Consider the following 55,483-nt stretch of genomic DNA (forward strand, 5'->3'; position numbering starts at 1 on the left):
AAAAATCGACATATCACGCATTACTCCGCAGAGCTTGGATCGTCTTCGCTAGATCGTCGACGGTCACAACACTCGCCATGTCATGCAGCGGAATCGAGATGTCGAACTTGTCCTCCAGCGCCATGCAGAAGTTCATCACGGCAATTGAATCAAGGCCAAGATCGTTCACGATGTTCATATCCGTTCGTAACTCGACCCGCCGATTGACTACCGTCTCTAGCACTTCGGAAATCTCAGCGAGCAACTCGTTTTTCTCTTCACTCATCTTTTCGTCCAAGCGGACGGATCCGTATTTCGTTGTCAGCGCGGAAAATATGGAGTTGTCGTCGATCTGTAAAGTTTCTGCGCCGGCCAGCAAATCAACAGGGGATTCAGCGTGTTACACATGCGCCACATCTCCCCGCGAGCGGATTTCGGCCAAATGTTCCGTCGCCGCTTCGTTCCGCCGTCAGGTGTTGCGAAAATGGCAATGCCCCGCCAATGGCTCGGCGAGACCGTGGCGCTCCTGGTCCTCCAACTGAGGCGGCCGCCAATGGGCGCCTTTCAGCCTTGGAAACTCCTGATAATCCAGAAGACGGCACATCTGGTTAACGAAGCGTCTGCGCGTCCTCGGCGGCGCCCGCCGACGCGCGAGCGTTGCAAACCCGCAAAAGGATACGGCGTCGGCGCCGCCGGATCAGCCGGGAGTTGAAACAGAACGGCGCCGAATGTGTTCAGCTTTCGGCGGAACCCAGCGAGAGATGGAGCTCACGGGAGCGGCTTCGGCTGAGCTTTCCTGACGACGTGACCGGCAGCGCATGGGCTCCGACCAGGCGCACGACCGGCGCGACGCCGAACCGCATCCGAAGCACTTTCTCCACCTCGGCCCTCAGCGCGTCGCGAACGTCGGGGGCGCTCGCGCGGCACTGGACCAGCGCGACGACTTCCTCGCCCTCGGCGGAGTCCACCGAGAACACCGCTACGTCCCCGCTGCGCAGGCCGCCGACCTCGCTCTCGGCCGCCCATTCCATGTCCTGGGGCCAGATGTTGCGCCCGTTGATCAGGATCAGATCCTTGGCGCGGCCCGTGATCACGATCTGGCCGTCGACGAGGTATCCGAGATCGCCGGTGTCGAGCCAGCCGGCGGCGTCGATCGCCGCGGCCGTGGCTTCATCCTCGCGGAAGTAGGCCTGCATCAGGCTCGGCCCCCGCGCGAACACCTGGCCGACGGCGCGCTCCGGCTGCGACGCGCCGGCGGGGTCGCGGACTTCGATCGCGTGGCCGGGGAGGGCGACGCCGCACAGCACGAATTCACGCGTCCGGTCGGCATCCGCCACGGCGGCGGCGACGCCGTCGCTCTCCAGCTTGTCGAGGTCGAGCGTTTCGGTGCGGAGCCCCTCGCTCAGCGGCGCGAACGACAGCGCGAGCGTGGCCTCGGCCATGCCGTAGCTCGGCACGAAGCTCCCGAGCCGGAATCCGTGGGCTGCGAAGCGATCGGCGAACCGGCGCAGCACATGGGGACGGATCATGTCGCCGCCGATGCCGGCGATCCGCCAGGAGGTCAGGTCCAGAGCGCCGAGGTCGAGCGTCGCGGCGCGCTGCACCGAGAGCTCGAAACCGAAGCTCGGGCTGTAGGAAATCGTGGCGCGGTTGCGCGAGATCAGCTCGAGCCACATCAGCGGCCGTCGCGCGAAGTCGCGGGTCGAGAGGTAGTCGACCGAGAGCCCCGCCACGATCGGCGTGAGCATGAAGCCGACGAGCCCCATGTCGTGGTAGAAGGGGAGCCAGGACACGCAGCGGTCGTCCGGCGTGGTTTCAAGTCCGGCGCGGCTGATACCGACGGCGTTCGCCATCAGCGCCGCATGGGTCACCATGATGCCCTTCGGGAAGCGCGTGCTGCCGGAGGAAAACTGAAGGTAGGCGAGGTCCTCGGACGCGGGACGGACAAGCTCGCCGCTTGCCTCCGCCTCGGGGACGTCGGCGATCGACCCCACCAGCTTCAGCGGCAGCCCGTCCACCGCCTCCAGCAACCACTCCTTGAGGTTCGCCGGGGCGAAGGCGGCGGCGGCGTCCGCGGTCTCCACCATGCGGCGGATGTGAGCGAGGTAGGTCTCGCGCCCCCCGAAGGCCATCGGCAGCGGCATCGGCGCCGGCACGAGCCGCGCGTAACCGCACGCGAAGAACAGCCGCACGAAATCGGCTTCCGTCTCGGCGATCAGTCCCACGCGGTCGCCGGGCGTCAGGCCCGCCCCGAGCAGGCGGGCGGCGAGCGCGCGGGCGTCCTCGCGCAGCCGCGCATAGGGCAGATCGGCCAGGACCTCGCCGCGGGCCGAATGGAACGTGAAGCCGCGGTCGCCCGTCGCCGCGGCGTCGAGCGCGTCGAGGATGGTCTCGTGCGGGAAGGGGCGATCCGTCATGCGCAGGCTAAGTCCAACAGGAGCGGGGGAGGCGCTGCGCCGCGGGTCGCATCACGCGGCGTGGCTGTCAACCTTCACCACGCGCCCTTCGGCCAGATGAACCACGTGGTCGGCCGCCCGCGCCCAGGCCGGCTGATGCGAAATCGCCAGCACCGTCAGGCCCGTGGAGCGCGCCAGATCCATCACGTTGCGCACGATGTTGGCCTCTGTGTCCGGGTCGAGCGCCGTCGTCGCCTCGTCCAGGATCAGGAGCTGCGGCCGGTGGATCAGCGCGCGCGCGATGGCGATGCGCTGCCGCTGGCCGCCGGAGAGGCGTGCCCCGCGCTCGCCCACGATCGTCTCGACGCCCTCCGGCAGCCGGGCCACGAAGTCCGCGGCGCCTGCGGCCTCCAGCGCGCGCTCGACGTCCTCGCGGGTGAACTCCGGCTGGCCGAGGGTGACGTTCGAGAGCAAGGTGTCGTGGAACAGGATGAGCTCCTGCGGCACGTAGCCGGTCATCCGCCGCCAGGCGACGAGGTCGACGTCGGGCAGCGGGGCGCCGTCGATCAGGATCTCGCCGGCGGTCGGCTCGTGCAGCCCGAGCAACAGGTCGACGGTGGTGGTCTTGCCCGCGCCGGAGCCGCCGGTGATCGTGGTGACGAGCCCCTTCGGCACCTCGAAGGAGGCGTTTTCAATCACCGGCTCGCGGTCGTAGGCGAAGCTCACGTCCCGGAACGTGACCGCCCGCTCGAAGCGGGGCGCCGCGCCGGGATGAAGCGATTCGCGCGCGCGTCGGGCGAGGTCGATCGTCTCGGTCACCGCCACGAAGCCCGCCTCGGCGATGCGCACCGCCTGCAGGCCCTGCTGGGCCTTGCCGATGGTCGTCACGGTGCGCACCAGAAGCACCGACATGACCAGCACCTCGCCGGCCGGCAGGTCGAGCACGACGAGGGCGAAGTAGATGCCGACCGCGAGGCAGATCGCGAGGATCGGCTCCTGGAGGGCCTTGTTGGCGTGCCGCGCGAAAGACTGGCGGCGCTGCGCCTTGCGGATGATCTTCACGTCCCGCTCGAACAGCGCCTGGAAGCGCGCGTGACGGCCCATCGCCTTCATGGGCTTGATGCCCACGAGGAGATCGGTCAGCCCAGCCACCATCCGCTTGACGTGGCGGGTCTGCTTTCGCGCCGTCCGCTTTGCGATCAGGATGAAGCGGTTGAGCGTCAGCACCATGATCAGGCCGACGCCCAGCGACAGCAGGCCGACTTGCCAGGAGTAAAGCGCCACGATCGTGAGGTAGGTGACGACCTGGATCACCTCCGACGCGAGCTGGGCGGCCTGGTTGTAGGCGTCCCCCGCCTGCGCGGATTCGCTCGACAGCGCGTTGGCGAAGCGCCCGACGGGCTGTCGCACGTAGTAAGCCCAGCGGGCCGCGAGCAGGGCGTCGATCAGGTCGAGCCGGACCTTGACCGCGACGTCGGCCATCGCGCGCCCGACCTGGTGCATGGCGAACAGCGTGAGGGCGGCCTTGAGGGTCATGCCCACGACCAGGGCCGTCAGAAAGAACCCGATCGTCGGCTCGAAGCCGAGCCCGTGGATGAAATCGAGCGCCTTGGCGCTCCCGCCCTTTGGATCTCCGCCTTCGCCGATCAGCGTGATGAGCGGCAGAAGGCTCGCGATGCCCAGGCCCTCCGCCACGCCGGCGAAGACGAGGCAGGCGAGCGTCGCCGCGGTCCGACCGAGCGGAATGATGGACGCGAGGCGGATCCACGTGCCAAGCGTCGCTTGCGTCGCGACGTTACGTTTGGTCGAGGTTTTCGGCACGCGCTGACTCTCTTAGGCGGCGGCCGTTCCGGCCGACGGTTCCAGAGCCCGCCGGCCGGAACGGCCGCTGAGCGAGCGTGGTAAAACCAATCACCGGCGGTCTCAAGGGTTGGCGGGACGAACAAGCGCACGCACCCGCGTCGCGGCCTCCTCCAATTCCGCCGCGGCGCGACGCCTCGCCCTGTCGCCGCCCGCCATTAGGCCCTCGGCTTCGAGCCGTTCCGCATAGCGGTCGAGGTCACGGATCGAGGTGACGATCCCACGGGCGATCAGCCGATCGAACATCGCCCGGGCGACTCCGACGCGGTCGACGAGGGCGCGCGCCAGCGCCATCCGTCGGTGCGCGGCGGTCGGGCGCCGAGGCAGCCGATGAAGCGTCACCGGCGCGCCGGACAGGACGGCGTCGGCCGTCATCGCGGCGCTGTCGTCAGTGACGACGATCGCGTCGGCGGCCGTGAGGAACGCCGCATAGTGGTTTGTCCCTTCGCCGAACACCGACAGGCGGATTGGCCGCGTCGCGTCCGCGAGGACGGACGTCAGCGCGGCGACCGCGTCCGGCGAGGTTCGCGGCGAGGTCGCGACCAGCAGCGATCCCTGATCGCGCGCGGCGCGCTCGATCGCGGCTTTCCCGAGCGCGCGCGCGGCTGCGGCGTCTAGGACGCGGGGCGGGCTGTCGCCGCCCACCAGCACGAGAAGCCTTGGGCGCGGCAGCGCCTCCAGCGCGGGATCGCGAGCGGCGGCGCGCGGCGTCGTCAGCGGCAGCGCGTTGATCAGCACGTTCGGGGCCGCAGGCAGGCCATACTGAGGCGTGGTGACGACCAGGTCGAACCAGCTGAGGGGCCGCCAGGGCCGGCCGACATGCACCAGCCGCGTTCGCCCGCCCGAGGCGTGACGGATTGCAAGCGCGATGGGCGCCGACCAGCGGCCGGCCGCCACCACCACATCCGGCCATGGCGGAACGAGGCTCGCGCGCGATGGGGCGTCGAGCGCCCGGAATGAGCCGTTCCGGGTTGCGGCGCGCTTCGTCAGGTCGCCGAAGGCGAGCGGCTTGGCCTCCCAAGCCAGGCCCGAGGCCTCAGCGAGGGCGACGATCTGGCGGTTGTCGCCCGCGCGACGGCCGAGCAACGCCCAGAGCCGCCCAGGCGCGGTCACAGCGGCGCCCCGGCGCGCCGGCGGCGCGCGATCAAGCGGCCCGTGCGGTCGCCTGTCCGCCCCTGGCGGCCTCGCGCCTGCCGCCGCTCGTGGTCGTCAGGCTCCACAGCCGTCCAGGGTTCCTGCCTTCCGCGAGCTCCAGCTGGAGCCGCCACCATGCGGCAGGCAGCGCGCCGGCGCGTCCGGGGCGGGCCGGATCCAGGGCGACCGCCACGCAGAGGAAGCTGCGGCCCGCGGCGAATAGCGCGTCGAGCGCCCACGGCACATCCTCCTCGGGCAGCTCGGAGAGGCCGCCCGCACAGATCACGCCGTCGCCGCCACGGTTGGCTCCGGCCCGCAGCAGGTCCTCCAACCGCGCCGTCTCGACGCTCAGCCCCCGGATCGAAATTTGACCCTCGCCGCGCGGCGAGACCAGCAGGGCGGTCTTGGCGCCGACGGCCTCGGCGAGCTTGCCCGCCTCCCGCCCGATGCGCTCCAGCCCTGCCGCCGGGGTCGATGCGAGCGCGCCGAGGGCCTGCGCGAAGTCCTCGCTCGGCCGCTCGCGCGTGAAGCCGTTGAAGCGGGCGGCATTGGACGATCTCTCAAGCGCGAACCACACCTCCCCGTCGGGATGATCCGCGTAGAACAACTGGTCCGGAAACGGCTTCCACGGCTGAGTCCGCAGGGTCGTGAAATGGAAGCACTTCGAAGCGTTTGCGCTGAACTCGCTGTCGCGGGCGTTCCAGACGCCGGGAAGCTCGCCCCATAGGTTCTCGCGCGCGATGATGTCGAGGAAGTACTTGCGCTTGAGCGTCTTGCGCGCGTCCTCGATCCGCCAGTGCTTCGCCATCCGGGCGCAGTCGATCAGCGCCACCGAGGTCTCGTCCTTCTGGACGCACAGGATGCCGGCGCCCTTCATGTCGAGATCGAACATCTCGGCGGGGTCGGCCAGGTAGATCTGGTCGACGTCGTTGTAGATCGCGCGGCCCTGTTCGCCGGCCAGCGCGGGGATCGCGTAGCGGTAGTTCGTAAAGCCCGTGGTCCAGTCGGTTCGGTCGAAGCCTTCGAGGTCCTTCATCAGGTAGACTTCGTAGACGCGCGCCGGATCGCGGTGGCGCTCGACGGACCACAGGAACACGCGTTCCGCGCGGGCCTGCTGCGGCTCCGTGCCGAGGAAGATGCGCACGGGCGGCTTGGGGCTCGGAGCGACGCCGGGTTGCGGCTCGAAGCGCACCAGCGCCGGCGCGCTTCGATGGCCGGCCGGACGCGGTCGGTCTTTTCTGAACCAGTACTTGGGGTGTCTGTGGTACCAGCGCGTTTTATACTTTACGCGCGTGTCTGCTGTCTTGGACAAGGCGGTTATTCACCGGTTTTGGAAAGGTTCTTGTCTCGAAAAGGGCGGGGGAGACCTCTCGATCCTACGCCATCGGGCCGCAGAGAGGCAAGGGAGCCGGCGTTGTCGATAGGCTGCGAGGCGGCGTCGTGGCGTGCGGACGGACTTCGCAGGTCGCAGCCTTGCCGAGGGTTTAAGGGGCCTGTGCGCAAATGCTAGGATGCGTCGATGATTAATGAGGCGCTTCCCCCGGGGCACCTGGTCTTAGGCCATTCTGCTGCATGAGCGGAATACGCCGGATCGCGGCGGCGGAAGTCCTGTCTTGGTACCAGGACTGTCCACTTATGAAGACGATTGTCGTCAGCGCGGCGAAAAACGGCCACGTCAACCAGTGTCTAGCGGTTTGCGACGTCGCCGGGTGGCGGCCCGATGGGGTTGTGCGCATCCCCGCTCCCGGACGCATGACCCCTTGGCCCCAGCGCGTCTGGTTGAAGCTCCGGCGCGCGTTCGCGACCTCGCGCGCGCTGCCCGACCGCCGTGAGGGCGAGCGGTTGCGGATCGTGGCGAGCGGCGCCGCCTCCGAGCGCGTCGTCGCCGCCTATCGCGCGCTCTACGGCCGCGATCTGTTCGCCGCCTTTAGCGGCCGCCCGAACTGGTCGACGCCGATCTTCGATGTCGCGCTCGTTCCAAGGCACTCGCTCTCCGAAAACGAATGCCCGGACACGTTCGAAGTGGCCGGCGCGCGGCGCGCGATCCTGAGGCGCGGCGTTCCCGTCCGGACATCGCCCGTGCCCGCGTGCGAGGGTCAGGGCGTGCTCGCGATGATCGGCGGCGTGAACAAGGCGTTCGACGTGGAGCCCGTGCGGATCGTTCAGCAGGTGGATCAGATGCTGCAGCGCGGGGTCGACGGGCCGTTCTTGATGGCGTTTTCACGCCGCACGCCGGGCTCGGTCGAGGGCGCCCTTAGAGCCTCGTTGAAGGACAAGAACGTCGACTTCATCGATCGCCACGACCGCGCCGGCTTCGAGCGCGCCCTGTACGGCGCCGCCCGGTATGTGGTCACCCCGGATTCGCTGACCATGCTCTGCGAGGCCTGCAACACCGGGCGTCCCACGCAGGTGTTCGATCTGCACTGCTTCGACCCGTCCTCCACGACGGCGCGCTGCGTCCAGGATCTGGTCGACGGCGGCGAAGTGGCGCGGGCGTCGCAGGGGACGCCCGCGGCTTCCGCGCCAGGCGGCTTCGTGGCGCCCGCCGCGGCGCTGGACGCCTACGAGGCTTGGCGGGCGGAACTTGCGGACGCCCCCTGAAAGTCGCGGTTACCCGAAGATTCGGCGCAGGAGCGACGGCTTTCGCGACTTAGCCTTAGTGTGGGCGTCCTCCTGAGCCCGTCGCTTGAGGACGTTGCGGCGGTCGGCGGCCGCAAGGTCGGGCCGCGCTTCGACGTCTTTTCGGAGCCGCGCAACTTCCGTCTCCTCGTCCGAATCGGATCCCTGGCCCAGGATGTCGAAGTGCTGAAGGTCGCGCGCCGCCGCGAGCCGGTCGAAAGCGGCGTCGTAGGCGGGGCGCCGCGCCTCGATGTGGTCTAGCGCCGACCGCAGGCCGCCTTCGCTCTCCACCATCGGCAGATCGCCACCTAGCGTCTCGAGCAGGCCCTCGCCCTTCCAGGTGCGGCCCCTCAAGGCGATGAAGGGCGTTCGGGCGAGACCGGCGAGGTAAAGCCCGTGGTGTCGGCTGGACACCACGGCTCGGGCCGCCGAGAGAGCGGCGACCGCCTTCGGCCAGGCGTCCATCTCGCCGCGTTCGCCGTGGACGGCGAACAACTCGCACGCGCTTCCAAGGTCGGCCGACTGACGCAGCCCCATCGATACGGCCCCCGCTCCGGGATCGTTCTTCGCCGTCCAGTCAGTCAGGACGATCTTGTCGCCGAGGTCGCTCGGGCCGCTTGCGAAGCGCGCCGCCACGATCGAGTCGAAGGTCTGCACGCACTCGACGCCCCGGGACCGCATGTAGGCCGCAGATCGGGTCTCCCGCACGCTGAGCCGGTCGAACGCTGCGAGCAGGTCGTCAGCGAGCGGAACCTCCTCCAGGAGGCAGTTGACCAGCAGGGTCGCCTTTCGCCGCCGCTTCGCGACGTGCAGCGCGGCGATCAAGGCGAGGCCTGATCCGTGATGGATCGTCCCCTCGCCGTTCACCACCACGGCCTCGACGCCGTCAAGCGCCGCCATGAACCGGTCGTCGCGTTCGACCGCGGCGACCAACTGCTCGAACCGGTCTTCCCCGTCCACCCGGATCTCGTTGACGAAGAACCGCGCCGTCACCGCATGGCCCAGCCGGCCAAGCATGCGCGCATGAGCGTCCGAGACCGCCCGGCAGCCGACGTGCGATTTTACGGCGGTGTCGTTGCACACCATGACTTTCATCGACGCTCTCCGTGGTCCTCAGGCCGGTCCCGGCGGCGCAGGTCCATAGCATGGCGCGAAAGCGTCGCTCCAAGACAAACGGCTGACCGTCATCGTCCTGTCCCTTGTGCTTCGAGTAAGCCGCATGATATCGCGGCGGGACAGAGACGGGCCTGCGCCGAGCGCAGGGTCCCGGCGGCCGCGCTCCACGTCGAAGAGCGCAGAGCGCCCATCGAGGATCCGAACGCCATGACGATCACCGAAAACAAGATCCCCGCGGTCACCTTCATCATCGAGTGGGAGAACGCGATCGACGTCGAGGACGAGTGGGCGAAGCGCGCCATGTCGTCCTTCCAGAACGAACTCGAGCGCAACCACAACCGCATGAGCGCCCGTCCGCGCATCATGTATCTGTACGACGACGGCGCCGTGCAGGCCTCCACGATCCAGGGCGTCATCGATGAGGTCGCGCCGCGGCTCAAAGAGTTGGCGGACCTCGAGCTGGTCGCCGCTCCGGGCATGACTTACTATAAGCTCAAGAACTTCGGTGTCTCACGCGCGAACACCGAACTCGTCGTGATGCTCGACAGCGACGCCGGCCCGCAGCCGGGCTGGCTGGAGAACCTGCTCAAGCCGTTCACGGATCCGGAGATCATGGCGGTGGGCGGTTTCACCGTCCTCGGCCACGAGGATCTCCTATCGAAGACCATGGCGCTGAGCTGGATCTTCAATCTGCCGAGCGAGCGCTCCAAGACCGAGAAGCGCAAGAAGATCCACGCCAACAATTGCGCCTTCCGGACGGCCTTCTTTAAGAGTAACCCGTTTCCGGACCTTCCTGCGTTCAAGAAGCAGTGCGGTTTCTGGCTGAGGGACATCGAAGCGCGCGGCTACAAGTACGTCCGGACCGCCGACGCGATGACGGTGCACGCACCCCATCCCGGCTACAAGTTCCTGGCGTGGCGAGCCTGGACGACGGGGCTCGACCGCGATTTCCAAGCTTACCACACCATCACCAAGTCCCGCGTCGGTCGGTTCGCCTACAGCTTCCAGTTCTTCGCGAGCAAACTTGCCCGGTCGTGGAAGCGGATCTGGACCAAAGGCGACGAGGTCGACCTGCCGGTCTGGCAGCGCCCGATCGCGATGGCGCTCTCGCTCGCTTACTTCGTCACCGCGCTCATCGGGCAGATCGTCAGCTCTCTGACGCGCAGTTTCGGCCCGTTGCCGGCGACCGGCCCGATGAAGCCGCCGGCCGTCGCGCACGGCTGACCGGCGTCAGTTCTCGCGGGGCGTGCGTCTGCGGCGAACGACTTCGCCGACGCCTTCGAGGACAAGCCCCGCGAGCGTCCCGCGGCCGAACGCGTCGCCGAATCGGCGCGCGTCTTTGAGGGCGACGCCGATCCGTCCCTTGCGCGTCAGCCGGATGAAGTGGCGGGCGAGATCCCGCGCCAGCCCGACGCGGTGTTCCGGCGTCATGATGTAGTTCGGGTGCCTTCGGACGAGGTCGATCGTGGCCGCCATGAAGGTGTCGTTCTTGGCGGAGATCGCATCCGGCGACCATTCCTTGGTCCAAAGCACCGCGTCGGTCGAGGCGCAGCGCGCCGTCTTGACCAGACGGAGCACCAGATCGAAATCCTGCCGCCGCTTTAGCGTTTCGTCGAACAGGCCGGCCGCCACGATGGCGGGCTTGCGCAGGCTGATCGCGGGCGTGGCCTTGAACATGCGTCGAGCGTAGAGGGCGGTCTCGATCGCGCTGCTGTTGTCGAGTACGGGATTTCGCCGGGCGGCTTTCGGCTTGTTCATCTCGGGCGGATAGACCAGCTCGAAGCTGTCGATCAGCACGTCGATCTCCGGGCGCCGCGCGAAAACCTCGACCACGTGCGCGAGCTTGTGCGGCAGGAAGCAGTCGTCGCTGTCGAGAAACGAGATCAGGGAAGCTTGAGCCTCTCGGACGCCGCGATTGCGTGCGGCGTTGCCGCCGCGGTTTTCCGGCTGGCGCAGCAGGCGCACGCGGGGGTCGGCGAACGCCTCGACCGCCGCGGCCGTGCCGTCCTTCGAGCCGTCGTCCACGATCACCAGTTCGAAGTCGGCGTGGGTCTGTGCGAGCACGCTTTCAATCGCGCGGCCGACAACCCGTTCCCGATTGTAGACGGGCATCACGACCGAGATCGACGGCACGCGCAGTTCTCCTAAGGCCTGCCCCCAAGGGGCGCGCGATCCTTCCCCGCCCGGTCGCGCAAAGTCAAACCTGCTGGCTGATGGTTGCCGCCCCCCTCAGCCCGGCGGGGGCATCAGCGTCGGCGCGGGGCGCTCGAAGCTGAGGCGGCCGCGCTTGAGGCCGAAGACGGGGAGCGCGATCTCGGCGATCGCGGTCTCCGCGTCGGGGGCGTCCAGCACGACGACGTCCGCCTGACGGCCGACAGCGATCCCGTAGTCGGCGAGGTTCATCAGGCGCGCGGGGCCTGCCGTCACCAGGTCGAGGCAGGCGGGGAAACCATCGGGGCCCACCTGCGCCACATTGGCGTAGAGGTTCGCCATCCGCATCAGCGACAGGTCGCCGAAGGGCGTGAAGGGGTTCATCACGTTGTTGGTCGCGACGGAGCAGAGCACGCCGCGCCGCTCCAATTCGTGCACGCGGGTCACTCCGCGCGGCGTGTCGAAAGGCCGGTCGCGGCCGTTGAGGTAGAGGTCGGTCGCGGGCAGGGCGGTGACCGCCACGCCAGCGTCGGAGAGCCGGCGGGCGGCGCGCTCGAAGGCGTTTGGCGTCATCGCGGAGAGTTTGGTCGCATGGCCGATCGTGACGCGTCCGCCACGGCCGTAGGCTTCCGCCCGACGACAGACGTCCTCCAGGTGACCCCAAGACGGGTCGAGGTCGAAGTCGAGATGCAGGTCGAGGTCGACGTCGTAAGCCCGGGCGAGATCGAACAGGCGGTCGAGCTGAGCCTCCGGGTTGGCGTCGGTGTAGGGGCAGCCGCCCAGCAGATCGGCGCCCCCGTCGAGCGCCTCGACGAGGAGCGGATCGCAGCCCGGGTCGTTGGTGAGCCCCTCCTGCGGGAAGGCGCAGAGCTGCAGCTCGATCGCCCAGGCGTAGTCGCGCTTCAGGCGCCGCAGCGCCTCGAAGCTGCGGAGCCCGGCGCGCGGGTCCACCTCCACATGGGCGCGCATGTGCGTCGTGCCGAACCCGATCGCCCTGTCGAGGCAGCGCGCCCCCCGGGCGTAGACGTCGTCCTCCGTGAAGTCCCGCTTCAGCGCCGAGACGGCGGCGATCGCAGCCTTAAGGTCGCCGTGGTCGTGGCCGCAGCGGCCGAGCAGGCAGGCCTTGTCCAGATGCACGTGGCTGTCGACGAAGCCGGCGATGGCGAGCCGCCCGCCCGCCGGGAGCCTCGGCGCATCGCAGACGATCGCGGGGGCGATCTCCGCCACACGGCCGGCCCTGATCCCGATCGAGACGGGAGACGCGCGGCCCGGCAGGCGCGCGTCGGTGACGACGAGGTCGAGGCTCACGGGAGACGGGGTCCTGAACGGTTCCGAGGCGCCCACAAACTAGCGTTTCGAACGAGCAATCTGCATGAACTAAATGCATGCACTTTGCCGGCGCTTCTGCTTAAGATTTGGTCGAAGCGCTTCCGGAGCCAGCCCCATGTCCCTCTCTGACGCCGCCCTCTCCCCCGACGCCGCCCTCGTGCGCGACTTTCTCGAGGCCTCGATGGCGCCGGATCCGGAGCGGGCCGCCACCTACATGGCGGAGGACGTCCGGATCGTGTTCACCGGCGGCCGGCCGTTCTCGCATCCGAGCGGGCCGACCGGTTTCAACGCGATGCGCTACGCCTGGGTAAAGAAGCGCATGGAGCGCTTCGACGTGGCGCCGGGCGACGGCGAGACGGTGGTCTACAGCGTCGGCACGCTCTACGGAGCATGGCCGGACGGGGAGACCTTCGAAGGCAACCGCTACGTCGACCGTTTCGTGGTGCGCGGCGGCAAGATCGTGCGGATGGACGTGTGGAACGACAGCGCCGAGCGCATCCTCACGCGCCGCGGCATCGAGGCCTGACGCGCGGCCTGCTCCTCGCCCTTGGCGGCAGGCCAGCCGGGCGGGTGCGTCGCAGGATGAGGCTCCGTGGAGGGCAGTCCGCCCTACGTCAGAAGAGCCTGCAGCGCGCGGAGGATTTCCCGCGCCAGGCGCGATGCCGTCAGGCGCTCACCCTCCCGCGCGGCGTTTCTTCGGTCCCGCGGCGTCGGTCACGTAAGGCGCGAGCACGTCCATGATGTCCCGGGGCTTCGCGGCTTCGGACACGAGCGCCCGGCTGGCGACGGCCTCCAGATGGTGGTCCATCAGGGCGCAGGCGCGGTCGGCGTCGCCCGAGGCCAGCGCGGCGACGATCTCCAGGTGCTCGTTCACCGCGCATTCCGAGGAGTGCGGCCGACCGAACAGCGACAGGGTGAGGCCGCAGCGGTAGCCGATCTCGCTGACGTAGCGGATGAGGATCGGGCTCCCCGTCATCTCGGCGAGCGTGATGTGAAACTCGGTCGCGAGCCGGATGGAGGCCGACTCGGGGCCGCCCTGCGCCTCGCGCTCCTCGGCGATGCCGGCTTCCAATTCTTCGATCTGCTCCCGCGTCAGTCGCCCGGCGAGCTGCTTGACCACTAGCCGCTCGAGGCTCACGCGCACGTCGAACAGGTCCCGCGCCTCCTCCCAGCTGGGCGTCGCCACCACCGCGATCCGGTTGCGGCGGAGCTCCACCAGACCCTCGGATCCGAGCTGTCCCAGCGCGTAGCGCGCGATGGTGCGGCTGACGCCGAAGCGCTCGCCCAGCGCGTCCTCCGGCAGCTTGTCGCCGGGCCGCAGCGCCCGCTCGAGGATCGCGCGCCGCAGCGCCCGGCAGATCAGTCCGAGGCGGTCGGTGGAGCCGCTTTCGGACTCGTCGCTGTCCGCCGCCATTTCCGCCCGCCGCTCCGCCCGCTCGTTCTCGCCACCTCGGTGATAGCGCCCGCCCATGGCCTGACGCAAGCGACCCGTGGCGCCAGACTTGCATGCACTTTTGCGACGGAGGCGTATGCAAAATGACGGACGCTTTGATGCCACTTTCACCGGCGCGCGGCGGAGCGGCGATCGACCTGTCGCAGGCGGCGGTCATCTTCGGCCGCGGCGCGAAGGCGACCCGGGCGCTGCAGCCAACGACGCTCAGGATCAACGACGGTGAGTTCGTGGCGCTGGTCGGGCCCTCCGGCTGTGGCAAGTCGACGATCCTCAAGCTCGTCAGCGGCCTGATCGCGCCGAGCGGCGGCGTGGTCGTGGTCGGGGGCCGGGAGCCCTCCGCGAAGGCCGCGCGCATCGGCATGGCGTTCCAGAACCCGACGATGCTGCCCTGGCTGACCGTCGAGCAGAACGTGATGCTGCCGCTCAAGATCGTGCGGCCGTTCCGGAGCGAGTACCGCGCCAAGCGCAAGACCGAGTTTCGCGATCGGGCGCATGCGCTGCTCGACCAGGTCGGTCTCAAGGGCTTTGCGGCCAAATACCCCTGGCAGCTCTCCGGCGGCATGCTGCAGCGGGCGAACCTCTGCCGCGCGTTGATCCACGAGCCGCGGCTGCTGCTGCTCGACGAGCCTTTCGGCGCGCTCGACCAGTTCACGCGCGAGGAGCTGTGGGGGGTGCTGCAGGACCTGTGGCTGCTGCACAGGCCGACGGTGCTGCTTGTCACCCACGATCTGAAGGAGGCCGGCTACCTCGCGAGCCGCATCTGCGTGATGAGCGCGCGCCCCGGCCGCATCCTCGACGACAGCCCGGTGGAGTTTCCGCGCCCGCGCACCGTCGCGATGACCTTCGAGCCTGATTTCGTCGCGCTCAATCAGCGTCTGAGGGCGCGCATCGTCGAGGCCCGTGGCGGGTCCGAGGAGCTGGCCCGATGACCGATTTCGCCGCCGTCCGCCGCAAGCTCTGGGCCGTCGTCCTGATCGTGGGCTTCTTCGCGCTGTGGGAGGTGCTCTGCCTGGCGCTGGGGGTCTCGGATCTCGTGCTGCCGCGGCCGAGCCAGGTGTTCGCCACCCTGTTCGAGCGGCTGCCGATCCTGTGGCCGCACATCCTGCAGACGCTGATGACGACGATGATCGGCTTCGTCGGCGGGGTGGTGATCGGGGTCGCCATCGGCGCGCTGATCGGCGTCTCGAAGGTGGCCTACGACACCGCCTATCCGCTGCTGATCGGCTTCTCGTCGATCCCGAAGGTCGCGGTGGTGCCGATCTTCGTGCTGTGGTTCGGCTCCGGCACCGTGCCGGCGGTGCTGACCTCGCTCATCATCTGCTTCTTCCCAATCGTCGTGAACGTCGCGACCGGCCTCGCCACCACCGAGCCCGAGCTTGAGGACGTGCTGAAGGCGCTGGGCGCCTCCAAGTTCGACATCCTTTGGAACGTCGGCCTGCCGAGGGTGATGCCGTTCTTCTTCGCCGCGCTGAAGGTGTCGATCACCTACGCCTTCGTTGGCACCGTGCTGGCCGAGACCGTCGCCTCCAACCGCGGCGTCGGCAACGTGATGATGAGCGCCTCGTCGAACTTCGACGTGCCGCTGGTCTTCGCCGGCCTGTTCATCCTGGCGGCGCTCGGCGTCGCCCTCTACGTCGCCTTCTCCCTCATCGAACGCCGCGTCACCGGTTGGGCGACGCGCCGCGACGACTTCGCGGCGGCCTGAGGCCGCCCGCCCATGACACCGACCCTCAGAAGGACCGCCGCCATGTTGAAGTCCGCCGTCGCCGCAGCGCTCGCGCTGGGGCTCGTCCTCGCCGGCCCCGCCGCCGCCGAGACCACCAAGATCAAGTTCACGCTCGGTTGGAAGACCCAGGGCTCGGACGCCGCCTTCTTCCTCGCCAAGGACAAGGGCTACTTCGCGGCCGAGGGCCTCGACGTACAGATCGATCAGGGCGAGGGCTCGGGCGCGACGGTGACGCGCATCATGTCGGGCGCCTACGACGCCGGCTTCGGCGACATCAACGCCATCATCCAGAACGCCTCCGCGCGCCCGGATCAGGCGCCGGTGATGGTCTACCAGATGTGGAACCGGCCGCCCTTCGCCATCGTGGTGAAGGCCGACAGCACGGTGAAGGGGGCGAAGGACTTCGAGGGCAAGACGCTGGGCGGAGCGCAGGGCACGCCGACGACCCGTCTGCTCCCCGTCTTCGCCAAGACCAACGGCGTCGACATGGACAAGGTGAAGGTGTCGAACATGGCGCCGAACCTCCAGGAGCCGCTGCTGATCCGCGGCGAGATCGACGGCGCGCTGGTGTTCAACATCACGAGCTACTTCAACCTCGTGCTGAACCGGCAGGACCCGGACAAGGACTACCGCTGGTTCTCGTTCGGCGACTACGGCCTCGACCTCTACTCGAACGGCATGATGGTCTCGCGCAAGCTGATGACCGAGAACCCGAAGGCGGTCGAAGGCCTGGTGCGCGCCGTCAACAAGGCGACGATCGAGATCGGCAAGGACCAGGAGGCCGGCATGGCGGCGGCTCAGAACTTCGATAACCTCATCAACATGAAGGTCGAAAAGCGCCGCCTGCAGTTCGCCTATGAGAAGCTCATGGTCTCGCCGGAAGCCGCCGAGATCGGCGTTGGCGATCTCAAGGACGACCGGCTGAAGCGCGCGATCGACATCGTCGTCGCGGGCTACGGCCTCACCCGCGCGCCGGAGCCGAAGGAGATCTTCTCGCGCGCCTTCCTGCCCGCCCGCGACCAGCGCGAGCTGGCCTACGCCGCGAACTGAGCGCCGTGGCGCGCACGCTCGCCTGCGCCGCGCTGTTCGACGGGACGGCGCTGCGCCGCGATGTCGTCCTGCGCGTCGAGGGCGGCGTGGTCGCCGGGGTCGCGCCGGCGGAGGGGCCGGTTTCTGGCCCCCGCCGGCTGGCGCTGCCGGCGCTGGTGGACGCGCATGACCACGCCCGGCCCTTGCCCATGAGCTCCTTCGGCACGGCGTTCCAGCCGTTGGAGACCTGGCTGCCGCGCACCGTGTTCGCCACGCCGCCGGACGCCTACCTCGCGGCGGTCGCCCCGCTCGCCCGCGCCGCGCGGGCCGGCTGCGGGGCCGCGATGGTGCATTACACCCGGCCGAGCGGCAGGCTTTCGCCGGTCGACGAGGCCCAAGCGGTGGCGCGCGCCGCCTCCGACGTCGGGATACGCATCGCCTTCGCGCTCGCGGTTCGCGACCAGAACCCGCTGGTCTACGGCGACGAGGCGGACCTGATGGCGGAGCTGCCGCCTGAGGCCGCGCGGATCGTCCGCGACCTGTTCCTGAAGCCGGCGGCGGCCCCCGCCGCCTATGTCGCGCTCGTCGACGAGATCGCGGAGGCGATCGCCGGGCCGCGGGTGGACGTCCAGTACGGTCCGGCCGGTCCGCAGTGGTGCTCGACCCCGCTGCTGGAAGCTATCGCCGAGGCCTCCGCTCGCACCGGGCGGCGCGTGCACATGCATCTGCTGGAGACCGAGCGCCAGCGCGCCTGGGCGGACCGCGCCTTTCCCGTTGGGATCGTTCCTCATCTCCAGCGGATCGGCCTGCTCACCGAGCGGCTGACGTTGGCGCACTGCGTCCACGCGCGGCCGGACGAGCTCGACCTGATCGCTGCGAGCGGCGCGCGGATCGTGACGAACCCTGGCTCCAACCTGCACCTGCGCTCCGGCCTCGGTCCCATCCGCGAGGCGCGCGCCCGCGGCTGCCGGATCGCGGTCGGCGTCGACGGGCAGGCCTTCGACGAGGACGACGACGCGCTGCGCGAGCATCGCCTCGCCCATGCGCTTCACGCCGGCGCCGGCCTCGACCCGGCGTGGACGCGCCAAGCCTTCCTGCGTGAGACTGTAGCCGCGGGCCGCGCGGCGGTCGGGGCGCCCGGCGATGGCGCGCTGGTTCCGGGCGCGCCCGCCGACCTCATCGTCGTCGACCTCGACGCCCTCGACCGCGACGCGATCCTCGACGTCGACGCGCTCGACCTGCTGTTCGCGCGCGGGACCGCGGCGCACATCGTCGAGACGATGGTGGACGGCCGGACGATCGTGGCCGACGGCGTCGTGACGGGGGTCGATCTGCCGGCGGTCGAGGCGGAGCTTCGCGCTCGCTACCGCACGGAGGTCCGCCGCTACGACGGCCTCGAACGCAGCTGGGGCGCGCTGGACGGCGGGCTGCGGCGGTGGTTCGCCGGCTGCGCGGGCTGCGGCTGAAACCTCAGCGCACGAAGGCGAGGGGCGCGGCGGTCTGCGGATGGGAGATCACCTCCATCGGCACGCCGTAGATCCGCTCCAGCGTCGCCGGGTCGACGATCTCCCCCGGCGCCCCGCGGGCGATCAGCCGGCCGGAGTGCAGCGCCACGATCTCGTCGCAGAACCGCGCGGCCATGTTGATCTCGTGCAGCACGACGATCACGCCCAGGCCGCGCGCCTCGGAGAGCCGCCGCACCAGCGCCAGCACCTCGACCTGGTGGGCGACGTCGAGCGCCGAGGTCGGCTCGTCCAGCAGCAGCCAGCTCGCTTCTTGCGCCACCAGCATGGCGAGCCACACCCGTTGGCGTTCGCCGCCGGAGAGCTCCTCGACCAGCCGGTCCGCGAAGGGCTCGATGTCGGTCAGCTCCATCGCGGTCTTCACGGCGGCCGCGTCCGCCGCGCCGAACCGACCGAGCGCGCCGTGCCAGGGGTAGCGGCCGAGCGCCACCAGTTCGCGCGCCGTCATGCCGGTCGCGGCCGGCGGTTGCTGCGGCAGGTAGGCGACTTCGCGGGCGAAGGCGCGCGAGCCCCAGCTTGCGATCGGCTCGCCGCCGAAGCGAACCGCGCCCCCGGTCGGCTGCTGCTGGCGGGCGATCAGTTTGAGCAGGGTCGACTTGCCCGAGCCGTTATGGCCGATAAGCCCGACCACCCGCGCGCCGTCGAAGCCCAAGGTGAGCGGCTGCAGCAGGGTGCGCCCGTCGACTGCGAAGGTCAGCCCCTCGAGCTCGAACGAGGGCGCGGCGTTTGCGTCGGCGCGGACCGCGCGGTGGGCGAAGAACATCGAAGGGCTCTTTCTCGCGAGGGAACCTCGTCGTCGCCCGGCCGGCCCCGTGGGTCAAGCCACGGCGTGGCCGCAGCCGCCGCTGCGCCATGTCTGACCCGTCTGAGACTGCCGTCCTGGTCAAGGCGGGTTCGCCACGGATGCGGATCCCGGCGGGCCTCGGCCGGGAGGAAGAAGGCCTTGACACCCTCAGCGCTATTGGCATACCAAATACCACAAAGCGCACAAAAGTCCTCAAGGACAGCGCGCGAGAGCGGCGAAGCCGCCTCGACAGAGTGGAGGAAATGAACCCGTGACGCGCCGCACCCGCACCACCTGACGCACGACGTCGTCGCGCCGAACATGAACGTAGACGCTGCTCGCCCGTCGTCCGGGTCGTGGCCGCGTTCGGCGTTCCCGTCGGCGCTTGTCCGAGGAAATCGACGAGACGCGGCTTCGCCGCAGGCCAGCATGTCCGCAGAGATCGATTACGCCCAGATCGTCGAAACCGCCGGTGACGCTGTCGTCGTCTCGGATGCGGCCGGCTTGATCACGGTCTGGAATGCGGCGGCCGAACGGATTTTCGGGTTCACCGCCGACGAGGCGATCGGCCGGTCGCTCGACCTGATCACGCCGGAGCGCCACCGCGCGCGCCATTGGGCGGGATACGAGAAAAGCATGCGGACGGGCGAAACGCGCTACGGCGCGGAAACGCTTCGCGTGCCTGCTTTGCACAAGGACGGGCGCCAGCTGTCGATCGCCTTCACGGTCGGCCTGCTGAACGCGCCCGACGGCTCGGTCGCTGGAATCTCCGCGATCGTTCGCGACGAAACCACGCGCTGGAACGACGAACGCCAGATGCGCCGCCGCTTGGCGGAGCTCGAAGCGGCCGCACGCCCAGCGCCGGTCAGCTGACCGCGCGGGCGCCCAGCGCCTGCGCGTCCAAAGCCAACGCGCCAGATCGACCAAGAGGGTCGGGTGGCGCCAAGAGGGAGTGACACTGCGATGACCCAGCCGCTCGAGGGAATCAAGATCATCGACTTCACGCACGTGCAGGCCGGACCGGCGTGCACGCAGCTGCTCGCCTGGTTCGGCGCGGACGTCATCAAGGTCGAGCGTCCCGGCGCCGGCGACGTGACTCGCTCGCAGCTGCGCCACATCGAAGACGCCGACGCGCTGTACTTCACGATGCTGAACTCGAACAAGCGCTCGCTGACGCTCGACACCAAGACGCCGGAAGGCAAGGAAGTCCTTGAGAAGCTCATCAAGGAATCCGACGTCATGGTCGAGAACTTCGGCCCCGGCGCGCTCGACCGCATGGGCTTCTCCTGGGCCCGCATCCAGGAGCTCAACCCGGGCATGATCCTGGCCTCGGTCAAGGGCTTCTCGGACGGCCACCACTACGAGGACCTGAAGGTCTACGAGAACGTCGCGCAGTGCGCCGGCGGCGCGGCCTCGACCACCGGCTTCTGGGACGGCCCCCCCACCGTGTCGGCCGCCGCTCTCGGCGACTCGAACACCGGCATGCATCTCGCGATCGGCATCCTCACGGCGCTCCATCAGAAGAACAAGACCGGCAAGGGCCAGAAGGTCGCCGTGTCGATGCAGGACTCGGTGCTGAACCTCTGCCGCGTCAAGCTGCGCGACCAGCAGCGCCTCGACGCGCTCGGCTACCTGGAAGAGTACCCGCAGTACCCGCACGGCGAGTTCTCGGACGTGGTGCCGCGCGGCGGCAACGCGGGCGGCGGCGGCCAGCCGGGCTGGGTGCTGAAGTGCAAGGGCTGGGAGACCGATCCCAACGCCTACATCTACTTCACCATCCAGGGTCACGCCTGGGCGCCGATCTGCAAGGCGATCGGCAAGGAGGAGTGGATCGACGATCCGGCCTACAACACCGCCCGCGCGCGCCAGGACAAGATCATGGACATCTTCGGCGTGATCGAGGAGTGGCTTGCCGACAAGACCAAGTTCGAGGCGGTCGACATCCTGCGCAAGTTCGACATCCCGTGCTCGCCGGTGCTGTCGATGAAGGAAATTTCGGTCGATCCGAGCCTGCGCGCCAGCGGCACGGTGGTCGAGGTCGATCATCCCAAGCTCGGCAAGTACCTGACCGTCGGCAGCCCGATCAAGTTCTCGGACATGAAGGTCGACATCAAGGCCTCGCCGCTGCTCGGCGAGCACACCGACGAAGTGCTCAAGGATCTCGGCTACACCGAGCAGCAGATCGAGCGTCTGCACCAGGCCCGAGCGGTCTGAGGAGGGGCGCCCTCCGACCCTCGTAGCCCGCGTGGGAGGCGGCGCCGTCGGGCGCCGCCTCTTGCCTTTTCGCTCGCCGTCATTCCACAGATCGACCCCGTGTCCCGCGTCCGCCGCGGCGCGCCGGGCCGTGACGCCTGGACGGTCCCCGCGCCGCCGCTCGCGGTCCGCGCCGTTCAGGAGGCTTTCCGCCGATGCCCTTCCGCCTGCGCGATCTCATTCCCGAGATGGGTCCCATCAGCCTGCAGGAGCGGGCGCGGTCCGGGATCGGGGCGCTGATCGGGATTCTCGTCACCGGTCTCGTCAGCCGCGCCGTCGTCGGCGACAGCTCCGCGCTGCCCATTCTGATCGCGCCGATGGGCGCCTCCTCCGTGCTGCTGTTCGCGGTGCCGGCGAGCCCGCTCGCCCAGCCCTGGTCGATCCTCGGCGGCAATCTGGTCGCGGCCCTGGTCGGGGTCACCGCGGTCCTGCTGATCCCGAACGTCTATGTCGCTGCGGCGGTCGCCGCGGGCGTCGCGATTGCGCTCATGGCCTCGCTGAAGTGCCTGCATCCGCCGAGCGGCGCCGTGGCGCTGACCGCCGTGTTGGGCGGTTCCGCGATTCATGACCTCGGCTACGGCTTCGTGCTCTGGCCGGTGCTCGCAAACTCGATCCTGCTGCTCGCGACCGCGCTCGTCTTCAACAACCTGACCGGCCGGACCTATCCGCACCGGCCCACGCGCGCCGCACCAGGCCGCGGGACCGCCGATCCCACGCCCGCCGCCCGTCTCGGACTGTCCGCCTCTGCCCTCGCCGCGGCGCTCGAGGATTACGGCCAGGTGCTGGACGTCTCCCCGGCCGACCTCGCGGCGATCTTCCGGCGCGCGCAGGTCCACGCCTACCGGCCGGGCGAGGGCGCCGCCACCTGCGCTGAGATCATGTCCAAGGACGTCATCGGGGTCGGTCCCGACGCCCCGATGAAGGAGGCGCTCGAACTGATGCGCGGCCATCACGTGAAGATGCTGCCGGTGACGGACGAACGCGCGCGCGTGCTGGGCGTCGTGACCCAGACGGACCTGCTCGACAAGACCACCTGGGGCGCGGGGGGGCCGAGGCTCGGCCTGCGCCAGCGCATCCGCGTCAGCCTAAGCGGCCTGCGCGCTCCGCACGGCGTGGTCGCCGACATCATGACGCGCGCGGTGACGGCGGTCCGGCCCGAGACCTCGATTGCAGAGGTGGTGCTGCGCATGACCGAGGCGGGGCTGCATCACCTGCCGGTCGTGGACGGCGACGGACGGCTCGCTGGCGTCGTGTCCCAGACCGATCTCGTGGTCGCCCTGCTGGCGCAGGCGACCGCCGGCCAGCCCTCCGCGGCGCCGGCCTGACCCGCAGCACCCAAGCAACGGGACCTTCGCATGCTCGATCCCCATCTCGCCGGCCGGCTCGACTTCATGCATCGCCTGCCGACGGAGGACCCCCTCGTCCCCGGCCTGAACCGGCTCGGCCTGTTCGAGGAGCGCGACGCGTTCCTGTTGGTCCCCGGGAGCGTGAACCCGCGCCGCCCTACGCCGCTGATGACGCTGTTCCATGGCGGGGGCGGCAGCGCCGAGAAGATCCTGCCGATGATGCGCGACCACGCGGAGGAGCGCGGCTTCCTTCTGCTCGTGCCGCAGTCGCTTTTCCCCACCTGGGACATCGTGATCGCCGGCAACGGTCCGGACCGGGAGCGGCTCGACGCCGCGCTGGAGGCGGTCGCCTCGCGCTACATGATCGACCCCACGCGCTTCGCCTTCGCCGGCCACTCCGACGGCGGCAGCTACACGCTCTCGCTTGGGCCCACCAACGGGCATCTCGTGACGCACATGATCGTGTCCTCCGCCGGCTTCATGTCCGTGCACATGCAGGCCGGCGCGCCCCGGATCTTCATCTCGCACGGGCTGAGGGACGAGCAGATCCCGATCGAGCGCAGCGGCCGCCGGCACGCGGCCGCGCTGAAGGACGCCGGCTACGACGTCACCTATGTGGAGTACGACGGCCCGCACGCCTGGCGGCCGGCGGTCGCCGCCCGCGCGGTCGATTTCTTCCTCAGCTGACGGAGGTCAGCGGGGTCCGCAGGCTCGTGCCGCTGAGGTCCAGCGTCGCCGAGCCGGGAAGGCCAAGCTCGGCGTGGGTCGCGGCCACGATCAGGCCGCCCTTCGCGCGGTGGTCCGCCATCAGCCGCGCCAGCAGCCGCTGGCCGCCGGCGTCGAGCGCCGCGGTGGGCTCGTCCAGCAGCCATAGGGGGCGCGGAGCGGCGAGGAGGCGCGCGAGCGCCAGGCGGCGGCGCTGCCCGGCGGAGAGCGCCGAGCCGGGTAGGTCGGCGATGTGGCCAAGGCCGACCGTCTCCAGCGCGGCGTCGAGGTCGCCGCCGCCGCCGAGCACGTCGCGGGCGAAGGCTAGGTTGCGGCGCACGGCAAGGCCGCCCTTCACCGCGTCGAGATGGCCGAGCATGTGGGTCTGCTCGCGGAGCGCGAGCTCCGGATCGCCGCCCTCGAGCGCGACGCGGCCCGCGGCCGGGGCGATCAGGCCCGCGATCGTCCTGAGAAGCGTGGATTTTCCGGCGCCGTTGGGGCCGAGGACGGCAAGCGCTTCGCCGGCTCCGACGCTGAAGCCGACATCGCGCAGAACGGGGCGGCCGCCGCGGTCGACCCCGAGACCTTCGACGACAAGCTTCATGGCCGCCGCCCGGGGCTGGCCGTTGGAACGCTTCGACGCCCGCTCGATTTCGCGTGCGAGCCACGAACTTTCGCGCCCGCGGGATGCCGCTTCAACCGCGTCTCGACTTCCCCTATAACCGCGCAGGACTTACTAGTTGTGCAGCGCACGCGTCACTCCGGCCGCTCGTCCGCGCATCCCGCGCAGGCGTTCAAGGCCCCCTTCAAGCAAGGAGCCCGCCCCCGTGTCCCATCCCGACAGCTTCAAATCGGCTAAAACCCTGTCGGTGAACGGCAAGGACTACCGCTACTACAGCATCGCGGAGGCGGAGGCGAACGGGCTCGAGGGCGTGGCGCGGCTCCCGCACTCCATGAAGGTGCTGCTGGAGAACCTGCTGCGCTTTGAGGACGGACGCACCGTCAAGAAGGACGACATCGCCGCCGTCAAGGGCTGGCTCGAGAACCGCGGCAAGGGCGAGTACGAGATCGCCTACCGGCCGTCGCGCGTGCTGATGCAGGACTTCACCGGGGTGCCTGCCGTCGTCGACCTCGCGGCGATGCGCGACGCCATGAAGCACCTCGGCGGCGACCCCAAGAAGATCAACCCTCTCGTGCCGGTCGATCTCGTCATCGACCACTCCGTGATCGTCAACTTCTTCGGCGACGCCGCCGCCTTCGGGAAGAACGTCGACGAGGAGTACAAGCAGAACCAGGAGCGCTACCGTTTCCTCAAGTGGGGCCAGGACGCGTTCGACAATTTCCGCGTGGTCCCGCCCGGAACCGGCATCTGCCATCAGGTCAATCTCGAATACCTCGCCCAGACCGTGTGGACGAAGGACGAGGACGGCGTGACTGTGGCCTATCCCGACACCTGCGTCGGCACCGACAGCCACACCACCATGGTGAACGGCCTCGGCGTGCTCGGCTGGGGCGTCGGCGGCATCGAGGCGGAGGCGGCGATGCTCGGCCAGCCGGTCTCGATGCTCATTCCGGAAGTGATCGGCTTCAAACTCGTCGGCCAGCTGAAGGAAGGCATCACCGCGACGGATCTGGTGCTCACCGTCACCCAGATGCTGCGCAAGCGCGGCGTGGTCGGCAAGTTCGTCGAGTTCTTCGGCGACGGCCTCGACCATCTCTCGCTCGCCGACCGGGCGACGATCGGCAACATGGCGCCGGAGTACGGCGCGACCTGCGGCTTCTTCCCCGTGGACAGCGAGACCATCGCCTACCTCGAGGAGACCGGCCGCGATCCGCAGCGCGTCGCGCTCGTCGAGGCCTACGCGAAGGCCCAGGGGATGTGGCGCGAGGCCGGGTCTCCCGACCCGGTGTTCACCGACGTGCTGGAGCTCGACATCGGCACGGTCGAGCCCTCGCTCGCAGGTCCCAAGCGCCCGCAGGACAGGGTGCTGCTGAAGGACACCAAGGCCGGCTTCCTCGCCTCGCTCGAAGGCGAGTTCAAGAAGCCGGGCGAGGCCGGCAAGCGCGTGCCCGTCGCCGGCACGGACTACGATCTCGGCCATGGCGACGTGACGATCGCCGCAATCACCTCCTGCACCAACACCTCGAACCCCAGCGTGCTGATCGCGGCGGGCCTGCTCGCCCGCAACGCCGTCGCCAAGGGCTTGAAGTCGAAGCCCTGGGTGAAGACCTCGCTTGCGCCCGGCTCCCAGGTGGTCGAGGGCTATCTCGCCTCCGCTGGTCTGCAGGACGACCTCGACGCCCTCGGCTTCAACCTCGTGGGCTTCGGCTGCACCACCTGCATCGGCAACTCCGGCCCGCTGCCGGAGCCGATCTCCGAGGCGATCAACGCCCATGACCTCGTGGCGGGCGCCGTCATCTCCGGCAACCGCAACTTCGAAGGCCGCGTGAACCCGGACGTGAAGGCGAACTACCTCGCCTCGCCGCCGCTGGTCGTGGCCTACGCGCTGGCGGGCTCTCTCCAGATCGACCTCGCCACCGAGCCGCTCGGCCAGGGCGCGGACGGCCCGGTCTACCTCAAGGACATCTGGCCTTCGAACAGGGAAGTCGCCCAGTTCATCCGCGAGAACGTCACCAAGGCGATGTTCCAGGAGAAGTACGCCGACGTGTTCAAGGGCGACGTCAACTGGCAGAAGATCACCGTGCCGCAGGGCGAGACCTACGCCTGGGACGACCGCTCGACCTACGTCCAGAACCCGCCGTACTTCGAGGGCATGGACCGCGAGCCGAAGCCGGTGACGGACATCGAGAACGCCCGCATCCTTGGCCTGTTCCTCGACTCGATCACCACCGACCACATTTCGCCGGCGGGCTCGATCAAGCAGGCGAGCCCCGCGGGCGAATACCTGCGCGACCATCAGGTGCGCCCGGCGGACTTCAACCAGTACGGCACCCGTCGCGGCAACCATCAGGTCATGATGCGCGGCACCTTCGCCAACATCCGCATCAAGAACCAGATGCTGGCTGGCGTCGAAGGCGGCATGACCAAGCATTATCCGGACGGCGAGCAGCTGCCGATCTACGACGCGGCCATGAAGTATAAGGCCGAGGGCGTGCCGCTGGTCGTCTTCGCCGGCAAGGAGTACGGCACCGGCTCGTCGCGCGACTGGGCGGCGAAAGGCACCAATCTGCTCGGCGTCCGCGCCGTGATCGCGCAATCCTTCGAGCGCATCCATCGCTCGAACCTCGTCGGCATGGGCGTCGTGCCCCTGACCTTCGAGGAGGGGACGAGCTGGCAGTCGCTCGGCCTCAAGGGCGACGAGACGGTCACGCTCAAGGGCCTCGCGGAGGGGCTTCGCCCGCGCATGACCATGAACGCGGAAATCGTCTCTGCCGACGGATCGACGCAGACGGTGCCTCTGCTCTGCCGCATCGATACGCTGGACGAGCTCGACTACTTCAAGAACGGCGGCATCCTGCACTACGTCCTGCGGAGCCTTGCCGCCTAAGCGGCGAGACGCCATCTTCCTGCCTCCGGCCGGCTCCCCGCCGCCGGAGGCGCCTTTGCGGGACCCGCGTCGATCACGAGGCCGCGCGTCACCGCCATGTGAGTGGTCTCGCATGGGCGTCGCGACCTACTCTCCGACTCCCCGAATGCGTCCCACGTCCGGCTGTTCCCCATGCGTCTCGTCGCTCTCGCCTTCGCTTCTTTCCTCGCGGCCGCCCCGGTCGCGCAGGCGGGCGAAACCGCGCCTCGCGGCGTGATCGAGCTGTTCACCAGCCAGGGCTGTTCGGCCTGCCCGCCGGCCGACCGTCTGGCGAGCGAACTGGCGCGTGACGGGCAGAACCTCGTGCTGACGCTGCCCGTGGACTATTGGGACTATCTCGGCTGGCGCGACACGCTGGCGAGCCCCGCCAACAGCGCGCGGCAGCGCGCCTATGCGGCGACCCGCGGCGACCGCAAGATCTACACCCCGCAGATCGTCGTGAACGGCCGAGAGGCCGCCGTCGGCGGCGACGGCGCGGCGGTCGCGGGGGTCGTGACCCGCGCCGAAGCCGGCGACAACGCCCTGACGCTTCCGGTCGCGGTCACCGCGGCGGACGGCCGGGTGTCGGTCGCGGTCGCCCAGGCGCGGACCGGGGGCGAACCTCGCCATGCGGAAGTCTGGGCCTTCTCGGTCGAGCGCTCGCGCACCGTCCAGATCGGGCGGGGCGAGAACGCGGGACGGACGGTCACCTACGCCAACGTGGTCCGCAAGATGACCCGCCTGGGCGTCTGGAACGGGGACGCCGCCAAGTTCGACGTGCCGGCCGACGAACTCAGCCACCCCGACAGCGACGCCGTCGCAATCGTCGTGCAGGCGGGCAGCGGCGGCCAGCCGGGGCCGATCCTCGGCGCGGCGCAGGTCGACCAGCCGAAGATCGCGCCCACGCTGCAGTCGCGTCTGCGAGATCCCTTGTGATCCGTCGCCTGGCGGTTATCGCCGCGGCTCTGCTGGCCTCCGCCGGCGGCGCGGGGGCGGCCGCCTACGGCGAGCGTCTGGACGGCTTCGCCTACCCCTATCAGGTCATGACCTTCGCCTTCGTCTCGCAGGGCGAGCCGGCCGAGATGGCCTACATGGACATCGCGCCGACCGGCCCCGCGAACGGCCGGACGGTCGTGACGCTGCACGGCAAGAACTTCTGCGCCGCGACCTTCGAGAGCGCGATCGGCGCGCTCACGCGGGCGGGCTATCGCGTGATCGCGCCGGACCAGATCGGCTTCTGCAAGTCGTCGAAGCCGGCCGCCTACCAGTACTCGTTCAACCAGCTCGCGGCGAACACCCACGCGCTCCTGCAGAGCCTGAAGATCCCGCGCGCCACGATTGTCGGCCATTCCATGGGCGGCATGCTCGCCGCGCGCTACGCGCTCAGCTATCCGGCTGAGGTCGAGCGGTTGGTGATGGTGAACCCGATCGGCCTCGAGGACTGGAAGGCTAAGGGCGTGCCCTACGCGCCCATCGACCAGCTCCTCGCCGCCGAGCGCAAGACCTCGTTCGACAGCGTGAAGGCCTATCAGCTGAAGTACTACTACTCCGGCGAATGGCGCGCGCCCTACGATCGCTGGGTCGACATGTACGCGGGAATGTACGCGGGCGACGGCAAGGACGCGGTCGAACGCGCCTCCGCGCGCACGAGCGACATGATCTACACCCAGCCGGTCGTGTACGAGTTTCCGAAGATCGCGGTTCCGACCACGCTGATGATCGGCCAGCTCGATCGCACCGCCCCGGGCGCGAACCGCGCGGCTCCCGAGATCGCGAAGACGCTCGGCGACTACCCGGCGCTCGGTCGCGCCGCGGCGGCGGCGATCCCCGGCGCGACGCTGGTCGCCTTCGATAGGCTCGGGCACTCCCCGCATGTGCAGGCGCCCGCCGAGTTCGAGGCGGCGCTCCTCAAGGCCCTGAGCGCGCCCGCGCCCTGATCGCCCCCGCGTCGCCGCGCCGCTTGCGCTCCCCCGTCCGGGGCGCGATCATGACGGCGCGATGAAGGAGGCGCCATGAGCGATCAGGAGCCCATACGTTTTACGCCGCGTCCGACGCCCAGCGTCCCGCCTGCGGCGCCCGCCCCGCAACCCACTCCCGCCCAGGTCTCGTTCGACCGCCGCGAGCTTCAGGCCATCCTGGGGCTCTACGGTCGCATGGTGGCGGCCGGCGAGTGGCGCGACTACGCCATCGACTTTCTCAAGGAACAGGCGGTGTTCTCGGTGTTCCGGCGCGCGAGCGAGGCGCCGCTCTACCGCATCGAGAAGACGCCCAGGCTCGCCCGCCGGCAGGGCGCCTACGCGGTGGTCACGACCACCGGGCTGATCCTCAAGCGCGGGCACGATCTCGCCCGCGTTCTTGACGTGCTGGACCGGAAGCTCCGCCTCGTCACGACCTGACGCGGGCGGTCACCTCGATTTCGATCTTCATCTCGGGCTTGATCAGAGCGCAGACGACGGTGGTGTTCGCCGGGCGGATCTCGCTGAAGATCTCGCCGGTGACGGTGAACAGTTCGCCTGCGGTCGCGGGGTCGGTCAGGTAATAGCGGGTCTGCACGACGTCGGCGAACGTCGCGCCGGCGTCCTTCAGCGCCTTCTCGATGGTCGCGAAGGCGTTGCGGGCCTGCTGCTCGACGCTGTCCGGCATCGTCATGGTGGCGTAGTCGTAGCCGGTGGTGCCGGAAACGAACACGAGGTCGCCGTCGACCACAGCGCGGCTGTAGCCCGCCGTCTTCTCGAAGGGCGAACCGGTGGAGATCAGGCGGCGGGTCATGGTTGGGCTCTGTCGTAGGACACGTGAGACGTCATGGTCCGGCTTGGGCGGACCATGATCTGCGGCGTCAAGATGGCGCTGGCGGTGGGTCCTCCGGTCGAGCCGGAGGAGCACTGCGGTGATTTACGCCCAGGGGCGGTCGGCGGCGAGCTTCTGCTCGAAACCGGAGATGCGGTCGACCTTCTCCATCGTCAGGCCGATGTCGTCGAGGCCTTCCAGCAGGCAGCGCTTGCGGAAGGGGTCGATCTCGAAGGTCACCGTCCCGCCGTCCGGTCCGGAGATGGTCTGCGCCGCGAGGTCGATGGTCAGCCGGGCGTTGGCGCCGCGTTCCGCGTCGTCCAACAGCTTGGCGTGGTCCTCCGGGGACACGACGATCGGCAGAATGCCGTTCTTGAAGCAGTTGTTGTAGAAGATGTCCGCGAACGAGGTCGAGATCACGCAGCGGATGCCCTTGTCCAGCAGCGCCCAGGGAGCGTGCTCGCGGGACGATCCGCAGCCGAAGTTGTCGCCGGCGACCAGGATCTCCGCGTTCTTGTAGGCCGGCTGGTTCAGCACGAAGTCCGGGTTCTCCGAACCGTCGGCGTTGTAGCGCAGCTCCGAGAACAGGCCCGCGCCGAGCCCGGTCCGCTTGATCGTCTTGAGGTACTGCTTCGGGATGATCATGTCGGTGTCGATGTTGATCATCGGCAGGGGGGCGGCGACGCCCGTCAGCGTGGTGAACTTCTGCATGGGTCTTCTCCTCGCGCGCTGTCATGCTCCGGCGCCGGCGGGCGGTCAACCCGTTCCGAAGCGCGCGCTCTCTCGGCCTCATATGGGAGGCCGCCCGTTCATCTCAGCGGATAGGCCGCCTCGACCACATAGGGGCCGCCGCCGACGGAATCGCGCGAGGAGTAGATCACGAACTGCTCCGCCCGGAACGACAGCCGCGCCGGCCCGCCGCGGAGGCCGAGATAGTCCGCGACCGCGCGGGGCGAGGCGTCGCGCAGGCGCGCCAGCGTCACGTGCGGCGTGAACTTGCGCGACTCCGCCGGGAGCCCCGCCCGACGCATCAACCGTTCGTGCTCGGCCTGCAGCTCGAGGATGGCGGGCGAGGGCGCGACCTTGGCGATCAGCGCCCGCGGCCGCGCGCCGCCGAAGGCGTCGAGGCCCTCGATCGCCACGTCGAACGGCGGACGCCGGATCGCGCCCAGCAGGTAGGCCGCCTCCTGCGCGACGCCTTCGTCCACGTCGCCGAGGAAGCGCAGGGTGACGTGGTAGTTCTCGACGTCGATCCAGCGCGCGCCGGACAGACCGCCGCGGTAGCCGGAAAGCGCGAGGCCGATGTCCTCGGGCACCTCGATCGCGGTGAACAGCCGCGGCATGGCGCGTCTCCTCGCAACACGCGTCCCGCGGCGGTCAGGCCCTCAGGGACAAGGATTCGCGCGGACCTTGTGGATGGCGTCGACGCGGGCTTCGATGTCCTCCGACCACGGCTGGTCGAAGGCCGCGAGGTCGTGGTCGAGCTGCTCCAGAGTGGTCGCGCCGATGATCACGGAGGTCATGAAGGACCGGGTCGCGGCGAACTTCAAGGCGAGATGGGCGGCGCTCCAGCCGATCTCCCCAGCTAGATCGCAATAGGCCTCCACCGCGCCTTCCGCCCCCGCCGTCTCGTAGCGCTGGAGGCGGTCGAACAGCGTCTTGCGGGCGCCGGCGGGCAGCGCGCCGTCGCGGTACTTGCCCGTGAGATAGCCCTGGCCCAGCGGCGAATAGGCCAGCAGCCCGACGTCCTCGCGCAGGGCGACCTCGGCGAGGTTGGTCTCGAAGGTGCGGTTCAGAAGATTGTACGCGTTCTGGATCGAAGCCACGCGCGGCAGCCCGCGGGCGTCGGATTCGGCAAGGAAGCGCATGGTCCCCCAAGCGCTTTCGTTCGAGAGCCCGATGTGACGGATCTTGCCCTCACGCACCAGCTCGCCAAGGATCTCCAGCGTCTCGTGGATCGGGTGCTCGCCCGGCGCCGGCTCCACCGGGCGGAAGACGACCGGGTTCGAGCCGAACTGCGTCACCTCCCGGTCCGGCCAATGCAGCTGGTAGAGGTCGATGTAGTCGGTGCGAAGCCGCCGCAGGCTGCCTTCGACCGCCTCGCGGATCTGGCCGCGCGACAGCTCGCCCTTCGAGCCGTCCTTTCGGAACCACTCCATCACGGTGCGGCCGACCACCTTGGTGGCGACGATCGTCTTGTCGCGGCCACCGCGGTCCGCGAGCCAGGAGCCGATGATCTCCTCGGTCCTCCCCTGCGTCTCGGGCTTCGGCGGGATCGGGTAGAGCTCGGCGGCGTCGAGAAAGTTCACGCCCGCGTCGCGAGCGCGGTCCATCTGCGCATGGCCCTCAGCCTCGGTGTTTTGCTCGCCGAAGGTCATGGTGCCGAGGCACACGACGCTGACGTCGAGCTCCGTCCGCCCGAGCTTGCGATACTCCATCGAATAGGCCTTTGCGTTGAGGTCGGCAGCGCGCCCGCAGCCGCCAGCGCGGGGCGGGACGCAGTGCTGAGGGGTGGCGGGCTTACGATCGCCGCGCGGCGATCTGGGCGAGAAATTTTTCGACCGTCGGCGTGATGTTTGCGACCACCACGTCCACCCCCTTGGCGGTGGGGTGCAGGCCGTCAGGAAGATTGAGGGAGCGGTCGCCAACCACGCCTTCGAGGAAGAACGGGTAAAGCACCAGGCCGCGCTCTTTCGCAAGGTCGGGATAGATGCTCTCGAACCGCCTGACGTAGTCCGACCCGAGGTTCGGCGAGGCGCGCATGCCGGCGAGCATGGCGGGGATTTTGCGGGCCGCCAGACGGTCAAGGATGCGGGTCAGCGCGGCGCGCGTGATCTTCGGGTCGACGCCGCGGAGCATGTCGTTCGCGCCGAGCTCCACAATCACGCCGTCGGTCCCGTCCGGCACCGACCAGTCCAGCCGATCGGCGCCGCCGCTCGCGGTGTCGCCGGAGACGCCGGCGTTCGCGACCACGACATTGTGCCCGCGGCTCTTGAGCGCCGCCTCCAGACGCGGCGCGAAGCCTTCCCGCGGCCCGAGCCCGTAGCCGGCCGTAAGGCTATCTCCGAAGGCGACCAGTCTGATCGGAGACTGGGCGCGCGCCGTACGCAGAGGCATCACGCTTGCGAGAGCGGCGGCGGCGAGCGCCAGCAAGGCGCGGCGGGACGGCTGGCGCGCCGCGTTCCCGTCGTTATCTGACGTGATGCTGCGCCGCACAGGCGCGTTCCGCGCCGAGACCAGAGGCTTCATGTCTGCGATCGAACTCCGAAACGTCAATCTGTCGCTGGGCCAGGGTCCCGCGCGGGTCCACATCCTGAAGGACGTGAGCCTTGTTATAGGGCGAGGCGAAGTGGTCGGATTGGTCGGCCCGTCTGGGTCCGGCAAGTCCACCCTCCTCATGACGCTCGCAGGCCTGGAGCGCCCGGATGGCGGAACGGTCTCGATCCTGGGCCAGGATCTCGGCGCGCTGGACGAGGACGGCCTCGCGCGCTTCCGCGGCCGCAACGTAGGCGTCGTGTTCCAGTCTTTCCACCTCATCCCCACCATGACCGCGCTCGAAAACGTCGCGGTGCCGCTGGAGCTCGCGGGCGTGAACGACGCGATTGAGCGCGCCAAGGCGGAGCTCGCCGCGGTCGGGCTCGGGCATCGGCTCGATCATCATCCGGCGGAGCTCTCGGGCGGCGAGCAGCAGCGCGTCGCGCTCGCGCGGGCGCTCAGCTCGCGGCCGGAGCTGCTGGTGGCTGACGAGCCTACCGGCAATCTCGATGAGACGACCGGCCGGCAGATCGCCGACCTGCTGTTCGCCAAGACCGCCGAGCGTGGCGCGACGCTGGTGCTCGTCACGCATGATCCCGCGCTCGCCGCGCGTTGCGGCCGGACGGTGCGCCTGCGTTCGGGCCGGATTGAGGATCTAGTGGAGGCCGCGGCGTGAGCGACGTCGCCGCCGCCCGCCCCGCCGACCGCCGCTCCGCGTTTCGCCTGCCCATTCCGTTCCGGCTCGCCGCGCGCGATCTGCGCGGAGGGGTGCAGGGGTTCATCGTGTTCCTCGGGTGCCTCGCGCTCGGCGTCGCGGCGATCGCGGGCGTCGGCTCGCTGTCGCGCGGGCTGACCGAGGGCCTGCAGCGCGAGGGTCGCGCCATCCTCGGCGGCGACGCCGCCTTCGCGCTGATGCACCGGGAGGCCACGCCCGCCGAGCGGACGCTGCTGGAGGCCAAAGGCCGGATCGCGACGGTGGCCACCATGCGCTCCATGGGCCGCGCGGCCTCCGGCGACTCGACGCTGATCGAACTCAAGGCGGTCGACGGAGCTTGGCCGATGGTCGGCCGCGCCACGACCGAGCCCGCCGCGCCGCTGCCGGAGCTTCTGGCGGTAAAGGACGGCGCGTTCGGCGCGGCGGTCGACCCGGCGTTGCTCGCCCGGCTGGACGTCAAGGTCGGGGATCGCATCGAGATCGGCTCCTCCCGCTTCGACATCCGCGCGACCCTGACGCAGGAGCCGGACAAGCTGTCGGACGGCGTCGGCTTCGGCCCGCGCGTGCTGGTGTCCGAGCCCGCGCTCAAGGCCTCGGGCCTGCTGCAGCCCGGCAGCCTCGTGCGCTGGTCCTACCGGGTCGCGATGCCCGGCGAGCCGAGCGACGACGCGGTGCGGGCGCTGCTTGCCGACGTCGAGCGCGAGGCGAAGGGCTCCGGCTTTGAAGCCCGCTCCCGCCTCAACGCCGCGCCGCAGCTGCAGCGCAACGTCGACCGTTTCACCCAGTTTCTCACGATCGTCGGCCTCGCCGCGCTCGTGGTCGGCGGGGTGGGCGTCGCCAACGCGATCTCCGCCTTCGTCGACCGCAAGCGCAACACCATCGCCATTCTGAAGAGCGTCGGCGCCTCCGGGCGGACCGTCTTTCTCGTCCACCTGATCGAGGTGGCGGCGCTCGGCGCGCTGGGCGTCGCCATCGGCTTGGTCCTGGGCGCGGCGATCCCGTTCGGAGCGGCCGCTGCGCTCAAAGGCCTGCTGCCGCTGCCGCTCGCGCCGTCGATCTTCCCGCGGGAGCTGGCGCTCGCCGCGGCCTACGGCGGCCTGACCGCGCTCGCCTTCGCGTTCTGGCCGCTCGGGCGCGCGCATGACGTGCCGGTCGCGGCGCTGTTCCGCGACGCGATCGCGCCGGACCGCCGCTATCCTCGCCTCGGCTACATGGTCGCGACCGGCCTGGCCGCCGCGGCGCTTGCCGGGCTTGCGGTGTTCGCGGCCTACGACCGGCGCATCGCCACCGCCTTCGTCGTCGCGACGATCGGCGCTTTCATTGCGTTGCGACTGATCTCCTGGGGCATCATGGCGGTCGCCGCGCGGCTGCCGCGGCCGAAGCGGGTGGAGCTGAAGCTCGCGCTCGCCAACGTCCACCGGCCGGGCGCGCTGACGCCGTCCGTCGTCATGTCGCTCGGTCTCGGGCTCGTGCTGCTGGTGGCGCTGACGCTGATCGACTCCTCGATCCGCCGCCAGCTCTCGAACGAGCTGCCTCAGAAGGCGCCGGCGTTCTTCTTCCTCGACATCCCCTCCACCGAGCGGGAGCGCTTCGCAGAGGTGGTGAAAGCGAAGGCGCCCGAGGCGGACTTCAACAGCACGCCAATGCTGCGCGGCTCGATCGTGTCGTTGAAGGGCGAGCCTTCCGAAGACGCGGCCGTCGATCCCGAGTCCCGCTGGGCGCTGCGCGGCGACCGCGGCGTCACCTTCTCCGCGACGGCGCCCGAAGGCTCGACGGTGATCTCGGGCGAATGGTGGCCGGCGGACTACGCCGGACCGCCGCTGGTCTCGTTCGACCGGCGGCTGGCCGAGGGCCTTCGGCTCAAGGTCGGCGATGAGATCGGCGTCAACGTGCTCGGCCGGACGATCACCGCGAAGGTCGCGAACCTGCGCGAGATCCACTGGGAGACCATGGGGATCAACTTCTTCATGGTGTTCTCGCCGAACGCCTTCGCCGGCGCGCCGTACATGACGCTCGCGACCGTCGGCTTCCCGCAAGGCGCCGGCGACGCGAAGGAGCTCGGCCTGCTCCGGGACCTGACGCGCGACTTCCCCACGATGACGGCGATCCGGGTGAAGGACGCGCTCACCGCTATCGAGGCCATCGTCGGCAACCTCGCGCTGGCGATCCGCGCCGCGAGCGGGGTGACGCTGGTCGCGAGCATCCTCGTGCTGGCGGGCGCGCTCGCCGCGGGCCACCGCCGCCGGGTCTACGAAGCGGTGGTGCTGAAGACGCTGGGCGCTACTCGTGGCCGCCTGCTCGCGGCCTTTGCGGCGGAGTACGCACTGCTGGGGTTGGTGACCGCGGTCTTCGGCCTCGTCGTCGGCTCGCTTGCGGCCTGGGCGGTCGCGACCGAGATCATGCGCATCGACTTCTGGTTCGACCCTGTCGGGGCGGGCGGCGCCGCGCTTGTCGCGCTGGTGCTGACCATCGTGCTCGGCCTTGTCGGCACCTGGCGCATCCTGGGCGAGACCCCTGCGCGGCACTTGCGGAACCTCTAACGCCCACAAGACAACGAAAAAGGCCCCGGGGAGCGATCTCCGGGGCCTTTTTCGTGGCCTCAGCTCAGGTAGCCGAGGAACCAGAGAATGAGAATGATCGGCAGCGGAATGCCGATCAGCCAGAGAAGCCCGCCCTTGAACATGATCGTCGCCTCCGTGTGGTCTCGACGAACAAACTCCAGAGCTTAGGACTCGGTTCCGATCGGGCGGGAGCGGCCGCTCAGATCTGGTCCTTCTGGTCGGTGATGAGCCGCGCGCCGCGCTGGAAGGTCATGAAGTCCCACACCCACTTGAACGCGACGGCGATGCGGTGGCGCACGCCGATCAGGAAGAACACGTGGATGACGGACCAGAACAGCCAGGCCGTGATTCCGGTCAGGTTCATGTAGGGCAGCTTCACCACCGCGGACTTCCGCCCGATGGTCGCGAGATCGCCCTGGTGCTTGTAGCGGAAGGCCGGCGGCGGGACGGCGTCGCGGGCGCGCGACGCGATCACGTCCGCCACGTAGACGCCCATCTGCTTGGCGGCGGGCGCGACGCCCGGCACCGGGGAGCCGTCCTCGCGGGAGACGGAGGAGGTGTCGCCGATGACGAAGATCTCGGGGTGGCCCGGGACCGTCAGGTCCTTCTCCACCTGCACGCGGCCGGCCCGGTCGCTCGGCGCGCCGAGCCAGACGCCGGCGGGCGAGGCGACCACGCCGGCCGCCCAGATCACGGTTGACGCGTCCAGTCGCCCGCCCTCGAGATCGACGCCGCTCGCGTCGCAGTTTGTTACCCGCGTGTTAACCCGAACGTCCACGCCCATCTTCTCGAGCGAGGCGTGGGTGTAGGCCGACAGCGTCTCCGGGAACGCTGGCAGCACGCGCGGCCCGGCCTCGATCAGGATGACGCGGGCGGTGCGCGGGTCGATTCGGCGGAAGTCGGACGGCATCACATGCTTCGCGACCTCGACGATGGCGCCCGCCATCTCCACGCCGGTCGGGCCCGCGCCCACGATCGCGAAGGTCAGCAGCTGCTCGCGCTCGGCCGGGTCGTCGGCGAGCTCCGCCCGCTCGAAGGCGATCAGCAGCTTGCGGCGGATGACGGTGGCGTCCTCGATCCGCTTCAGGCCGGGGGCGAAGGCCGCCCAGTCGTCGCGCCCGAAGTAGGAGTGCGTGGCGCCGGTCGCGAGCACGAGCTCGTCGTAAGGCACGGTCACCGTGTCGGCGACGACGCGCTTGTTCTCGACGTCGACGCCGGTGACGTTCGCCAGCAGCACCTTGGCGTTGGCCTGGTACTTCAGCACGTGCCGGATCGGCCAGGCGATGTCCGCCGGCGAGAGTTCGGCGGTCGCGACCTGGTAGAGCAGCGGCTGGAAGCAGTGGTAGTTGTGCCGGTCCAGCACCGTCACATCCACGTCCGCCTTGGCGAGGCCGCGCGCGACGGTGAGCCCGGCGAAGCCTGCGCCAACCACGACGACCTTGCGGCGGGCCTTTGGGGTGTCAGCCAGGGGCGTGTCGGTCATCGGCGGCGGTGTCCTTTGCGGATCGTGTGGGTCTTGGGTCCACAATGCCTCGGAACGGGGGGCGGTTGTCCACCCCGGGCTCCGCGACCATCTGCCCTGCGGGCCGGCGCGGCCCATTTGCATTCGCGCTCCGGTTCCCCCATCTGTCACGCCAACGAAAGCTGCGGATCACTGCGTCCGCCGTCCTCATCAGGAGACCGCGCATGACGCTCGCCGATGGCGCCACGCCCCCCGTCGGAGCCGCCGACGGCCTCATCGTCGAGACCACGACCCGGACCTTCATGGCCGACGTGGTCCAGGCGTCCCAGACCGTCCCGGTTCTCGTCGACTTCTGGGCGCCCTGGTGCGGCCCCTGCAAGCAGCTCACCCCCGTGCTCGAGAAGGTGGTCAAGGCGGCGGGCGGCAAGGTCAAGCTCGCCAAGATGAACATCGACCAATACCCGGAGATCGCGGGCCAGCTCGGCGTGCAGTCGATTCCGGCGGTGTTCGCCTTCACCCGCGGCCAGCCGGTCGACGGCTTCATGGGCGCGCTGCCGGAGGCGCAGGTGCAGGCGTTCGTGGAACGGCTGCTGGGCGAGCCGGTCGGCGGCGGCGGGATCGCCGAGGCGCTTGCGGAGGCCGAGGCGACGCTGGCGGAGGGCGACGCAGTAACCGCCGCCGCGATCTTCGCCGACATTCTCGCGGAGGAGCCGGAGGAGGTCGCGGCGATCGGGGGCCTCGCCCGCGCGCTCATCGCCCAGGGCGACCTCGCCGCGGCGAAGGCGACGCTCGACGCCGCCCCCGAGGCGAAGGCCGGCGACCCGGCGCTTGCGGCCGCGCGGGCGCAGATCGAACTCGCCGAGAAGGCTGCGGCCGTCGGCGATCTCGCCCCGCTCGAGGCCAAGGTCGCGGCGGATCCGGCCGACCATCAGGCGCGCTTCGATCTCGCCGTCGGGCTTGCGGCCGCGGGTCTGCGGAAAGAGGCGGTCGGCCACCTGCTCGAGATCGTCAAGCGCGACCGCGCGTGGAACGACGACGGCGCCCGCAAGGAGCTCGTGACCCTGTTCGAGGCCTGGGGGCCGAAGGACGAGCACACGATCGCGGGCCGGAAGCGCCTGTCCTCGTTGCTGTTCTCGTGAGAGGGTGGCGGGATGGCCTCCAACATCGTCTACCATAAGCTCGACGAGCTTCCGGCCGTCCTCCCTCTGTTTCCGCTGCGCGCCGCCCTGCTGCTGCCGCGGGGCGAGTTGCCCCTCAACATCTTCGAGCCGCGCTATCTCGCGATGATCGAGGACTCGATCCGGTCCCACCGCCTGATCGGGCTGATCCAGCCGACGCCGGAGGCCTCCGACGACGAGGAGCGGCCGGCCCTTGTCCGCGTCGGCTGCGCCGGCCGCCTGACGGCCTTCGCGGAGACAGGCGACGGCCGTTATCTCGTCACCCTGACGGGCGTCGCGCGGTTCGCGCTTGTCGAGGAGCTGACCGCCGCGACGCCCTACAGGCAGGCGCGCGTGACGTTCGACGAGTTCGCTCTCGATCTCGCGCCCGGCGAAGGCCAGGAGGATGTCGACCGCGAGGCTCTGCTCAAGACGCTCAAGGATTATCTCGCCGCCAACGAGCTCGAGGCCGACTGGGACGGCATCCGTCGTGCGCCCAACGAGGCGCTCGTCAACGCGCTCGCCATGATGAGCCCCTTCGGCGCCCGCGAGAAGCAGGCGCTGCTCGAAGCTCCGGATCTCAAGTCGCGCGCTGAGATCCTGGTCGCCGTCACGGAGATGGAGCTGGCCAAAGCGCGCGGCGATGCGAGTTCATCACTGCAATGACCGACGCGACCGACCTTCCGCCCCGCGCCAGCGGCGTCGATCCGAAGCTGCTCGAGATCCTGGTGTGCCCGCTCACCAAGGCGACGCTGACCTATGACGCGGCGCGCCAGGAGCTGATCTCGAAGCCCGCCAAGCTCGCTTATCCCATCCGCGACGGCATTCCGATCATGCTGCCGGACGAGGCTCGCCCGCTCGAGGATTGAGACCGGCGTTCAGCCGCCGGCCGCGATCTCGACGATCTTCCGTTTGAGCGCCGGCGTCCGGTCAACGAGCCCCATGCCGACGTCGCGCGCAAGGCGGGCGGCGTCAGAGCGGAACAGCCGATAGAGCCCATCGGTCGCCGCGGCGAGCGCGGCGACGTCAAACCGTCGCGCGCGCTCGTAGCGGTCGAGCGTCTGGGGGGCTCCCCAGTCCTCGCCCGCGCGGGCGGCCTCCGCCACGACGCTCGCGAGCGCCATGACGTCGCGCAGCCCGACGTTCAGGCCCTGACCGGCGAGCGGATGCACCACATGGCCGGCGTCGGCGACAAGCGCGACCCGGTCTCCCACGAAGCTCCGGGCCAGCAGCAGCCGCAGCGGGAAGGACCCGCGGCGCCCCGCCAGCGTGATCGCGCCGAACGCGGGCCCGGCGCGGCGTTCGACTTCGGCCAGGAACGCGGCGTCGTCGGATGCCATCACGGCCTCGGCGGCCGCGCGCCGCTCGCTCCACACCAGCGCGGACCTGTTCCCGGCCAGCGGCAGCATCGCGAAGGGGCCGCCCGGCAGGAAGTGCTGGGTCGCGATGCCGTCGTGCGGCCGCTCGTGGGCGAGGGTCGCGGTCAACGCGATCTGGTCGTAGGCCATCACGTGGGCCGCGATTGTCGCGCGCTCCCTCACGCTCGACCGCGCGCCATCGGCGGCGACCAGAAGGCGCGCTGTCGTCTCTCCGCCCGAAGCGAGCGAAAGCGCAAGGCCCCCGCTCGCGGACCGATGCCCGACGACGCCGTCGGCGGCCAGACCGACGCCCAGGGCTTCGGCCTGCGCGCGCAGGGCCGCTCGCAGATCCGCGTCGAACGCCATGTGGGCGAAAGGCTCGCCCGCAATCTTCGCTCCAAGCTCGAGAAAGATCGGGCGGAGGACGTCGTCGAGCCGGCTGTCGGTGATCCGGAGCCCGGAGACCGGGGAGGCCGCCTCCGGCCAGCCGCCGAGATCGCTGAGAAAGCGCCTGACGTCGGCCGCAAGCATGGAGGCGCGGCCGTCGTCTCGCGGCTCGCGTCCGAGCGCTGGATCGAACGCCGTGATCCTGAGGCCGGGGCCCAGCGCCCGCTTCAGCGCCACGGCGAGAGCGAGGCCCGCGGCGCCGGCGCCGGCGACGGCGACGTCGAGGGGAGCGGAGGACGTGGCGGGAGCGGTCATGAGGCGCGTGATAGCACGGCCTAGCGCGGCCGGCATTTCCAGGATTTCACCGTCCACTTGGGATGGCGGTCGGTCCAGTCGACGACGACCGGCTGGGCGCTGACGATGCAGCCCATCGCCGGACCTTCGAACTCGACCCGCTCCTCGTGGCACGCGCTCGGATCGGTCGCGCGGCAGACGGTCATCAGGATGGCGAACAGCATCGGCTGGTCCTCCGCGCGTCGGCCGGCGCGCTCGCTTTCGCTCGCGCCGAGGCTCCGTTCGGATCGACCGGGCCGCGCCTTGACGCCGGACGCGCTGCGTCCATGCTCGCACAACGCACGAGTCAGGGAATCCGCATGTCCGCCGTCGCCGATCTGTTGAAGATTCTCGACCTCGAGCCGCTGGAGAAGAACCTGTTTCGGGGCCTGAGCCCGCAGACCGGCTGGCAACGGGTGTTCGGCGGCCAGGTCGTGGGCCAGGCGCTGGTGGCGGCGACCCGCACCGTCGACGGCCGCCCGCCCCACTCGCTCCACGGCTACTTCATGCGCCCGGGCGATCCCAAGACGCCGATCATCTACGAGGTCGACCCGATCCGCGACGGCCGCAGCTTCGTCACCCGTCGCGTCGTCGCGATCCAGCACGGCGAGGCCATCTTCTCGATGTCGGCCTCCTATCATCTCGACGAGGAGGGCTACGAGCATCAGCTCGACATGCCTGAGGTTCCACGGCCCGAAGACCTGCCCGACGAGCGCACGCTCAAGGAGCAGCTGATGCCGACCATGCCGGAGGCGATCCGCAATTACTTCGAGCGCGAGCGGCCGATCGAGCTCCGGCACGTGGACCCCATGCGTTATCTGGACGGTAAGCCGCGGCCGCCGCACCAGAGCGTGTGGATCCGGACCACCGCCGCGCTGCCCGAGGATCCCGCGATCCACCAGTGCGTGCTCGCCTACGCTTCCGACATGACGCTGCTGGACACCGCGCTTGTGGCTCACGGCAGTTCGGTGTTCTCGGGCGAGATCCAGGCCGCAAGCCTGGATCACGCGCTCTGGTTCCACCGGCCGTTCCGGGCGGACCAGTGGCTGCTTTACACTCAGGACAGTCCCTTCGCCGGCGGCGCCCGGGGGTTCACGCGCGGGCGGATCTACACGGAATCCGGCCAACTCGTGGCCTCGGTCGCGCAGGAAGGTTTGATCCGCCGGCGCCGCCCTGGCGCATAAACCGGCGACGGTATTGCTCACTTCCTAAGCGTCGCCATGCGGACGCCTAATTTGACGGCCGCATAATTAGGCTTTTTGCATATAAATCATGCAACTTGCCCGTAGAGCGTGACACTATTCCGTCCCGGCGTCGCTGGAAGCTGGCGGAATCAACGTTTTCCCAACCGTTCCATCAGTTGGCACGACCCTTGAATTCCCCGCGCCGGCGAGACCCGACGACGCAGCCGCGTCGTGCTGTCGTCTCGGACCACGCAACTGTCTCCCGGCGCCGCGCGCGACCATGCGCCGGCCCGGCGGGCCAACGGGGAAGCGACGCATGAAACTCGTGATGGCCATCATCAAGCCATTCAAGCTGGACGAGGTCCGCGACGCCCTGACCGGGATCGGCGTTCACGGGCTGACCGTCACCGAGGTCAAAGGGTACGGGCGGCAGAAGGGGCACACCGAAATCTACCGCGGCGCGGAATACGCCGTGAGCTTCCTGCCGAAGCTGAAGATCGAGGTCGCGGTCGCGGCCGGGTCGGTCGAGAAGGTGGTCGAGGCGATCGCCGCCGCCGCCAAGACCGGCCAGATCGGCGACGGCAAGATCTTCGTCCATTCGATCGACCAGGCGGTGCGCATCCGCACCGGCGAGACCGACAACGACGCGCTCTGACGAGCCGCGGTCGACGCCCCAACCCTATCCGACGTCTTCGGGAGTTCACTCGATGAAACTGAGTTCCGTGCTCCGCTGGGGAGCCCCGGCTTTGACGGCCGGCCTGATGCTCGCGACCGCGGCCTACGCGCAGGACGCGGCCGCGCCCGCGGCCGCCGCCGCTCCGGCCGCCCCCGTGCCCAACAAGGGCGACACCACTTGGATGCTGCTGTCCACCATCCTCGTGCTGCTGATGACCGTTCCCGGCCTCGCGCTGTTCTACGGCGGCCTCGTCCGCACCAAGAACATGCTGTCGGTGCTCATGCAGGTGATGGCGATCTCCTGCCTCGTGATGATCATCTGGGTCGTCTACGGCTACTCGCTCGCCTTCACCGACGGCGGCTCGCTCAACCCCTTCGTCGGCGGCTTCTCGAAGGCCTTCCTTGCGGGCGTCGACGTCACCACCGTGGTCGAGAGCTTCTCGCGCGGCGTCGTGATCCCCGAGCTGGTGTTCGTCTGCTTCCAGATGACCTTCGCCGCGATCACGCCGGCCCTGATCGTCGGCGCCTTCGCCGAGCGCATCAAGTTCTCGGCGCTGCTGCTGTTCACGGTCCTCTGGGTCACGTTCATCTACTTCCCGATGGCCCACATGGTGTGGTTCTGGGGCGGTCCGGAGTTCGCCGCGACTCATCCGGCTGAAGAGACCGTCGCTACCGCGGGTCTGATCTGGAGCTTCGGCGCGATCGACTTCGCCGGCGGCACCGTCGTGCACATCAACGCCGGCATCACCGCCCTCGTCGGCGCGCTCGTCCTCGGCAAGCGCATCGGCTACGGCAAGGAGCTGATGGCGCCCCACTCCCTCACCCTCACCCTGGTCGGCGCCGGCCTGCTGTGGGTCGGCTGGTTCGGCTTCAACGCCGGCTCCAACCTCGAGGCCAACGGCTACGCCGCTCTCGCCATGATCAACACCTTCCTCGCGACCGCCGCAGCGGCTCTCGCCTGGATGTTCGTGGAGTGGATGGCCAAGGGTCACCCGAGCATGCTCGGTCTGGCCTCCGGCGCCGTCGCCGGCCTCGTCGCGGTCACCCCGGCCGCCGGTTTCGCCGGCCCGATGGGCTCGATCGTCCTCGGCCTCGGCGCCGGCGTGGTCTGCTTCATCGCCTGCACCAGCGTGAAGAACGCCCTCGGCTACGACGACTCGCTGGACGTCTTCGGCGTCCATTGCGTCGGCGGCATCCTGGGCGCCATCGCCACCGGCATCCTGGTCAACCCGGCCCTCGGCGGCGCGGGCGTGGTGGATTACACGCTCGACAACGGCGCCGGCACCGCGGGCGCCTACGACCTGGCCACGCAGGTGATCGCCCAGCTCAAGGGCGTCGGCGTCACGATCCTGTGGTCGGGCATCGGCTCGTTCATCATCTACAAGATCGTCGACGTGGTCATCGGTCTCCGCGTGACCGAGGACAAGGAGCGCGAAGGCCTCGACGTCACCGAGCACGGCGAGCGCGCCTACAACCTCTGAGATCTCCGGCCGCGGTCGTGCGGCCGTCGATCCCAAACCTCGAAAGGCCCCGGCGCAAGCCGGGGCCTTTTGCGTTCGTGGAGCGCCGCATCAGCGCGCGGAGAGAGGTGTCTTGGCGCCGTCTGAGGCCGCGGGGTAAGGCCCTCTTAACCGTCTCGGGCTAAGACTCTGAGAAACGATCGACCACATGTCGGTCAAGCGTTCAGAAGGGTCGCGTCGTTCATGCAGGTGCGTTGCAAGGACGAAATCGCGGGTGGCGAAGCCGTCCGCAGGGGCATGTCGCGTCGGAAGTCCGGCCGCGCGGCCGAGGCGTCCTGAGGTGCGGGCCGTCCGCTCCCGCTCGCGCGGCTTCCAGTCGGTCGCTCTGCTGCCGGACAGCCTGCGCGACACGCTGCTGAAGCGGGCGACGGAGCTCGGCGGGCTGGCCCTGGTCGCGCTCGGCGCGCTCGCCGCCGTCGCCCTCGCGACCTGGTCGGTGCAGGACCCGAGCTTCAGCCACGCCACCAACGGTCCGGTCCACAACGCGCTTGGCCCGCTCGGGGCGGTGGTCGCCGACCTTCTGACGCAGACCTTCGGCCTCGCCGCCGCAGTCTTTGTGCTCCCCGTCGCCATCTGGGGCTGGCGTCTGCTGACCCACCGCGCGGTCGAGCGCGAGAAGATCAAGCTTCTTGCCTGGCCGCTCGCCGCGACGCTGATCGCGGGAGGCGCCGGGCTGCTGCCGGCGACGCCGTCCTGGCCTCTGCCGACCGGCCTCGGCGGCGTGCTCGGCGATCTCGTCCTCATGACCGCGGACGCCCTGGGGATCGCCAGCGGCGCCATCCGCGCCGGCGTAGCTGCGGCGCTCGCCGGCGGCGGCGCGGTGGCCTTCGCGCTCGCGATCGGGGCCACGCCGACGTTCCGCCGCGCCGAGGCCGACGAGCCGGCCCGCGCCGCGCCGCCGCTGTCGGCCGCCCGCGCCGAGCCGCGCATGACGGCCGAGCGCACGTCGGCCGCGCCGGAGGCCGAAGCCGATCCTTACGAGGACGACGACGACCGCCGCCTGATCTCGCTCGGCCTGCTCACCCACTGGGCGCTGTCGGCGAAGGCCGCCGCCGGGCGCGCCTTCTCCCGCCGGGGCGGAGAGCGCGACGACGACCGCGCGCTGTCCCGCATCCTCGAGCGCGCCTCCCGCGACGACGAGGACCTCGGCGCTCCGCTGCGGCGCGAGCCCGGCTTCGGCGTGGGCGAAGAGCGTCGCGAGCCGCCGCTGCGCCGCGAGACCCCCTCCGTTCTGGGCGGCGCCCCGCTGCAGCTTGCGGCTGGAGATCGGCCGATAGGCCGGGTCGCCGCGCCCCCGGCCGCGCCCAAGCCTGGCCGCCGTCTGGCGCGCGAGGCGCAGCCCTCGCTGCTCGACCGCGACGGCTACGAGCTGCCGCCGCTCTCGCTGCTGGCCGAGCCCAAGCGCACGATCGCTCCCCAGGTCAGCCACGAGGCGCTGGAGCAGAACGCGCGCATGCTGGAGGCGGTGCTGCAGGACTACGGCGTCCGCGGCGCCATCATCAACGTCAAGCCCGGCCCCGTGGTGACGCTCTATGAGCTGGAGCCCGCGCCCGGCGTGAAGTCGAGCCGCGTCATCAGCCTCGCCGAGGACATCGCCCGCTCCATGAGCGCGGTCGCGGCCCGCGTCGCCGTCATTCCCGGCCGCAACGCCATCGGCATCGAGTTGCCGAACGCGCGCCGCGAGACCGTCTACCTGCGCGAACTGCTGGCCTCCGCCGACTTTGAGAAGGCCAAGATGCGGTTGCCGCTCTGCCTCGGCAAGACGATCGGCGGCGAGCCGGTGATCGCCGAGCTCGCGCGCATGCCGCACCTGCTGATCGCCGGCACCACCGGCTCCGGCAAGTCCGTCGCGATCAACACCATGATCCTGTCGCTGCTCTACCGGCTGAAGCCGGAGGAGTGCCGCCTGATCATGATCGACCCCAAGATGCTGGAGCTCTCGATCTACGACGGCATTCCGCACCTTCTGACGCCCGTCGTCACCGACCCGAAGAAGGCGGTGGTCGCGCTGAAATGGGCGGTCCGGGAGATGGAGGACCGCTACCGCAAGATGTCGAAGCTCGGCGTCCGCAACATCGACGGCTTCAACGCCCGCGTGGCGCAGGCGGTCGAGAAGGGCGAGGCGATCACCCGCACGGTGCAGACCGGCTTCGACAAGGAGACCGGCGAGGCGGTCTACGAGCAGGAGATCATGGAGCTCGGCAAGCTCCCCTACATCGTCGTCATCGTCGACGAGATGGCGGACCTGATGATGGTCGCCGGCAAGGAGATCGAGGGCGCGATCCAGCGTCTGGCGCAGATGGCGCGCGCGGCCGGCATCCACATCGTGATGGCGACGCAGCGTCCTTCGGTCGACGTCATCACCGGCACGATTAAGGCGAACTTCCCGACCCGGATCTCCTTCCAGGTCACGTCCAAGATCGACAGCCGCACGATCCTCGGCGAGATGGGCGCGGAGCAGCTGCTCGGCCAGGGCGACATGCTGCACATGGCCGGCGGCGGCCGCATCTCCCGCGTCCACGGACCGTTCTGCTCCGACGAGGAGGTCGAGGACATCGTGGCGCATCTGAAGGCGCAGGGGCAGCCCGACTACCTCGACGCCGTCATCACCGAGGACGACGAGGCGGGCGAGGCCGGCGACGACGGCGCGGTGTTCGACAAGGGCGGCTTCGGGGACGAGGGCGCGGACGTCTACGACCAGGCGGTCGCGGTGGTGCTGCGCGACAAGAAGTGCTCGACCTCGTACATCCAGCGCCGCCTGCAGATCGGCTACAACCGCGCGGCCTCGCTGGTCGAGCGGATGGAGAAGGAAGGCGTCGTGGGCCCGGCGAACCACGCCGGCAAGCGCGAGATCCTGCTCGAGGGCGCCGACCGCGACGACGACGCGGCCTGACGGGCGGTCAGTCCTCGAGGAGTCGAGCCACCACGCTCGCGGGGTCCGCCAGAAAGCGCTTGTAGAGCCGGACGTGGCCCAGCTCGTGGTAGGCGCGGCGCTCGAGGCCGCGTTCGGTGAGCTCGTAGAGGGCCGCGCCGGGAAGCGCCATCAGCAGCGGCGAGTGCGTCGCGAGCACGAACTGCGCCCCGCGGCGGGCGAGCTCGGCGATCGCGGCGATCGCTTCGAACTGGGTCTCGGGCGCGAGCGCGGCCTCCGGCTCGTCCATCACGTAGATCCCGCGTGGTGAGAACCGGTGGCGCAGCAGCTGAATCACGGACTGCCCGTGCGACATGTCGTGGAAGTCGTCGCCCCCGTAGAATTCCATCCGGGCGCCGATGCGCCGCATCTCGGTCGCCAGATTGTAATAGGTGTCGGCGCGGTAGAAGAACGCGTCTTTGTGCGTCGGCGCCCCACGGATCAGGCGGAGCGTCCGGTGAAGCGGAGAAAGAGTGTCTTCGGTCACAAAGTTGTAGTGCGACGAGCCGCCCTCGGGATTGCAGCGGAGCTGCGTCGCGATCGCCTCCAGCAGCGTCGATTTGCCGGACCCGTTCGAGCCGACGAGGATCGTGATCGAAGCGCTGAGGTCGAGCTCTTCGATCTGCGCGAGCGCGGGAATGTCATAGGGGTAGACGCCGCGGTCCTCGACCTTGCTCCACTCGATCCGCAGGCCCCGCAGCATGCCGTCTCCTCACGCGTTCCGGCGGAGGATGCCCGCGGGCGGCGCGTCGCGAAACCTCAAAACGCCACGAACGCGTCCTAGGCACCATCGACCGACCGACCGTCGCGCCCTAGTCTCCGGGCGCCGCCCCCTATGACGAGGCCCTCTCTGCAGATGACTCGCCTTCTCGCCTCCACGTTGCTCGCCAGCCTCGCCTTCGCCGGCCCCGCCTTCGCCCAGCAGCAGGCGGCGCCGATGGACGTCTCGCCCCCGCCCGGCGTCGCCGACGCCCAGCTGGCGGCGGCGAACCGCGGCGTGCCGGTGGCGAAGCTCGATTCGACGCAGCGCGCGACGCTCTCCCGCGTGAACACCTATTTCAACGCCCTGCAGCAGATGACGGCGAAGTTCGTGCAGGTCGGGCCGGACGGCCAGCGCACCACCGGCACGCTGTGGATGGACCGGCCGGGCAAGATCCGCTTCCAGTACGACTCCCCGAGCCCGCTCGAAATCATCGCGGACGGCAACTCGGTGGTGGTCCGCAACCGCCGGCTCAACACCCAGGACATGTACCCCCTGAGCCAGACGCCCCTGCGCTTCCTGCTCCAGAGCAAAGTAGATCTGCTCGGCGACGCGAACGTGCTCGGCGTCTTCCAGGAGCCGGAGCTCGTCTCCGTGATCCTTGAGGAGAAGCGCTCGATCGGCGGCAGGGCCCAGCTCCAGCTGATGTTCGGCGGCGCCGACTATCAGCTTCAGCAATGGACGGTGACGGACGCCCAGGGGATGGAGACCTCGGTCGCCCTGTCGAACGTGGACACCTCCGCCAAGCCTGATCCGCGGATCTTCCGCATCAACCGCCAGGGCGTGGCGCGACCGCCAAAGTAGGTTTTTCCCGCGTCGATCTTTTCTACGTAGATTTACGCATTCAGGCCTTGACGCCATGGCTCGGCGGGCCCATCTCGGATCTCGAGCGAGGCGAACGAGCCACAGACCGCGTCCCCCCGTCGCGTCTGCAGCCGCACCCCGCGTCGTCGGTCTTCCCCCGATGCCGACGAAAGCGCTTCAAGCGCGAGACGCCCAGCCTTCCCCCCGAGGCTGGGCGTCTTTCTTTTTGGCGAGGTCGCTGGCGCCGCGGAGCGCGATGGCCTAAAGCCGGCCGAATCCTCCGATCGGTCGCCTGTCTCCGCCCATGCCGCTTCGCCTCGCCACTTGGAACATCAACTCGGTGCGCCTGCGCATCGGGCTCGTCGAGAAGCTCGTTCGCGAGCACGGCATCGACGTGCTGTGCCTGCAGGAGACCAAGTGCCCAGACGACAAGTTTCCGATGTCGGACGTGCGCAAGCTCGGTTTCGAGCACGTCGCGCTGCACGGCCAGAAGGGCTACCACGGGGTCGCGACATTCTCGCGCTTCCCCTTCGTCACGACCGCGCGTGAGCGGTTCGCCGACAAGGACGATGCGCGGCACCTGGCCACGACCTTCGCGGCCGGTCCGCTCGAAGGCGTCACGGTGCACAACTTCTATGTGCCGGCCGGCGGCGACGAGCCCGACCCGCTCGTCAACCCGAAGTTCGCCCACAAGCTGCAGTTCCTGTCCGAGCTGACCGACTGGTCGACGCGGATCGCCGACACGGGCGGTCGCATCATGGTCGGCGACCTCAACATCGCGCCGGACCCGAGCGACGTCTGGAACCACAAGCAGCTGCTCAAGATCGTGAGCCACACGCCGATCGAAACCGAGGGCCTCGACGCCATGCGCGAGGCCGGCCGGTGGGTGGACGCGGTGCGGACCCATGTGCCGCATCCCGAAAAGCTCTATTCGTGGTGGAGCTACCGCGCCGCCGACTGGGAGGCGGTCGACCGCGGCCGCAGGCTCGACCACATCTGGGCGAGCGCCGACGTCGCCGGGCGCACCACCGGCGTCGAGACCCTGCGCTTCGCCCGCAGCTGGGAACGCCCGTCCGACCACGTGCCGGTGATCGTCGACATCGGGTGAGGGAATTCGTACCGGCTCCGCGCCTTCAAAATTGAAGCGCGGGCGATCCCTCCCCCGGGAGGGAGGGTGGACGGGCGAAGCCCGGCCGGGTGGGGTGGGGCGCCGCACTGAGTTCGCCGACGCCGCCGCGCCTTACGCTCCAAAGCCCCACCCGACCTCGGCTGGCGCCGAGGCCACCCTCCCCACGCCTCCGGCGCGAGGAGGGATCCCCGCGTCCGGCTTCTCAGCTCTCGCAGAACAAGCGCGGGCGATCCCTCCCCCGGGAGGGGAGGGTGGACGGGCGAAGCCCGGCCGGGTGGGGTGGATTTAGGACGTGACGCTCGCGTTTCGGTCGCCGCGCCCTACGCCCAAGGCCCCACCCGACCTCGGCTGGCGCCGAGGCCACCCTCCCCACGCCTTCGGCGCGAGGAGGGATCTCCCGCGTTTCGTTTTGGACCGTGCAGTCGGAAACCTACTCCGCGGCGTCCTGGCCAGCCGCGCCCTGTCCCGCGCCGCCGAAGCGGCGGTCGACGTAGGCCTCGACCATCTCCTTGAAGTCCTGCACCAGGTTCGGGCCGCGCAGCGTCGCGACCTTCTTGCCGTCGACGAATACCGGGGCGGTCGGGGCCTCGCCGGTGCCGGGCAGCGAGATGCCGATGTCGGCGTGCTTGGACTCGCCGGGGCCGTTCACGATGCAGCCCATGACCGCGACGTTCAGCGCCTCCGCGCCGGGGTAGCGCGCCTTCCACTCCGGCATGCGATCGACGATGTAGGTCTGGACGTCGCGGGCGAGCTCCTGGAACACCGTCGAGGTGGTCCGCCCGCAGCCGGGGCAGGCCGCGACCAGCGGCACGAAGGTCCGGAAGCCCATGGTCTGCAGGATCTCCTGCGCGACCTTGACCTCGGTCGTCCGGTCGCCGCCGGGTTCGGGCGTCAGCGAAACGCGGATCGTGTCGCCGACGCCCTGCTGCAGCAGCACGCCCAGCGCCGCGGACGAGGCCACGATCCCCTTCGAGCCCATGCCCGCCTCGGTCAGCCCGAGGTGCAGCGCGTAGTCCGCACGGCGCGCCAGCTCGAGATATACCGCGATCAGGTCCTGCACGGCCGAAACCTTAGCCGACAGAATGATCTTCTCGCGGGGCAGACCGAGCTCCTCGGCGCGCGCGGCGGAGAGCAGCACGGAGCGGATCAGCGCCTCGCGCGTCACCTCACGGGCGTCCTTCGGAGCGGGCGCGACGGCGTTCTCGTCCATCAGCCGCGTCAGGAGCTCGCCATCGAGCGAGCCCCAGTTGCCGCCGATCCGCACCGGCTTGTCGTTCCGCGCGGCGATTTCGATGATCTGGGCGAAGTGCCGGTCCTTCTTGGCGCCGAAGCCGACATTGCCGGGGTTGATGCGGTATTTGGCGAGCGCCTCCGCGCAGGCGGGGTGCTCCGCCAGCAGGGTGTGGCCGATGTAATGGAAGTCGCCCACCATTGGCACGTTCACCCCGCGGGCCGCCAGCCGGTCGCGGATGTGGGGGACGGCGGCGGCGGCCTCGGCGCGGTCGACGGTGATGCGGACCAGTTCGGAGCCCGCGCGCGCGAGCGCCGCCACCTGGCGCACGGTGCCCTCGATGTCCGCCGTGTCGGTGTTCGTCATCGACTGCACAACGATGGGAGCGCCGCCGCCGACGGTCACGCCGCCCACGTCGACCGCCCGTGCGGTCCGCCGCGGAGACAGCGCGGAGGGACAGGAGGCGGGCTCGGGCAGGCAAGGCTCGGACAGGCGGCCCTCGGACGGGGCGGGTTCGGACAGGCGGGTCATCGCTTAATCCTCGTGCGCCCCTTCGGCGGCGCGGCAGTGGGCGCAGTCGCCGGCGATCTCGATCACCGGCGCGCGGGGACGGAAGCCCGCGGCCCTGGTCAGTTCGTCGAGCGCGGCTCCGAGCTTCGGCGTCGCCGCCTCGCCGACCGCGCCGCAGCGCTCGCAGATGAGAAACACCACCGGCTGCCGTGCGTCCGGCCCGTGGTCGTGGCTGCAGGCGACGAAGGCGTTGCGGCTTTCGATGCGGTGGGCGAAGCCGTGCGCGAGCAGGAAGTCGAGCGCGCGGTAGACGGTGATGGGCGCCGGCCGCCGCTCGCCGTCTTTCGCGAGCCGCTCGATCACCTCATAGGCGCCGGCGGGCGCATGGTCGGCGGCCAGCGCCTCCAGCACGCGCCGGCGGATCTCGGTGAGCCGGGCCCCCCGGGCTGCGCACAGCCTCTCGGCGCGGGCGATCACGTCGCGCGCGCAGGCGTGGTGGTCATGGTCGGGGCCCGCAAAGGCGTGGGCGTGGTCGTGTGTCGCGTGAGCCTGCGTCATCGGTCGGTTCATAGCATGGTTCGTGTGACGGCGCGTTGCGAAGGCCGGGGCTGCGCTCCAGATTGTCGCCGTCCAAGGACGGCTCGTCCGAGCCGCGAACGCATCAGGAGCGCGCCATGCTGAAGGGCAAGACGGCCGTCGTCACGGGTTCCACCAGCGGCATCGGGCTCGCGGTCGCCCGGGGGCTTGCGCAGGCCGGAGCGAACGTCGTGATCAACGGCTTCGGCGACAAGGGGGAGATCAAGGCGATCCGCTCCGCCATCGAGGCCGAGTTCGGCGTCACCGCGGTCTACGACGGCGCCGACATGAGCGACCCGAAGGCGATCGCCGCCATGGTCAAGGCGGCGGACGACCGTTTTGGCGGGGTCGACATCCTGGTCAACAACGCCGGCGTGCAGTTCGTGGCGGCGGTGGACGAGTTCCCCGAGGACAAATGGGACCAGATCATCGCGATCAATCTGTCCTCGGCGTTCCACGCCACCAAGGCTGCGCTTCCGGGCATGAAGCGCAAGGGCTGGGGCCGGATCGTCAACACCGGCTCGGCGCACGCTCTGGTCGCCTCGCCCTACAAGTCGGCTTACGTCGCCGCGAAGCACGGGATCGCCGGGTTCACCAAGTCGGTCGCCCTCGAGGTGGCTCAGCAGGGAATCACGGCCAACACCATCTGCCCCGGCTACGTCTGGACGCCGCTGGTCGAGCGCCAGATCCCCGACACGATGAAGGCCCGCGGGCTGACGGAGGAGCAGGTCAAGACCGACGTGCTGCTCGCCGCCCAGCCGACGAAGCAGTTCGTCACCGTCGAGCAGGTCGCGGCCTTCGTGGTGTTTCTGTGCTCGGACGCGGCCTCGCAGATCACCGGCGCGACGCTGCCCATCGATGGCGGCTGGACGGCGGCCTGAGGCGCCGCGCCGCGGGGGCGGCAGGGGGAGCCGAAAGCGCAGCGAGGCGGCGTCGCAGGACGACGCCGCCTCGTACGCTTGCCTCGACCGGGAATGGCGTGGCCGAAGCAATTTCGGTGATGATCGTCTGAAAAGGGCGGTCTCTGTCCGCCGTCTCTTCACCGCTTCATCTTGAAATCACAATTACGACAACCATGATCAAGCTTCAATCAAATTCATCTCGAATTTTAGATGAACTTGTGCGGTTCATTGCTTGTGGTTAACGAAGGTTAAGGCGGTCTTTACCGGGCGCATTAACGGCCATTGACCATCAGCCGACGGCGCCGCTTCAGGCGCCGATGGTCGCCCTTGCAGCGGCGGCGCAGCCGATCAGGCCGGCGATCTCGCTCGTGACGACGACGGTGGCCGTCCTGCGCATCAGCGCCTCGTGGGGGCGTTTCGCCTCGAACGCGGCGCGAAAGTCCGCGACGTCGAGCAGGCCGAGCAGCTTGGGCGCCACCCCGCCGCAGAGATAGACGCCGCCCTGCGCGCCGAAGGTCAGCGCCACGTCGCCGGCGAAGCGGGCGAGCAGCCGCAGGAACAGCGCGGTCGCCTCCGCCGCCCGGGCGTCTCCCGCCTCCGCCCGAGCGACGATCTCCGCCGGCTCCAGGCCCGGCGCCGGGGCGCCTTCGACGGCGGCCAGCGCCTCGTGCAACCGGCGCAGGCCGGGGCCGGAAAGAACATGCTCGGCCGAAATGCGGCCGAAGCCCTGGCGGACACGGTCGAAGATCGCGAACTCGCGGGCGTCGACCGTCGCGAGTTCGATGTGCCCGCCCTCGCTCGGAACGGGGAGCCACGCGCCGCCGGCGCGCAGCAGCCCCGCGACGCCGAGCCCCGTGCCAGGCCCGAGCGCGGCCTTCGACGCCGCGTCGGAGGGCGCCACGTCCCCGATCGCCGTGGTTTCGCCGATCTGGAAATGAGGGAGCGCGGAGGCCTGGGCCACGAAATCGTTGAGCAGGGCGACGTGGTCCAGGCCAAGACGCGCCTCGAGCGCGTCGGCGTCGATCGGCCAATCCCGGTTGGTGAGCCTCGACACCCGCCCGACCACCGGTCCCGCGAGCGCGAAGGCCGCCCGCGTCGGGCGCTCCGCCGCGGCGTCGAGATAGGAGACGACGGCCTCCTCGAACGAGGCATGATCGTCGTTCCGGATGGTCAGAACGCCGTGGGGACGAAGGTCGCCTCCCGCCACGAGCCCGAAGCGCGAGTTGGTGCCGCCGATGTCGCCGACGAGAAGGGTCACAACGCCTCCGGAGCCAGGAACGGAGCGGCCGTCTTAGCCAAGATCGAACAGCCGCACGCGCTTCAACTTGACGAAGGGCCGCACGGCCTCCTCGAAAGCGCGGCCGGCGGCGGTCCGGTCATGGGCGGCGGCCGCCTGGTCGTCGGCGTAGAGCGCGGAAGTCAGAAAAAAGCCCGGCGCCTCCGGGTCCTCGGCGATCGCCACCCCGCGGCACGCTGGATCGGCGCGCTCGACCTCGTTCGCGCTCGCGAAAACCGCGGCGCGGAAGGCGGATATGTGTTCGGGGTCGACTTCGAAGACGGTGGCGACAAGCTTCATCAGCGCCGACATAGTGCGGCCTCGCCCGTCGCCTATACCGATCCGAGACCCAGCGCTTCGCAAATGCGTCACATCAACGACTTCACGCCGGACGATCTCGCCGCCCGCGTCCTGCACAGGGACGGGCTGATGCTCGTCGTCGATAAGCCGGCTGGCCTGCCGGTGCACGCCGGGCCGAAGGGCGGCGCGAATCTGGAGCAGATGTTCGACGCCCTGCGCTTCGGCCTGCCGCGCAACCCCGCGCTCGCCCACCGCCTCGACAAGGACACCAGCGGCTGCCTCGTTCTTGGCCGCCATCGCAAGGCGCTCGCCCGGCTTGGCAAACTGTTCTCCAACGGCCGGGTGGCGAAGACCTACTGGGCTGTGGTGCGCGGCGCGCCCGAGGCGGACGAGGGCCGGATCGACGCGCCGCTCGCCAAGCGCAGCCCCGAGCGGGGCTGGTGGATGGCGGTCGATCCCGCGGGACAGCCGTCCGTCACGGAATGGAAGGTGATGGCCCGCGGCGCGGGCTTGGCATGGGTCGCCTTCTCGCCGCTCACCGGCCGCACCCACCAGATCCGGGTGCACGCCGCCCACATCGGCCTGCCGCTTCTGGGCGACCCGATCTACGGGGCGGAGGCGGCCGGCGGCGCGGCGCTCCATCTCCACGCTCGCGCGCTGTCGATCCCGATGCGCGAGAAGTTGCCGCCGGTGGTGGTCGAGGCGCCGCTGCCGCCGCACATGGCGGCGACCTTCGCCGCGCTTGGCTGGGAGGCGCCGG

Annotated in this window: 52 protein-coding genes (1 of these 52 cut by a window edge); 28 read left to right on the top strand and 24 right to left on the bottom strand. The window is 69.7% G+C overall.

Going from position 1 to position 55,483, the window contains the following annotated elements; translation table 11 throughout:
• Positions 1-13: 13 nt before the first annotated feature.
• From METY_RS18845 to METY_RS18865, 5 genes are all read right to left on the bottom strand, one after another.
• Positions 14-277: an acyl carrier protein gene (locus METY_RS18845; RefSeq protein WP_244593738.1), complete on the bottom strand. Its 264-nt coding sequence runs from the start codon at positions 275-277 to the stop codon at positions 14-16.
• 436 nt (positions 278-713) lie between these two features.
• Entirely contained in the window at positions 714-2,396 is a 1,683-nt protein-coding gene (locus tag METY_RS18850) for a fatty acyl-AMP ligase (RefSeq protein WP_103122934.1), read from the bottom strand.
• A gap of 51 nt (positions 2,397-2,447) precedes the next feature.
• Positions 2,448-4,196: an ABC transporter ATP-binding protein gene (locus tag METY_RS18855; protein WP_244593739.1), complete on the bottom strand. Its 1,749-nt coding sequence runs from the start codon at positions 4,194-4,196 to the stop codon at positions 2,448-2,450.
• Between the two features lie 102 nt (positions 4,197-4,298).
• A complete protein-coding gene (locus METY_RS18860) occupies positions 4,299-5,348 on the bottom strand; it encodes an ELM1/GtrOC1 family putative glycosyltransferase (RefSeq protein WP_103122935.1) in 1,050 nt (349 codons plus the stop codon).
• A 31-nt stretch (positions 5,349-5,379) separates the two neighbouring features.
• Positions 5,380-6,681 (bottom strand): hypothetical protein, encoded by a 1,302-nt coding sequence (locus METY_RS18865; protein ID WP_146035763.1) that lies wholly within the window; start codon positions 6,679-6,681, stop codon positions 5,380-5,382.
• A 323-nt stretch (positions 6,682-7,004) separates the two neighbouring features.
• Here METY_RS18865 and METY_RS18870 point away from each other — a divergent pair, with 323 nt between their 5' ends.
• Positions 7,005-7,970 carry an ELM1/GtrOC1 family putative glycosyltransferase gene (locus METY_RS18870; protein WP_160147391.1) on the top strand — a complete coding sequence of 322 codons (966 nt, stop codon included), beginning with the start codon at positions 7,005-7,007 and terminating at the stop codon, positions 7,968-7,970.
• 9 nt (positions 7,971-7,979) lie between these two features.
• Here the strand turns inward: METY_RS18870 and METY_RS18875 are convergent, their stop codons facing one another.
• Positions 7,980-9,083, bottom strand: a complete 1,104-nt coding sequence (locus METY_RS18875; RefSeq protein ID WP_103122938.1) for a polysaccharide pyruvyl transferase family protein — start codon at positions 9,081-9,083, stop codon at positions 7,980-7,982.
• Between the two features lie 228 nt (positions 9,084-9,311).
• Here METY_RS18875 and METY_RS18880 point away from each other — a divergent pair, with 228 nt between their 5' ends.
• Entirely contained in the window at positions 9,312-10,328 is a 1,017-nt protein-coding gene (locus tag METY_RS18880) for a glycosyltransferase (protein WP_160147392.1), read from the top strand.
• 6 nt (positions 10,329-10,334) lie between these two features.
• On the opposite strand, the gene METY_RS18885 is transcribed toward METY_RS18880, so the two are convergent.
• A complete protein-coding gene (locus tag METY_RS18885; protein ID WP_103122940.1) occupies positions 10,335-11,237 on the bottom strand; it encodes a glycosyltransferase family 2 protein in 903 nt (300 codons plus the stop codon).
• Between the two features lie 96 nt (positions 11,238-11,333).
• A complete protein-coding gene (locus tag METY_RS18890) occupies positions 11,334-12,563 on the bottom strand; it encodes an amidohydrolase family protein (protein WP_103122941.1) in 1,230 nt (409 codons plus the stop codon).
• Between the two features lie 136 nt (positions 12,564-12,699).
• Here METY_RS18890 and METY_RS18895 point away from each other — a divergent pair, with 136 nt between their 5' ends.
• Entirely contained in the window at positions 12,700-13,110 is a 411-nt protein-coding gene (locus METY_RS18895; protein WP_103122942.1) for a nuclear transport factor 2 family protein, read from the top strand.
• Positions 13,111-13,257: 147 nt separating this feature from the next.
• On the opposite strand, the gene METY_RS18900 is transcribed toward METY_RS18895, so the two are convergent.
• Positions 13,258-13,998 (bottom strand): GntR family transcriptional regulator, encoded by a 741-nt coding sequence (locus METY_RS18900; RefSeq protein ID WP_103122943.1) that lies wholly within the window; start codon positions 13,996-13,998, stop codon positions 13,258-13,260.
• Positions 13,999-14,135: 137 nt separating this feature from the next.
• On the opposite strand from METY_RS18900, the gene METY_RS18905 reads away from it, so the two are divergent.
• From METY_RS18905 to METY_RS18920, 4 genes are read left to right on the top strand one after another with little or no spacing between them, the layout of a single operon-like run.
• Positions 14,136-14,966 carry an ABC transporter ATP-binding protein gene (locus METY_RS18905; protein WP_244593740.1) on the top strand — a complete coding sequence of 277 codons (831 nt, stop codon included), beginning with the start codon at positions 14,136-14,138 and terminating at the stop codon, positions 14,964-14,966.
• Positions 14,963-15,742 carry an ABC transporter permease gene (locus tag METY_RS18910; protein WP_103122945.1) on the top strand — a complete coding sequence of 260 codons (780 nt, stop codon included), beginning with the start codon at positions 14,963-14,965 and terminating at the stop codon, positions 15,740-15,742. Before METY_RS18905 ends, METY_RS18910 begins: the two co-directional genes overlap by 4 nt.
• A 42-nt stretch (positions 15,743-15,784) precedes the next feature.
• Positions 15,785-16,813 (top strand): ABC transporter substrate-binding protein, encoded by a 1,029-nt coding sequence (locus METY_RS18915; RefSeq protein ID WP_103122946.1) that lies wholly within the window; start codon positions 15,785-15,787, stop codon positions 16,811-16,813.
• A gap of 5 nt (positions 16,814-16,818) precedes the next feature.
• Positions 16,819-18,258 (top strand): amidohydrolase family protein, encoded by a 1,440-nt coding sequence (locus METY_RS18920; protein WP_200819738.1) that lies wholly within the window; start codon positions 16,819-16,821, stop codon positions 18,256-18,258.
• A gap of 4 nt (positions 18,259-18,262) precedes the next feature.
• Here METY_RS18920 and METY_RS18925 read toward each other — a convergent pair whose 3' ends face one another.
• Positions 18,263-19,078, bottom strand: coding sequence for an ATP-binding cassette domain-containing protein (locus METY_RS18925; RefSeq protein WP_103122948.1), 816 nt, complete (start codon positions 19,076-19,078; stop codon positions 18,263-18,265).
• Positions 19,079-19,528: 450 nt separating this feature from the next.
• Between METY_RS18925 and METY_RS18930 the strand changes: the two genes are divergently transcribed.
• From METY_RS18930 to METY_RS18945, 4 genes are all read left to right on the top strand, one after another.
• The gene (locus METY_RS18930) at positions 19,529-19,972 is read left to right on the top strand and encodes a PAS domain-containing protein (RefSeq protein WP_103122949.1); all 444 of its coding nucleotides are present in this window, start codon (positions 19,529-19,531) and stop codon (positions 19,970-19,972) included.
• A gap of 90 nt (positions 19,973-20,062) precedes the next feature.
• Positions 20,063-21,313, top strand: coding sequence for a formyl-CoA transferase (frc, locus tag METY_RS18935; RefSeq protein WP_103122950.1), 1,251 nt, complete (start codon positions 20,063-20,065; stop codon positions 21,311-21,313).
• A gap of 194 nt (positions 21,314-21,507) precedes the next feature.
• A complete protein-coding gene (locus tag METY_RS18940) occupies positions 21,508-22,677 on the top strand; it encodes an HPP family protein (protein ID WP_103122951.1) in 1,170 nt (389 codons plus the stop codon).
• 30 nt (positions 22,678-22,707) lie between these two features.
• The gene (locus METY_RS18945; protein WP_103122952.1) at positions 22,708-23,385 is read left to right on the top strand and encodes an alpha/beta hydrolase; all 678 of its coding nucleotides are present in this window, start codon (positions 22,708-22,710) and stop codon (positions 23,383-23,385) included.
• Here METY_RS18945 and ccmA read toward each other — a convergent pair.
• Complete coding sequence (ccmA, locus tag METY_RS18950; RefSeq protein WP_103122953.1) at positions 23,378-24,007, bottom strand: heme ABC exporter ATP-binding protein CcmA; 630 nt, start codon at positions 24,005-24,007, stop codon at positions 23,378-23,380. The genes METY_RS18945 and ccmA overlap by 8 nt on opposite strands.
• A gap of 223 nt (positions 24,008-24,230) precedes the next feature.
• Between ccmA and acnA the strand changes: the two genes are divergently transcribed.
• The 4 genes from acnA (at position 24,231) to METY_RS18970 (ending at position 29,326) form a co-directional block, all read left to right on the top strand.
• Complete coding sequence (gene acnA / locus METY_RS18955) at positions 24,231-26,912, top strand: aconitate hydratase AcnA (RefSeq protein WP_103122954.1); 2,682 nt, start codon at positions 24,231-24,233, stop codon at positions 26,910-26,912.
• Between the two features lie 171 nt (positions 26,913-27,083).
• Complete coding sequence (locus tag METY_RS18960) at positions 27,084-27,866, top strand: DUF1223 domain-containing protein (protein ID WP_103122955.1); 783 nt, start codon at positions 27,084-27,086, stop codon at positions 27,864-27,866.
• The gene (locus METY_RS18965; RefSeq protein ID WP_200819739.1) at positions 27,863-28,867 is read left to right on the top strand and encodes an alpha/beta fold hydrolase; all 1,005 of its coding nucleotides are present in this window, start codon (positions 27,863-27,865) and stop codon (positions 28,865-28,867) included. The genes METY_RS18960 and METY_RS18965 overlap by 4 nt, the downstream gene beginning before the upstream one ends.
• Before the next feature lie 75 nt (positions 28,868-28,942).
• The gene (locus METY_RS18970; RefSeq protein WP_103122956.1) at positions 28,943-29,326 is read left to right on the top strand and encodes a DUF2794 domain-containing protein; all 384 of its coding nucleotides are present in this window, start codon (positions 28,943-28,945) and stop codon (positions 29,324-29,326) included.
• Here METY_RS18970 and METY_RS18975 read toward each other — a convergent pair.
• The 5 genes from METY_RS18975 to METY_RS18995 all read right to left on the bottom strand — a co-directional run bounded on the left by METY_RS18975 (position 29,316) and on the right by METY_RS18995 (position 32,834).
• A complete protein-coding gene (locus tag METY_RS18975; RefSeq protein ID WP_103122957.1) occupies positions 29,316-29,699 on the bottom strand; it encodes a RidA family protein in 384 nt (127 codons plus the stop codon). The genes METY_RS18970 and METY_RS18975 overlap by 11 nt on opposite strands.
• 123 nt (positions 29,700-29,822) lie before the next feature.
• Positions 29,823-30,428, bottom strand: a complete 606-nt coding sequence (gene leuD, locus METY_RS18980; RefSeq protein WP_103122958.1) for a 3-isopropylmalate dehydratase small subunit — start codon at positions 30,426-30,428, stop codon at positions 29,823-29,825.
• A gap of 98 nt (positions 30,429-30,526) precedes the next feature.
• The gene (gene thpR / locus METY_RS18985; RefSeq protein ID WP_103122959.1) at positions 30,527-31,060 is read right to left on the bottom strand and encodes an RNA 2',3'-cyclic phosphodiesterase; all 534 of its coding nucleotides are present in this window, start codon (positions 31,058-31,060) and stop codon (positions 30,527-30,529) included.
• A 42-nt stretch (positions 31,061-31,102) separates the two neighbouring features.
• Positions 31,103-32,155 (bottom strand): aldo/keto reductase, encoded by a 1,053-nt coding sequence (locus tag METY_RS18990; protein WP_103122960.1) that lies wholly within the window; start codon positions 32,153-32,155, stop codon positions 31,103-31,105.
• Positions 32,156-32,237: 82 nt separating this feature from the next.
• Positions 32,238-32,834 carry an arylesterase gene (locus METY_RS18995; RefSeq protein ID WP_103122993.1) on the bottom strand — a complete coding sequence of 199 codons (597 nt, stop codon included), beginning with the start codon at positions 32,832-32,834 and terminating at the stop codon, positions 32,238-32,240.
• A 130-nt stretch (positions 32,835-32,964) separates the two neighbouring features.
• Here METY_RS18995 and METY_RS19000 point away from each other — a divergent pair, with 130 nt between their 5' ends.
• Positions 32,965-33,648: an ABC transporter ATP-binding protein gene (locus tag METY_RS19000; protein ID WP_103122961.1), complete on the top strand. Its 684-nt coding sequence runs from the start codon at positions 32,965-32,967 to the stop codon at positions 33,646-33,648.
• Complete coding sequence (locus tag METY_RS19005; protein WP_103122962.1) at positions 33,645-36,227, top strand: ABC transporter permease; 2,583 nt, start codon at positions 33,645-33,647, stop codon at positions 36,225-36,227. Before METY_RS19000 ends, METY_RS19005 begins: the two co-directional genes overlap by 4 nt.
• Positions 36,228-36,447: 220 nt before the next feature.
• On the opposite strand, the gene METY_RS19010 is transcribed toward METY_RS19005, so the two are convergent.
• Complete coding sequence (locus METY_RS19010; RefSeq protein WP_103122963.1) at positions 36,448-37,731, bottom strand: NAD(P)/FAD-dependent oxidoreductase; 1,284 nt, start codon at positions 37,729-37,731, stop codon at positions 36,448-36,450.
• Positions 37,732-37,934: 203 nt separating this feature from the next.
• Here METY_RS19010 and trxA point away from each other — a divergent pair, with 203 nt between their 5' ends.
• The 3 genes from trxA to METY_RS19025 are packed head-to-tail and all read left to right on the top strand — an operon-like array spanning position 37,935 to position 39,736.
• The gene (trxA, locus tag METY_RS19015; protein ID WP_103122964.1) at positions 37,935-38,849 is read left to right on the top strand and encodes a thioredoxin; all 915 of its coding nucleotides are present in this window, start codon (positions 37,935-37,937) and stop codon (positions 38,847-38,849) included.
• Between the two features lie 12 nt (positions 38,850-38,861).
• Positions 38,862-39,533, top strand: a complete 672-nt coding sequence (locus tag METY_RS19020) for an LON peptidase substrate-binding domain-containing protein (protein WP_103122965.1) — start codon at positions 38,862-38,864, stop codon at positions 39,531-39,533.
• Positions 39,530-39,736 carry a Trm112 family protein gene (locus METY_RS19025; RefSeq protein ID WP_103122966.1) on the top strand — a complete coding sequence of 69 codons (207 nt, stop codon included), beginning with the start codon at positions 39,530-39,532 and terminating at the stop codon, positions 39,734-39,736. Before METY_RS19020 ends, METY_RS19025 begins: the two co-directional genes overlap by 4 nt.
• A 9-nt stretch (positions 39,737-39,745) precedes the next feature.
• Here the strand turns inward: METY_RS19025 and METY_RS19030 are convergent, their stop codons facing one another.
• Positions 39,746-40,927 carry an FAD-dependent monooxygenase gene (locus METY_RS19030; RefSeq protein WP_103122994.1) on the bottom strand — a complete coding sequence of 394 codons (1,182 nt, stop codon included), beginning with the start codon at positions 40,925-40,927 and terminating at the stop codon, positions 39,746-39,748.
• 20 nt (positions 40,928-40,947) lie between these two features.
• A complete protein-coding gene (locus METY_RS19035) occupies positions 40,948-41,130 on the bottom strand; it encodes a hypothetical protein (protein ID WP_103122995.1) in 183 nt (60 codons plus the stop codon).
• Between the two features lie 135 nt (positions 41,131-41,265).
• Here METY_RS19035 and tesB point away from each other — a divergent pair, with 135 nt between their 5' ends.
• The 4 genes from tesB (at position 41,266) to METY_RS19055 (ending at position 47,217) form a co-directional block, all read left to right on the top strand.
• Positions 41,266-42,129, top strand: a complete 864-nt coding sequence (tesB, locus tag METY_RS19040) for an acyl-CoA thioesterase II (protein WP_103122967.1) — start codon at positions 41,266-41,268, stop codon at positions 42,127-42,129.
• Between the two features lie 316 nt (positions 42,130-42,445).
• The gene (locus METY_RS19045; protein WP_020186841.1) at positions 42,446-42,784 is read left to right on the top strand and encodes a P-II family nitrogen regulator; all 339 of its coding nucleotides are present in this window, start codon (positions 42,446-42,448) and stop codon (positions 42,782-42,784) included.
• Positions 42,785-42,836: 52 nt separating this feature from the next.
• A complete protein-coding gene (locus METY_RS19050) occupies positions 42,837-44,285 on the top strand; it encodes an ammonium transporter (protein ID WP_103122968.1) in 1,449 nt (482 codons plus the stop codon).
• A gap of 319 nt (positions 44,286-44,604) precedes the next feature.
• Positions 44,605-47,217, top strand: a complete 2,613-nt coding sequence (locus tag METY_RS19055) for a DNA translocase FtsK (RefSeq protein WP_103122969.1) — start codon at positions 44,605-44,607, stop codon at positions 47,215-47,217.
• 7 nt (positions 47,218-47,224) lie between these two features.
• Here the strand turns inward: METY_RS19055 and METY_RS19060 are convergent, their stop codons facing one another.
• Positions 47,225-47,938, bottom strand: coding sequence for an AAA family ATPase (locus METY_RS19060; protein WP_103122970.1), 714 nt, complete (start codon positions 47,936-47,938; stop codon positions 47,225-47,227).
• A gap of 153 nt (positions 47,939-48,091) precedes the next feature.
• Here METY_RS19060 and METY_RS19065 point away from each other — a divergent pair, with 153 nt between their 5' ends.
• Both METY_RS19065 and METY_RS19070 read left to right on the top strand, forming a co-directional pair.
• Positions 48,092-48,799 carry an outer-membrane lipoprotein carrier protein LolA gene (locus METY_RS19065; RefSeq protein WP_103122971.1) on the top strand — a complete coding sequence of 236 codons (708 nt, stop codon included), beginning with the start codon at positions 48,092-48,094 and terminating at the stop codon, positions 48,797-48,799.
• A gap of 304 nt (positions 48,800-49,103) precedes the next feature.
• A complete protein-coding gene (locus METY_RS19070) occupies positions 49,104-49,907 on the top strand; it encodes an exodeoxyribonuclease III (RefSeq protein WP_103122972.1) in 804 nt (267 codons plus the stop codon).
• Positions 49,908-50,358: 451 nt separating this feature from the next.
• On the opposite strand, the gene ispG is transcribed toward METY_RS19070, so the two are convergent.
• Both ispG and METY_RS19080 read right to left on the bottom strand, forming a co-directional pair.
• Complete coding sequence (gene ispG / locus METY_RS19075; protein ID WP_103122973.1) at positions 50,359-51,690, bottom strand: flavodoxin-dependent (E)-4-hydroxy-3-methylbut-2-enyl-diphosphate synthase; 1,332 nt, start codon at positions 51,688-51,690, stop codon at positions 50,359-50,361.
• 3 nt (positions 51,691-51,693) lie between these two features.
• Positions 51,694-52,227, bottom strand: a complete 534-nt coding sequence (locus METY_RS19080; protein WP_244593741.1) for a Fur family transcriptional regulator — start codon at positions 52,225-52,227, stop codon at positions 51,694-51,696.
• A gap of 116 nt (positions 52,228-52,343) precedes the next feature.
• On the opposite strand from METY_RS19080, the gene METY_RS19085 reads away from it, so the two are divergent.
• Entirely contained in the window at positions 52,344-53,126 is a 783-nt protein-coding gene (locus METY_RS19085) for a 3-hydroxybutyrate dehydrogenase (protein ID WP_103122996.1), read from the top strand.
• Between the two features lie 328 nt (positions 53,127-53,454).
• On the opposite strand, the gene glk is transcribed toward METY_RS19085, so the two are convergent.
• Complete coding sequence (glk, locus tag METY_RS19090) at positions 53,455-54,405, bottom strand: glucokinase (protein ID WP_103122975.1); 951 nt, start codon at positions 54,403-54,405, stop codon at positions 53,455-53,457.
• 33 nt (positions 54,406-54,438) lie between these two features.
• A complete protein-coding gene (locus tag METY_RS19095; protein ID WP_103122976.1) occupies positions 54,439-54,735 on the bottom strand; it encodes an antibiotic biosynthesis monooxygenase in 297 nt (98 codons plus the stop codon).
• Positions 54,736-54,786: 51 nt separating this feature from the next.
• Between METY_RS19095 and METY_RS19100 the strand changes: the two genes are divergently transcribed.
• On the top strand, positions 54,787-55,483 hold the 5' portion of the coding sequence (locus tag METY_RS19100; RefSeq protein WP_103122977.1) for an RluA family pseudouridine synthase. It continues 35 nt past the right edge of the window; the window shows 697 of its 732 coding nt (coding positions 1-697); it begins with the start codon at positions 54,787-54,789; its stop codon lies beyond the right edge, outside the window.

It is taken from the genome of Methylopila sp. Yamaguchi (assembly GCF_002897035.1).
Classification (GTDB): Bacteria; Pseudomonadota; Alphaproteobacteria; order Rhizobiales; family Methylopilaceae; genus Methylopila.

Excerpts from the sequence above, each read along its gene's own strand:
- METY_RS18895 (WP_103122942.1), top strand. The coding sequence starts at position 12,700 with ATGTCCCTCTCTGACGCCGCCCTCTCCCCCGACGCCGCCCTCGTGCGC.
- METY_RS19035 (WP_103122995.1), bottom strand. The coding sequence starts at position 41,130 with ATGCTGTTCGCCATCCTGATGACCGTCTGCCGCGCGACCGATCCGAGC.
- METY_RS18995 (WP_103122993.1), bottom strand. The coding sequence starts at position 32,834 with ATGCCTCTGCGTACGGCGCGCGCCCAGTCTCCGATCAGACTGGTCGCC.
- METY_RS18915 (WP_103122946.1), top strand. The coding sequence starts at position 15,785 with ATGTTGAAGTCCGCCGTCGCCGCAGCGCTCGCGCTGGGGCTCGTCCTC.
- METY_RS19050 (WP_103122968.1), top strand. The coding sequence starts at position 42,837 with ATGAAACTGAGTTCCGTGCTCCGCTGGGGAGCCCCGGCTTTGACGGCC.
- METY_RS18970 (WP_103122956.1), top strand. The coding sequence starts at position 28,943 with ATGAGCGATCAGGAGCCCATACGTTTTACGCCGCGTCCGACGCCCAGC.
- tesB (WP_103122967.1), top strand. The coding sequence starts at position 41,266 with ATGTCCGCCGTCGCCGATCTGTTGAAGATTCTCGACCTCGAGCCGCTG.
- METY_RS19085 (WP_103122996.1), top strand. The coding sequence starts at position 52,344 with ATGCTGAAGGGCAAGACGGCCGTCGTCACGGGTTCCACCAGCGGCATC.
- METY_RS18870 (WP_160147391.1), top strand. The coding sequence starts at position 7,005 with ATGAAGACGATTGTCGTCAGCGCGGCGAAAAACGGCCACGTCAACCAG.
- trxA (WP_103122964.1), top strand. The coding sequence starts at position 37,935 with ATGACGCTCGCCGATGGCGCCACGCCCCCCGTCGGAGCCGCCGACGGC.
- METY_RS18905 (WP_244593740.1), top strand. The coding sequence starts at position 14,136 with ATGCCACTTTCACCGGCGCGCGGCGGAGCGGCGATCGACCTGTCGCAG.
- METY_RS19030 (WP_103122994.1), bottom strand. The coding sequence starts at position 40,927 with ATGACCGCTCCCGCCACGTCCTCCGCTCCCCTCGACGTCGCCGTCGCC.
- thpR (WP_103122959.1), bottom strand. The coding sequence starts at position 31,060 with ATGCCGCGGCTGTTCACCGCGATCGAGGTGCCCGAGGACATCGGCCTC.
- METY_RS18875 (WP_103122938.1), bottom strand. The coding sequence starts at position 9,083 with ATGAAAGTCATGGTGTGCAACGACACCGCCGTAAAATCGCACGTCGGC.
- METY_RS19095 (WP_103122976.1), bottom strand. The coding sequence starts at position 54,735 with ATGTCGGCGCTGATGAAGCTTGTCGCCACCGTCTTCGAAGTCGACCCC.
- METY_RS18850 (WP_103122934.1), bottom strand. The coding sequence starts at position 2,396 with ATGACGGATCGCCCCTTCCCGCACGAGACCATCCTCGACGCGCTCGAC.
- leuD (WP_103122958.1), bottom strand. The coding sequence starts at position 30,428 with ATGCAGAAGTTCACCACGCTGACGGGCGTCGCCGCCCCCCTGCCGATG.
- ccmA (WP_103122953.1), bottom strand. The coding sequence starts at position 24,007 with ATGAAGCTTGTCGTCGAAGGTCTCGGGGTCGACCGCGGCGGCCGCCCC.
- METY_RS18940 (WP_103122951.1), top strand. The coding sequence starts at position 21,508 with ATGCCCTTCCGCCTGCGCGATCTCATTCCCGAGATGGGTCCCATCAGC.
- METY_RS18990 (WP_103122960.1), bottom strand. The coding sequence starts at position 32,155 with ATGGAGTATCGCAAGCTCGGGCGGACGGAGCTCGACGTCAGCGTCGTG.
- METY_RS19060 (WP_103122970.1), bottom strand. The coding sequence starts at position 47,938 with ATGCTGCGGGGCCTGCGGATCGAGTGGAGCAAGGTCGAGGACCGCGGC.
- METY_RS18880 (WP_160147392.1), top strand. The coding sequence starts at position 9,312 with ATGACGATCACCGAAAACAAGATCCCCGCGGTCACCTTCATCATCGAG.
- METY_RS19070 (WP_103122972.1), top strand. The coding sequence starts at position 49,104 with ATGCCGCTTCGCCTCGCCACTTGGAACATCAACTCGGTGCGCCTGCGC.
- METY_RS18945 (WP_103122952.1), top strand. The coding sequence starts at position 22,708 with ATGCTCGATCCCCATCTCGCCGGCCGGCTCGACTTCATGCATCGCCTG.
- METY_RS19020 (WP_103122965.1), top strand. The coding sequence starts at position 38,862 with ATGGCCTCCAACATCGTCTACCATAAGCTCGACGAGCTTCCGGCCGTC.
- METY_RS19080 (WP_244593741.1), bottom strand. The coding sequence starts at position 52,227 with ATGACGCAGGCTCACGCGACACACGACCACGCCCACGCCTTTGCGGGC.
- METY_RS18960 (WP_103122955.1), top strand. The coding sequence starts at position 27,084 with ATGCGTCTCGTCGCTCTCGCCTTCGCTTCTTTCCTCGCGGCCGCCCCG.
- ispG (WP_103122973.1), bottom strand. The coding sequence starts at position 51,690 with ATGACCCGCCTGTCCGAACCCGCCCCGTCCGAGGGCCGCCTGTCCGAG.
- METY_RS18900 (WP_103122943.1), bottom strand. The coding sequence starts at position 13,998 with ATGGCGGCGGACAGCGACGAGTCCGAAAGCGGCTCCACCGACCGCCTC.
- METY_RS19065 (WP_103122971.1), top strand. The coding sequence starts at position 48,092 with ATGACTCGCCTTCTCGCCTCCACGTTGCTCGCCAGCCTCGCCTTCGCC.
- METY_RS18925 (WP_103122948.1), bottom strand. The coding sequence starts at position 19,078 with ATGTTCTTCGCCCACCGCGCGGTCCGCGCCGACGCAAACGCCGCGCCC.
- METY_RS19025 (WP_103122966.1), top strand. The coding sequence starts at position 39,530 with ATGACCGACGCGACCGACCTTCCGCCCCGCGCCAGCGGCGTCGATCCG.
- METY_RS19000 (WP_103122961.1), top strand. The coding sequence starts at position 32,965 with ATGTCTGCGATCGAACTCCGAAACGTCAATCTGTCGCTGGGCCAGGGT.
- METY_RS18930 (WP_103122949.1), top strand. The coding sequence starts at position 19,529 with ATGTCCGCAGAGATCGATTACGCCCAGATCGTCGAAACCGCCGGTGAC.
- METY_RS19010 (WP_103122963.1), bottom strand. The coding sequence starts at position 37,731 with ATGACCGACACGCCCCTGGCTGACACCCCAAAGGCCCGCCGCAAGGTC.
- frc (WP_103122950.1), top strand. The coding sequence starts at position 20,063 with ATGACCCAGCCGCTCGAGGGAATCAAGATCATCGACTTCACGCACGTG.
- METY_RS18975 (WP_103122957.1), bottom strand. The coding sequence starts at position 29,699 with ATGACCCGCCGCCTGATCTCCACCGGTTCGCCCTTCGAGAAGACGGCG.
- METY_RS19045 (WP_020186841.1), top strand. The coding sequence starts at position 42,446 with ATGAAACTCGTGATGGCCATCATCAAGCCATTCAAGCTGGACGAGGTC.
- METY_RS18910 (WP_103122945.1), top strand. The coding sequence starts at position 14,963 with ATGACCGATTTCGCCGCCGTCCGCCGCAAGCTCTGGGCCGTCGTCCTG.